The sequence below is a fragment of the Synechococcus sp. HJ21-Hayes genome, assembly GCF_024345835.1.
Lineage (GTDB): Bacteria > Cyanobacteriota > Cyanobacteriia > PCC-6307 > Cyanobiaceae > Vulcanococcus.
On sequence record NZ_JAGQBW010000003.1, the window covers coordinates 109,316 to 162,142 of the forward strand.

Annotated in this window: 65 protein-coding genes and 1 tRNA gene (2 of these 66 only partly in view); 33 read left to right on the top strand and 33 right to left on the bottom strand. The window is 66.3% G+C overall.

Features of this window, described 5'->3' with window-relative positions; all coding sequences use genetic code 11:
* Positions 1–221 carry the final stretch of an acetate--CoA ligase gene (gene acs, locus KBZ14_RS03770; protein ID WP_255116967.1) on the top strand. The gene continues 1,786 nt to the left of window position 1, outside the view, so only the last 221 of its 2,007 coding nucleotides appear in the window; its start codon lies off the left edge, out of view; it ends in the stop codon at positions 219–221.
* A gap of 3 nt (positions 222–224) precedes the next feature.
* Here acs and KBZ14_RS03775 read toward each other — a convergent pair whose 3' ends face one another.
* Both KBZ14_RS03775 and KBZ14_RS03780 read right to left on the bottom strand, forming a co-directional pair.
* Positions 225–947 carry a DUF1350 family protein gene (locus KBZ14_RS03775; RefSeq protein ID WP_255116968.1) on the bottom strand — a complete coding sequence of 241 codons (723 nt, stop codon included), beginning with the start codon at positions 945–947 and terminating at the stop codon, positions 225–227.
* Positions 944–1,408, bottom strand: a complete 465-nt coding sequence (locus KBZ14_RS03780) for a peroxiredoxin (RefSeq protein WP_255116969.1) — start codon at positions 1,406–1,408, stop codon at positions 944–946. The genes KBZ14_RS03775 and KBZ14_RS03780 overlap by 4 nt, the downstream gene beginning before the upstream one ends.
* 178 nt (positions 1,409–1,586) lie before the next feature.
* Between KBZ14_RS03780 and KBZ14_RS03785 the strand changes: the two genes are divergently transcribed.
* Positions 1,587–2,396: a 3'-5' exonuclease gene (locus KBZ14_RS03785; RefSeq protein WP_255117071.1), complete on the top strand. Its 810-nt coding sequence runs from the start codon at positions 1,587–1,589 to the stop codon at positions 2,394–2,396.
* Between the two features lie 84 nt (positions 2,397–2,480).
* Positions 2,481–2,735, top strand: coding sequence for a hypothetical protein (locus KBZ14_RS03790; RefSeq protein WP_255116970.1), 255 nt, complete (start codon positions 2,481–2,483; stop codon positions 2,733–2,735).
* 94 nt (positions 2,736–2,829) lie between these two features.
* Here the strand turns inward: KBZ14_RS03790 and KBZ14_RS03795 are convergent.
* The 7 genes from KBZ14_RS03795 to KBZ14_RS03825 all read right to left on the bottom strand — a co-directional run bounded on the left by KBZ14_RS03795 (position 2,830) and on the right by KBZ14_RS03825 (position 6,717).
* A tRNA-Pro gene (locus tag KBZ14_RS03795) sits at positions 2,830–2,903 on the bottom strand.
* Positions 2,904–2,918: 15 nt separating this feature from the next.
* Complete coding sequence (locus KBZ14_RS03800; protein WP_255116971.1) at positions 2,919–3,278, bottom strand: Rho termination factor N-terminal domain-containing protein; 360 nt, start codon at positions 3,276–3,278, stop codon at positions 2,919–2,921.
* Between the two features lie 62 nt (positions 3,279–3,340).
* A complete protein-coding gene (locus tag KBZ14_RS03805) occupies positions 3,341–3,499 on the bottom strand; it encodes a hypothetical protein (RefSeq protein WP_255116972.1) in 159 nt (52 codons plus the stop codon).
* Positions 3,500–3,521: 22 nt separating this feature from the next.
* Positions 3,522–3,827 carry a hypothetical protein gene (locus tag KBZ14_RS03810; RefSeq protein ID WP_255116973.1) on the bottom strand — a complete coding sequence of 102 codons (306 nt, stop codon included), beginning with the start codon at positions 3,825–3,827 and terminating at the stop codon, positions 3,522–3,524.
* Complete coding sequence (gene msrA, locus KBZ14_RS03815; RefSeq protein WP_255116974.1) at positions 3,824–4,561, bottom strand: peptide-methionine (S)-S-oxide reductase MsrA; 738 nt, start codon at positions 4,559–4,561, stop codon at positions 3,824–3,826. Before msrA ends, KBZ14_RS03810 begins: the two co-directional genes overlap by 4 nt.
* A 46-nt stretch (positions 4,562–4,607) precedes the next feature.
* Entirely contained in the window at positions 4,608–4,874 is a 267-nt protein-coding gene (locus KBZ14_RS03820) for a hypothetical protein (protein WP_255116975.1), read from the bottom strand.
* A gap of 79 nt (positions 4,875–4,953) precedes the next feature.
* Positions 4,954–6,717: an ABC transporter ATP-binding protein gene (locus KBZ14_RS03825; protein WP_255116976.1), complete on the bottom strand. Its 1,764-nt coding sequence runs from the start codon at positions 6,715–6,717 to the stop codon at positions 4,954–4,956.
* A gap of 65 nt (positions 6,718–6,782) precedes the next feature.
* Here KBZ14_RS03825 and KBZ14_RS03830 point away from each other — a divergent pair, with 65 nt between their 5' ends.
* The 9 genes from KBZ14_RS03830 (at position 6,783) to KBZ14_RS03870 (ending at position 17,410) form a co-directional block, all read left to right on the top strand.
* A complete protein-coding gene (locus tag KBZ14_RS03830; RefSeq protein WP_255116977.1) occupies positions 6,783–7,097 on the top strand; it encodes a DUF3288 family protein in 315 nt (104 codons plus the stop codon).
* 55 nt (positions 7,098–7,152) lie between these two features.
* Positions 7,153–8,181 (top strand): anthranilate phosphoribosyltransferase, encoded by a 1,029-nt coding sequence (trpD, locus tag KBZ14_RS03835; RefSeq protein WP_255116978.1) that lies wholly within the window; start codon positions 7,153–7,155, stop codon positions 8,179–8,181.
* A 26-nt stretch (positions 8,182–8,207) separates the two neighbouring features.
* On the top strand, positions 8,208–9,350 hold the full coding sequence (gene carA, locus KBZ14_RS03840; RefSeq protein ID WP_255116979.1) for a glutamine-hydrolyzing carbamoyl-phosphate synthase small subunit: 1,143 nt from the start codon (positions 8,208–8,210) through the stop codon (positions 9,348–9,350).
* Positions 9,351–9,450: 100 nt separating this feature from the next.
* Positions 9,451–9,798: an STAS domain-containing protein gene (locus tag KBZ14_RS03845; RefSeq protein ID WP_255116980.1), complete on the top strand. Its 348-nt coding sequence runs from the start codon at positions 9,451–9,453 to the stop codon at positions 9,796–9,798.
* A 55-nt stretch (positions 9,799–9,853) separates the two neighbouring features.
* The gene (locus KBZ14_RS03850) at positions 9,854–10,210 is read left to right on the top strand and encodes a ribonuclease III domain-containing protein (RefSeq protein WP_255117072.1); all 357 of its coding nucleotides are present in this window, start codon (positions 9,854–9,856) and stop codon (positions 10,208–10,210) included.
* 18 nt (positions 10,211–10,228) lie between these two features.
* The gene (gene rlmB, locus KBZ14_RS03855; RefSeq protein ID WP_255116981.1) at positions 10,229–11,956 is read left to right on the top strand and encodes a 23S rRNA (guanosine(2251)-2'-O)-methyltransferase RlmB; all 1,728 of its coding nucleotides are present in this window, start codon (positions 10,229–10,231) and stop codon (positions 11,954–11,956) included.
* A gap of 76 nt (positions 11,957–12,032) precedes the next feature.
* Complete coding sequence (locus KBZ14_RS03860) at positions 12,033–12,281, top strand: DUF1816 domain-containing protein (RefSeq protein ID WP_255116982.1); 249 nt, start codon at positions 12,033–12,035, stop codon at positions 12,279–12,281.
* Between the two features lie 32 nt (positions 12,282–12,313).
* The gene (gene gatA / locus KBZ14_RS03865) at positions 12,314–13,774 is read left to right on the top strand and encodes an Asp-tRNA(Asn)/Glu-tRNA(Gln) amidotransferase subunit GatA (RefSeq protein WP_255116983.1); all 1,461 of its coding nucleotides are present in this window, start codon (positions 12,314–12,316) and stop codon (positions 13,772–13,774) included.
* A gap of 99 nt (positions 13,775–13,873) precedes the next feature.
* Positions 13,874–17,410 (top strand): DNA polymerase III subunit alpha, encoded by a 3,537-nt coding sequence (locus tag KBZ14_RS03870; RefSeq protein ID WP_255116984.1) that lies wholly within the window; start codon positions 13,874–13,876, stop codon positions 17,408–17,410.
* Here KBZ14_RS03870 and KBZ14_RS03875 read toward each other — a convergent pair.
* From KBZ14_RS03875 to ruvA, 3 genes are all read right to left on the bottom strand, one after another.
* Positions 17,385–17,753: a PAM68 family protein gene (locus KBZ14_RS03875; RefSeq protein ID WP_255117073.1), complete on the bottom strand. Its 369-nt coding sequence runs from the start codon at positions 17,751–17,753 to the stop codon at positions 17,385–17,387. The two genes, KBZ14_RS03870 and KBZ14_RS03875, sit on opposite strands and share 26 nt — an antisense overlap.
* Positions 17,754–17,815: 62 nt before the next feature.
* Positions 17,816–18,085: a 30S ribosomal protein S15 gene (gene rpsO, locus KBZ14_RS03880; protein ID WP_255116985.1), complete on the bottom strand. Its 270-nt coding sequence runs from the start codon at positions 18,083–18,085 to the stop codon at positions 17,816–17,818.
* Between the two features lie 62 nt (positions 18,086–18,147).
* Entirely contained in the window at positions 18,148–18,804 is a 657-nt protein-coding gene (gene ruvA, locus KBZ14_RS03885; protein WP_255116986.1) for a Holliday junction branch migration protein RuvA, read from the bottom strand.
* Positions 18,805–18,826: 22 nt separating this feature from the next.
* Between ruvA and KBZ14_RS03890 the strand changes: the two genes are divergently transcribed.
* Positions 18,827–19,294, top strand: coding sequence for a hypothetical protein (locus KBZ14_RS03890; protein WP_255116987.1), 468 nt, complete (start codon positions 18,827–18,829; stop codon positions 19,292–19,294).
* Here KBZ14_RS03890 and KBZ14_RS03895 read toward each other — a convergent pair.
* Positions 19,257–20,123 (bottom strand): DMT family transporter, encoded by an 867-nt coding sequence (locus tag KBZ14_RS03895; protein ID WP_255116988.1) that lies wholly within the window; start codon positions 20,121–20,123, stop codon positions 19,257–19,259. The two genes, KBZ14_RS03890 and KBZ14_RS03895, sit on opposite strands and share 38 nt — an antisense overlap.
* Before the next feature lie 20 nt (positions 20,124–20,143).
* Positions 20,144–22,333: a mechanosensitive ion channel family protein gene (locus KBZ14_RS03900; RefSeq protein WP_255116989.1), complete on the bottom strand. Its 2,190-nt coding sequence runs from the start codon at positions 22,331–22,333 to the stop codon at positions 20,144–20,146.
* A gap of 96 nt (positions 22,334–22,429) precedes the next feature.
* On the opposite strand from KBZ14_RS03900, the gene dnaG reads away from it, so the two are divergent.
* Entirely contained in the window at positions 22,430–24,553 is a 2,124-nt protein-coding gene (gene dnaG / locus KBZ14_RS03905; RefSeq protein ID WP_255116990.1) for a DNA primase, read from the top strand.
* A 51-nt stretch (positions 24,554–24,604) separates the two neighbouring features.
* Positions 24,605–24,874 carry a hypothetical protein gene (locus KBZ14_RS03910; protein WP_255116991.1) on the top strand — a complete coding sequence of 90 codons (270 nt, stop codon included), beginning with the start codon at positions 24,605–24,607 and terminating at the stop codon, positions 24,872–24,874.
* 27 nt (positions 24,875–24,901) lie between these two features.
* Here KBZ14_RS03910 and KBZ14_RS03915 read toward each other — a convergent pair whose 3' ends face one another.
* The 4 genes from KBZ14_RS03915 to KBZ14_RS03930 form a co-directional block, all read right to left on the bottom strand.
* Positions 24,902–26,179, bottom strand: coding sequence for a Y-family DNA polymerase (locus KBZ14_RS03915; protein ID WP_255116992.1), 1,278 nt, complete (start codon positions 26,177–26,179; stop codon positions 24,902–24,904).
* An 11-nt stretch (positions 26,180–26,190) separates the two neighbouring features.
* Positions 26,191–26,622: a LexA family protein gene (locus KBZ14_RS03920; RefSeq protein WP_255117074.1), complete on the bottom strand. Its 432-nt coding sequence runs from the start codon at positions 26,620–26,622 to the stop codon at positions 26,191–26,193.
* A 113-nt stretch (positions 26,623–26,735) separates the two neighbouring features.
* Complete coding sequence (locus KBZ14_RS03925; RefSeq protein WP_255116993.1) at positions 26,736–27,164, bottom strand: hypothetical protein; 429 nt, start codon at positions 27,162–27,164, stop codon at positions 26,736–26,738.
* A gap of 1 nt (position 27,165) precedes the next feature.
* Complete coding sequence (locus tag KBZ14_RS03930; protein WP_255116994.1) at positions 27,166–27,654, bottom strand: pentapeptide repeat-containing protein; 489 nt, start codon at positions 27,652–27,654, stop codon at positions 27,166–27,168.
* Between the two features lie 109 nt (positions 27,655–27,763).
* Here KBZ14_RS03930 and KBZ14_RS03935 point away from each other — a divergent pair, with 109 nt between their 5' ends.
* Together KBZ14_RS03935 and KBZ14_RS03940 are read left to right on the top strand one after the other, a co-directional pair.
* Positions 27,764–27,991, top strand: a complete 228-nt coding sequence (locus tag KBZ14_RS03935; RefSeq protein ID WP_255116995.1) for a DUF723 domain-containing protein — start codon at positions 27,764–27,766, stop codon at positions 27,989–27,991.
* A 55-nt stretch (positions 27,992–28,046) separates the two neighbouring features.
* Positions 28,047–28,409, top strand: a complete 363-nt coding sequence (locus KBZ14_RS03940) for a YraN family protein (RefSeq protein ID WP_255116996.1) — start codon at positions 28,047–28,049, stop codon at positions 28,407–28,409.
* Here KBZ14_RS03940 and KBZ14_RS03945 read toward each other — a convergent pair.
* Positions 28,375–28,656 carry a hypothetical protein gene (locus tag KBZ14_RS03945; protein WP_255116997.1) on the bottom strand — a complete coding sequence of 94 codons (282 nt, stop codon included), beginning with the start codon at positions 28,654–28,656 and terminating at the stop codon, positions 28,375–28,377. The genes KBZ14_RS03940 and KBZ14_RS03945 overlap by 35 nt on opposite strands.
* Positions 28,657–28,740: 84 nt before the next feature.
* On the opposite strand from KBZ14_RS03945, the gene rsmA reads away from it, so the two are divergent.
* The 7 genes from rsmA to KBZ14_RS03980 all read left to right on the top strand — a co-directional run bounded on the left by rsmA (position 28,741) and on the right by KBZ14_RS03980 (position 34,737).
* On the top strand, positions 28,741–29,553 hold the full coding sequence (gene rsmA, locus KBZ14_RS03950) for a 16S rRNA (adenine(1518)-N(6)/adenine(1519)-N(6))-dimethyltransferase RsmA (RefSeq protein WP_255116998.1): 813 nt from the start codon (positions 28,741–28,743) through the stop codon (positions 29,551–29,553).
* A gap of 11 nt (positions 29,554–29,564) precedes the next feature.
* On the top strand, positions 29,565–30,497 hold the full coding sequence (gene ispE / locus KBZ14_RS03955) for a 4-(cytidine 5'-diphospho)-2-C-methyl-D-erythritol kinase (protein WP_255116999.1): 933 nt from the start codon (positions 29,565–29,567) through the stop codon (positions 30,495–30,497).
* 22 nt (positions 30,498–30,519) lie between these two features.
* Positions 30,520–30,882: a DUF3082 domain-containing protein gene (locus KBZ14_RS03960; protein WP_399210786.1), complete on the top strand. Its 363-nt coding sequence runs from the start codon at positions 30,520–30,522 to the stop codon at positions 30,880–30,882.
* A 170-nt stretch (positions 30,883–31,052) separates the two neighbouring features.
* A complete protein-coding gene (locus KBZ14_RS03965; RefSeq protein ID WP_255117000.1) occupies positions 31,053–32,036 on the top strand; it encodes a pyruvate dehydrogenase complex E1 component subunit beta in 984 nt (327 codons plus the stop codon).
* A gap of 21 nt (positions 32,037–32,057) precedes the next feature.
* Positions 32,058–33,566 carry a protein translocase subunit SecD gene (gene secD / locus KBZ14_RS03970; protein WP_255117001.1) on the top strand — a complete coding sequence of 503 codons (1,509 nt, stop codon included), beginning with the start codon at positions 32,058–32,060 and terminating at the stop codon, positions 33,564–33,566.
* Positions 33,566–34,549, top strand: a complete 984-nt coding sequence (gene secF / locus KBZ14_RS03975) for a protein translocase subunit SecF (RefSeq protein ID WP_255117002.1) — start codon at positions 33,566–33,568, stop codon at positions 34,547–34,549. The genes secD and secF overlap by 1 nt, the downstream gene beginning before the upstream one ends.
* Positions 34,546–34,737 carry a hypothetical protein gene (locus tag KBZ14_RS03980; RefSeq protein WP_255117003.1) on the top strand — a complete coding sequence of 64 codons (192 nt, stop codon included), beginning with the start codon at positions 34,546–34,548 and terminating at the stop codon, positions 34,735–34,737. The genes secF and KBZ14_RS03980 overlap by 4 nt, the downstream gene beginning before the upstream one ends.
* 33 nt (positions 34,738–34,770) lie before the next feature.
* Here the strand turns inward: KBZ14_RS03980 and KBZ14_RS03985 are convergent, their stop codons facing one another.
* Genes KBZ14_RS03985 through mnmH form a run of 4 tightly spaced genes read right to left on the bottom strand, consistent with a single transcriptional unit; the run spans position 34,771 to position 38,286 of the window.
* On the bottom strand, positions 34,771–35,769 hold the full coding sequence (locus tag KBZ14_RS03985; RefSeq protein ID WP_255117004.1) for an AI-2E family transporter: 999 nt from the start codon (positions 35,767–35,769) through the stop codon (positions 34,771–34,773).
* The gene (locus KBZ14_RS03990) at positions 35,766–36,818 is read right to left on the bottom strand and encodes an AI-2E family transporter (RefSeq protein WP_255117005.1); all 1,053 of its coding nucleotides are present in this window, start codon (positions 36,816–36,818) and stop codon (positions 35,766–35,768) included. The genes KBZ14_RS03985 and KBZ14_RS03990 overlap by 4 nt, the downstream gene beginning before the upstream one ends.
* A 3-nt stretch (positions 36,819–36,821) precedes the next feature.
* Entirely contained in the window at positions 36,822–37,196 is a 375-nt protein-coding gene (psb28, locus tag KBZ14_RS03995; protein ID WP_255117006.1) for a photosystem II reaction center protein Psb28, read from the bottom strand.
* A gap of 37 nt (positions 37,197–37,233) precedes the next feature.
* Entirely contained in the window at positions 37,234–38,286 is a 1,053-nt protein-coding gene (gene mnmH, locus KBZ14_RS04000) for a tRNA 2-selenouridine(34) synthase MnmH (RefSeq protein ID WP_255117007.1), read from the bottom strand.
* 77 nt (positions 38,287–38,363) lie between these two features.
* On the opposite strand from mnmH, the gene KBZ14_RS04005 reads away from it, so the two are divergent.
* Together KBZ14_RS04005 and KBZ14_RS04010 are read left to right on the top strand one after the other, a co-directional pair.
* Positions 38,364–39,086, top strand: coding sequence for a GUN4 domain-containing protein (locus KBZ14_RS04005; protein ID WP_255117008.1), 723 nt, complete (start codon positions 38,364–38,366; stop codon positions 39,084–39,086).
* Positions 39,087–39,139: 53 nt separating this feature from the next.
* Complete coding sequence (locus tag KBZ14_RS04010; protein WP_255117009.1) at positions 39,140–39,538, top strand: ATP-binding protein; 399 nt, start codon at positions 39,140–39,142, stop codon at positions 39,536–39,538.
* Here KBZ14_RS04010 and KBZ14_RS04015 read toward each other — a convergent pair whose 3' ends face one another.
* Positions 39,539–39,826 carry a DUF6439 family protein gene (locus tag KBZ14_RS04015; RefSeq protein ID WP_255117010.1) on the bottom strand — a complete coding sequence of 96 codons (288 nt, stop codon included), beginning with the start codon at positions 39,824–39,826 and terminating at the stop codon, positions 39,539–39,541.
* A gap of 51 nt (positions 39,827–39,877) precedes the next feature.
* Between KBZ14_RS04015 and KBZ14_RS04020 the strand changes: the two genes are divergently transcribed.
* Positions 39,878–40,150, top strand: coding sequence for a hypothetical protein (locus tag KBZ14_RS04020; protein WP_255117011.1), 273 nt, complete (start codon positions 39,878–39,880; stop codon positions 40,148–40,150).
* Between the two features lie 10 nt (positions 40,151–40,160).
* Here KBZ14_RS04020 and KBZ14_RS04025 read toward each other — a convergent pair whose 3' ends face one another.
* Complete coding sequence (locus KBZ14_RS04025; protein WP_255117012.1) at positions 40,161–40,484, bottom strand: copper-binding protein; 324 nt, start codon at positions 40,482–40,484, stop codon at positions 40,161–40,163.
* Between the two features lie 59 nt (positions 40,485–40,543).
* Positions 40,544–41,599, bottom strand: coding sequence for a class I SAM-dependent methyltransferase (locus KBZ14_RS04030; RefSeq protein ID WP_255117013.1), 1,056 nt, complete (start codon positions 41,597–41,599; stop codon positions 40,544–40,546).
* Between the two features lie 218 nt (positions 41,600–41,817).
* On the opposite strand from KBZ14_RS04030, the gene KBZ14_RS04035 reads away from it, so the two are divergent.
* Entirely contained in the window at positions 41,818–42,033 is a 216-nt protein-coding gene (locus tag KBZ14_RS04035) for a hypothetical protein (RefSeq protein ID WP_255117014.1), read from the top strand.
* A 30-nt stretch (positions 42,034–42,063) separates the two neighbouring features.
* Here KBZ14_RS04035 and glnA read toward each other — a convergent pair whose 3' ends face one another.
* A complete protein-coding gene (glnA, locus tag KBZ14_RS04040; protein ID WP_255117015.1) occupies positions 42,064–43,482 on the bottom strand; it encodes a type I glutamate--ammonia ligase in 1,419 nt (472 codons plus the stop codon).
* Positions 43,483–43,712: 230 nt separating this feature from the next.
* Here glnA and KBZ14_RS04045 point away from each other — a divergent pair, with 230 nt between their 5' ends.
* The gene (locus KBZ14_RS04045) at positions 43,713–44,243 is read left to right on the top strand and encodes a globin family protein (RefSeq protein WP_255117016.1); all 531 of its coding nucleotides are present in this window, start codon (positions 43,713–43,715) and stop codon (positions 44,241–44,243) included.
* 36 nt (positions 44,244–44,279) lie between these two features.
* A complete protein-coding gene (locus tag KBZ14_RS04050; RefSeq protein ID WP_399210811.1) occupies positions 44,280–45,482 on the top strand; it encodes a pyridoxal-phosphate-dependent aminotransferase family protein in 1,203 nt (400 codons plus the stop codon).
* On the opposite strand, the gene KBZ14_RS04055 is transcribed toward KBZ14_RS04050, so the two are convergent.
* Positions 45,412–45,897: a nucleoside deaminase gene (locus KBZ14_RS04055; protein WP_399210813.1), complete on the bottom strand. Its 486-nt coding sequence runs from the start codon at positions 45,895–45,897 to the stop codon at positions 45,412–45,414. The two genes, KBZ14_RS04050 and KBZ14_RS04055, sit on opposite strands and share 71 nt — an antisense overlap.
* Positions 45,898–46,017: 120 nt before the next feature.
* Here KBZ14_RS04055 and KBZ14_RS04060 point away from each other — a divergent pair, with 120 nt between their 5' ends.
* Both KBZ14_RS04060 and KBZ14_RS04065 read left to right on the top strand, forming a co-directional pair.
* A complete protein-coding gene (locus KBZ14_RS04060; RefSeq protein WP_255117018.1) occupies positions 46,018–47,433 on the top strand; it encodes a pyridoxal phosphate-dependent decarboxylase family protein in 1,416 nt (471 codons plus the stop codon).
* The gene (locus KBZ14_RS04065; RefSeq protein WP_255117019.1) at positions 47,430–47,666 is read left to right on the top strand and encodes a hypothetical protein; all 237 of its coding nucleotides are present in this window, start codon (positions 47,430–47,432) and stop codon (positions 47,664–47,666) included. The genes KBZ14_RS04060 and KBZ14_RS04065 overlap by 4 nt, the downstream gene beginning before the upstream one ends.
* On the opposite strand, the gene KBZ14_RS04070 is transcribed toward KBZ14_RS04065, so the two are convergent.
* From KBZ14_RS04070 to KBZ14_RS04085, 4 genes are read right to left on the bottom strand one after another with little or no spacing between them, the layout of a single operon-like run.
* Entirely contained in the window at positions 47,593–49,155 is a 1,563-nt protein-coding gene (locus tag KBZ14_RS04070) for a DUF697 domain-containing protein (protein ID WP_255117020.1), read from the bottom strand. The two genes, KBZ14_RS04065 and KBZ14_RS04070, sit on opposite strands and share 74 nt — an antisense overlap.
* Positions 49,156–49,215: 60 nt before the next feature.
* A complete protein-coding gene (locus KBZ14_RS04075) occupies positions 49,216–51,405 on the bottom strand; it encodes a transglycosylase domain-containing protein (RefSeq protein WP_255117077.1) in 2,190 nt (729 codons plus the stop codon).
* Entirely contained in the window at positions 51,386–51,874 is a 489-nt protein-coding gene (gene lspA / locus KBZ14_RS04080; RefSeq protein WP_255117021.1) for a signal peptidase II, read from the bottom strand. Before lspA ends, KBZ14_RS04075 begins: the two co-directional genes overlap by 20 nt.
* The gene (locus KBZ14_RS04085; protein WP_255117022.1) at positions 51,874–52,446 is read right to left on the bottom strand and encodes a biotin transporter BioY; all 573 of its coding nucleotides are present in this window, start codon (positions 52,444–52,446) and stop codon (positions 51,874–51,876) included. Before KBZ14_RS04085 ends, lspA begins: the two co-directional genes overlap by 1 nt.
* A gap of 71 nt (positions 52,447–52,517) precedes the next feature.
* Here KBZ14_RS04085 and KBZ14_RS04090 point away from each other — a divergent pair, with 71 nt between their 5' ends.
* Complete coding sequence (locus KBZ14_RS04090; protein ID WP_315856123.1) at positions 52,518–52,775, top strand: NAD(P)H dehydrogenase assembly family protein; 258 nt, start codon at positions 52,518–52,520, stop codon at positions 52,773–52,775.
* A gap of 2 nt (positions 52,776–52,777) precedes the next feature.
* On the opposite strand, the gene KBZ14_RS04095 is transcribed toward KBZ14_RS04090, so the two are convergent.
* Positions 52,778–52,827 carry the 3' portion of a M16 family metallopeptidase gene (locus tag KBZ14_RS04095; RefSeq protein WP_255117023.1) on the bottom strand. It continues 1,231 nt past the right edge of the window, so the window shows 50 of its 1,281 coding nt (coding positions 1,232–1,281); its start codon lies beyond the right edge, outside the window; its stop codon occupies positions 52,778–52,780.

Genomic DNA, 52,827 nt, shown 5'->3' on the forward strand with positions numbered 1-52,827 from the left:
GCGGTGATGATGCCCTGCTGGCAGAACTGCGCAGCCATGTGGGCAAGGAGATCGGGCCGATTGCCAAACCCGATGTGATCAAGTTCACCGATGCCCTGCCGAAAACACGCAGCGGCAAGATCATGCGCCGGATTCTGCGCTCCCTGGCCGCTGGCCAGGAGGTGAGCGGTGACACCAGCACCCTCGAGGATCGCTCGGTGCTGGATGCCCTGCGGGTGTGAGCTTTAGCCGCCCTGCCACCAGCGCAGTAGGCCTTCGGCTAGCTCATCGATCTGGCGTTGGCGGGCCGGATCATCGGCCCAGGTACCCAGCAGGTTCTGGCGCAAGCCTGCACTGGCTGGGGTGAGGTGATCCCCCGGGCGTTCCACCAGTTTGGAGCGGTCTTCTTGGCGGGCCTGCAGTACTGCCAGCAGCCGCTGGCTCTGATCGAGGGCATCGCGGCTGAAACGCACCAGTAGGTTGCGGGGCTGGCGGTAGTCGCGGGCGATCAACCGCAGGGTTTCTTCAGGGGAGGGGCTGAATTCCGTGCTGATGCCCAGCCGTGGCGCTAGCTCCGCCAGCAGGGGCACGCTTCGCTCGGCGGAGAAGTTGTTGAAGCTCAGGGCGGCGAGGCCGGAGGAGCCCCTGCCGTTGTCCGGAGCCAGCAGGTGCAGTTTGCAACCGAGGCTGTGGCCGAGCCTCATGGGCAGGGACTCTCCTGCCATGGGCTGGCGCTCCCGCGCTGCCCGGAACAGCTTCCAGGCCTGATTGGCCTGGGCCTGGTGATCAAAGCCGGGCACGTAGCTCCAGGCTCGCACGCAGCAGCCTTGGCGGGCGAAGGATTCGAGCAGGCGCCGGTAGCTCACCTGGGGGGTGGCAGCGAGATAGCTGCCGCCGATGAACTCGATCAGGTAGCGGGGGCGCTCCGGCTGTAGCCCCCAGAGGCTGCCCTGCTGCTGCCAGTTCATTCCTGCTGGAGGCGTTGCAGGGCTGCGATCGCTTCACGGCGATGGGCGGGGCCATCCAGCAGGTTGTTGAACACATGGCGAATGACGCCGGAGCCATCGATCACATAGGTCACCCTGCCCGGCAGCAAGCCCAGCACGCTGGGCACTCCAAAGGCCTGGCGCAGCTGGTTGCCCTGGTCCACCAGGAGGGGATACGGCAGGTTGTGGCGCGCCGCAAAGCGCTGGTGGCTGGACGCGTCATCACCGCTCACCCCCCACACTTGGGCGTTCATGGCCTGCAGGTCGGCGTAGCTGTCGCGAAAGGCGCAGGCCTCCATCGTGCAGCCTGGGGTGTCGTCCTTGGGATAGAAGAACAGCACCAGGGCCTGGCCGCCCAGTTGATCGGTGCGGCGCTCCACACCGGCTTGATCCTGCAGGGCAATCATGGGAGCACGGTCACCGGCGGCGAGGGCCTTGGCCACGGGAGCAGGGTTCGAGATGTTGGCACCCTAGGCAGAGCCTCGCTTGAGCTGGGATCATGGCCATACCCAGGAGCAGGTGATGGCCACGGCCGGCGACGACCCGAGCAGGAATCCAGGCACTGATAGCCCCAGCCCATCGGGCTGGGAGCAGACCGACTTATTGGCCTTGGTGTCGGCGATGGAACCCCCGGCTCCGGCGCCGATTCCCACTCCAGAACCAGCGCCTACACCTTCTTCAGAAGCCATTGCAGCCCCAGGGCCTGAGAGCTGCCCGGAGCCAGAGGCCCCGGGGCTGCAGCGGCTGCTGATTCTCGATACGGAAACCACCGGGCTCGATTCGGAGCAGCACCACTGCATCGAAGTGGGCGCGATTCTTTTTGATGTGCCCCACCGGGCTGTGCTGAGCCAGGTGTCGTTTCTTCTGCCTTGCCAGGCCAATGCTGCCGAAGCTGTTAATGGCATTGCGGCCGCGGTGACGCAACGTCCCCAGCCATGGCAGGCGGCCCTGCAGTGCTTCGAGGCGATGCTGGCGGCCGCTGATGCGGTTCTGGCCCACAACGCAGCTTTTGATCGACAGTGGTTTGGTCAGGGGGTGCTGCCTGCCATCTCCAAGCCCTGGGTCTGCAGCATGGAGGATCTGCGCTGGCCGGCCGACCGCCATCTGCGGGCCAACCCCTCAGTGCGGGATCTGGCCCTGGCCTACGGGGTTCCCGTGTGGGCGGCCCACCGGGCCCTTACCGATTGCATCTACTTGGCCCAGGTGTTCGAACGCTGCCCCGAGCTCGAGCCGATGCTGCAGGCAGGGCTGGAACCCCGGCGGCTCTACCGGGCCCGCCTCTCCTATGACGAGCGCCACAAGGCTCGCGAGGCCGGCTTCCGCTGGAATGAGCCGATCAACGGCGCTTGGAGCCGCCGCCTCTCAGAGCGGGAGGCCTCCCTGCTGCCCTTTCCCGTGGTGGCTGTGGAGGATCAGCGCCGCACGGCCTGATTTGCTTCAGCAACAGGAAGCCCAACCGGCGGTTTTGTGCTCTAGGGGCCATAGCCTGCATGCTGAGGGCCCGCGGCACCATCCATGGTTCGAGGCGCCTATCCCAGGGGGAGCCCTGGTGGCTCCTGCTTGCACCAGCAGGTGCGGCGCTGGCAGGACATTCGCACCTGGGCGCGGCTGATTCGCGAAGCCGAGGCCCTCTGGCACGTGGATGTGCGCGATCTGCGCCGCCTCGGCGCCCTGGAACTCTCCCAGTTGCTGCAGGAGGTGCCCCCGAGCCAGCGCGGGCGGGTGAACCGCTGGCTGGCCTGCTACGGGGTGTCCACGCGGCTCGAGTGAGCCAGGGTCTCCAGCGAGGCCCTGGCTAGTTCCGCAGACACAAAAAAACCGCCCGGGGAAGGGCGGCTGGTGGTTGATGAACCGGTGATGTCAATCGGAGCGACAGGATTTGAACCTGCGACCCCCACTACCCCAAAGTGGTGCGCTACCAAGCTGCGCTACGCCCCGGCGAGAACGAAATTATCACAGCGCCTTGCCGCCGCTGGCCTGAATTCGGCGCAGTAAACGGCTGGATAGACGCTCACGGTTGAGCCCTGCGTAGCCGGCCATCCGCAGCTCCCGGGCCAGGCTGCGCAGCTGCGCCAGATTCATGGAGGCGAGCCGTAGTTCCGGCACCCGGCGCCAGGCACCGGCGGTGATCGGCAGGGCACTGCCCTGGCGCCCCTCTCCGAAGCGGGAGAGGGCTCCACCGGCCATCCATTCGGGCACGAGCACGAACAGCACGGCAAGCAGGCCATAGAGCTCCACCAGCCCCTTAGGCAGGGGATGGAGTTGGCGCCTGTCGATGTCGGACGTATGGGCTGGGGGAGGCGTGGGATCCACAGGCGAAGGGAGGGGTGGCCCGGAGGTCCGAGTCGTCTCTGGGCCCATTCTCCCGCAGGAGGTCAAATCAGGCCGCGCTGGGAGGTGGGGGGCTCCTGGCGCCAGAGCATCGCCGGCTCCTGGGACGGACTCAACCTCACGAACCAGAACACCAGGGCAAACACAAGGCCCAGGGTGGCGATCAGTCCCACGATCACGGTGCGGTCGGGCAGGGGATTCATGCTGGGGGAAGGGCTGTGGGGCTCAAACCTGCTCGGTGCGCAGGCACTGCAGCCGCTGGGGCAGCCGCTCAATCGTGAGTTCGTCGCCCCGCAGGATCAGGCGCATGTCATCGGCTGTGTAGTGGAGGCCCGGCAGCTCGGATCGCTCGCGGAAGAAGGTGCTTCGGTTGGGGCCATGGATCAGGGAGGCCTGGGCGTCATTGCGCTCCAGCACCACCATGCCCTTGTCGCGGCAGAGGTAGCGATCCTTGATGGCGTAGTCCTCCCACCAGGGGGAGTGCATGGCCTGGGCCAGCAACGGCACGATGGCCACGGCCCGCAGGCTCATAGCTGGATGGGGGCGTTGTCCCCCCGCAGCACGCAGTGGCTGATGCTCCAGTCGTAGTGGCGCCATACTGCAGCCGGCAGCTTGTAGTTGCAGCCGGCCCACTGGTTGTCCAGCAGCAGCCCGCTGGGTTGGGCGGAGCAGTAGGGGCGGCAGTCGGGCCGGGCCAGGTATTGCTGGTGGTAGCCCTCGGCGAAGAAAAACGGATTGTTGGTGGCGATCTCGGTGGTGATGGCTCCCTTGCCGTTGGCGTTCAGCAGGGTCTGGTAGTGGTCACGGCTGGCGATGGCGAGCTGCATCTGCTGATCGCTGCTGGCATAGATCGCGGAGCGGTATTGGGTGCCGGTGTCGTTGCCCTGGGCCATCCCCTGGGTGGGGTTGTGGCATTCCCAGAACAGCTTGAGCAGGTCGCTGAAATCGATGGCGTTCACGTCCCACACCACCCGCACCACTTCCGTGTGGCCGGTGCGACCGGAACACACCTCCTCGTAGGTGGGGTTTGGGCTGAACCCGCCGGCGTAACCCACGGCCGTGCTGATCACCCCCGGCAAACGCCAGAAGCCCTTTTCAGCTCCCCAGAAACAGCCGCAGGCGAATAGGGCTTCGTCCTGGCTGTTGCTGAGCGGTGCCTTCAGGGCGGTGCCCAGCACCAGGTGGCGTTCCGAGGTGGGAATCGCTGCAGCGCGACCAGGCAGGGCCGCTTCGGGGCTCACGAGGGCGGTTTTGTTGGCGCCCATCCCTTGGAAAAGTCCGAACACCGCGGGCTAGCAGATTTTGGAGAGCCTAGGCAGGGCCGCCGCTGCCGGTGCCGGGCTCCAGGGAGATGTGGTTGAGCAGCGTGGTGGTGAAGGCGAACAGCAGAAAGGGAAGCGAGAGCACCAGGATCAGGCCCACGCCCACCAGGGCGAAGATCGGCTTACTGGCTCCCATCAGGGCCAGGCCCGCCGCCAAGCTCACGAAGATCACCAGCATCCAGATCAGGATCTGGCCGTAGATGTCGCCGAAGGTGAGGGTGCAGCGTAGGCGGTAGGGGGGCACACCGGTGGTCATGGCAGCAGTGGCGCCGAGCGGTAGATCCAGCTAAGCCACGGCCAGGGCGGTTGTCTGCAACAGCACTACAAGTCTTCGGTCAAGCCGCCCGGCTCAGCTGCTCCTCGGCCTGCTCCCGCTCCCACAGGCGGCGGTAGGTGCCCGGTTGCTGGAGCAGTTCGCTGTGGTGCCCCTGCTGCACCAGCTGGCCGTTGTCGAGCACCAGCACCCGATCACAGGCCGCGGCGGCTGAGAGCTGGTGGCTGATCATCAGGATCGTGCGGTCCTGCTGGCTGCGCACCGATTGGAGGATGTCGGCTGCGGTGTTGTTGTCCACGCTGGCCAGGGCATCGTCGAGCACCAGCAGTGGAGCCTGTACCAACAGGGCCCTGCCCAGGGCTGTGCGCTGGCGCTGGCCGCCGCTCAACGTGATGCCCCGCTCACCCACCAGGGTGGAGTAGCCATCGGGGAAGCCCTTAATGTCGCCCTCCAGCCGGGCCTGGATCGCCGCCTGCTCCACCTGTTCCTGGCTTGCCTGGGGATCGCCGTAGCGCAGGTTGTCCGCTAGGGATGCGGTGAATAGGTATCCCTCCTGCGGCACCAGGGCCACCTGGCGGCGCAGGCTCTCGAGATCCACCGCCGTGATGTCGATGCCGTTAAGGAACAGGGCACCTGCCGGTACCTCCACCATGCGCCCCAGGGCGCGGGCCAGGGTCGTTTTGCCGCAGCCCACCGGTCCCACGACCGCCACCAGCTCACCAGGCGCCAGCCGGAAGCTCACGTTGTGGAGCGCCTCGCGCTCGGCGCCGCCGTAGCGCACGCACAGGTTGTGGGCCTCCACCGCCGCCGCGGCTGGCGGCCCTTGGCGGCTGGGCATGGATTGGGGCTGCACCGGTGACTGGATCAAGGGTGTGCGTCGCAGCAGCTCTTCCACCCGCTCCAGGCTCACCTGGCCGGTCTGGAAGGTGTTGAGCGTGAAGCCCAGCAGGGCGGTGGGAAATACCAGCCGCTCCACGTAGAGGATCAGGGCTACCAGGTCACCGATGCTGAGCCGGCCGCTCTCCAGCTGGCCGCTGCCCAGGGCCAGTAGCAGCAGCAGGCTCACCGAGGAGATGCCCTCCAGCAGCGGGAACAGGGTGCTGCGGGTGCGGGCCAGGTTGAGGGCGTCGTCGCGGTAGGCGCGGTTGCGCTCGGCGAAGGCCTGACGCTCAGTGGCCTCTTGGCCATAGATCTTGATGGCGCTGATGCCGGAGAGGTCTTCCTGGATCAGATCGCTCAGCTGGGCCAGCGATTCCTGCTGGCGCCGCTGCTGTTTCATCATGCGGCCGCCGAACAGGCGCACCGTGGCGAGCATCAGCGGATAGAGGCCCACGGCCGCCAGGCTCAGCCAGGGGTCGATGGTCAGCATCGCTGGCAGGGTGAGGGCATAGGCTAGGGCCGTGTTGGTGAGGCTGAGCACTGCAAAGCCCAGCAGGCGCCGCACGTTCTCCACATCGCTGGTGGCGCGGCTGATCACCTCGCCGCTACCGGTGGTTTGCACCCAGCCCGGCTCCTGGCGCAGCATGTGATCGAAGATCTGCTGCTTGAGGCTGGCCTCCACCTGGCGGCCCACGCCGAACACCAGCATGCGCGACCACAGCCGCACGCCCCCCATCACCGTGGCCAGCGCCACGATCAGGGCGGCCTGGCGGATCACATCGCTCACGGCAAAGCCGTCCTGCAGGTCGTCGATTACGCCGCGCACCAGCAGCGGAATTGACACGCTCAGCAGGTTCACCACCACTAGGGCGAGGGCGCCGATCAGCACCGTTCGCTTGTAAGGCCGCAGATAGCGCCGTATCAGGCCGAGACGGATGGCGGCCATGGAGTGCCTGAAGGTGCCGCCAACCTACGGAACCTGGGCGATGCTGTCGGCCGCTGCAGCTGCCCATGGCTGAGGACCAACAGGCTCATCCCCTCTACGCCACCGATCGCGACCTGGTGGACCAGCTGCTCGCCGCCCAGCAGCCCAGTGATGCCCAGCTGGTGGATCTGGGTCGGCTGTTGATGCGCTACTCCGGTTTTCCCGGGGCGCTCGATCTGCAGGACGATCTGGCCAAGACCCTGCGGCTGTGGGGCCTCAGCCGCGATGAGCTCCATCAGCGCTGCCGTGCCATCTGGGCGGCGGGCTACAGACCCGGCGCTGAGGTGGCTCCCCAGGCGGTGGGCTCCGGCTTCGACACCGCCGATCAGGACAGTCCCTGATCGGCTCCCACTCGGCCAATTTCTGCTACATCTCCTGCTCCCCCAAGCTCCCGCCATGGCCGCCGCCCTTCCCTGGCCCCCCCTGCTGGAGCAGTTGCTCGGCGGCGATTCGCTCAGTACGCAGCAGGCCACTGCCCTGATGGAGGGTTGGCTGGCAGAAACCATTGATCCCGTGCTCACGGGTGCCCTGCTTGCGGCCCTGCGGGCCAAGGGGGTGAACGGCGAGGAGCTGGGTGCTATGGCGGCGGTGCTGCGCTCCGCCTGCCTCCTGCCGGGGGATCGGCCGGCCATCCCTCTGGTGGACACCTGTGGCACTGGTGGGGATGGGGCAGATAGCTTCAACATCTCCACTGCCGTGGCCTTCACCGCAGCGGCCTGTGGCGTCAGCGTGGCCAAGCACGGGAACCGCAGTGCCAGCGGCAAGGTGGGCTCCGCCGATGTGCTCGAGGCCCTGGGCATCAACCTCCAGGCCCCCGCGGCCCGAGTGATCGAGGTGCTGCCCGACACTGGCGTCACCTTCCTGTTCGCCCCCGGCTGGCATCCAGCTCTGGTGGGTCTGGCACCGCTGCGCCGGGCCCTGGGGGTGCGCACAGTGTTCAACCTGCTGGGTCCCCTGGTGAATCCCCTGCGGCCAGAATTCCAGGTGCTCGGTGTGGCCCGCGCCGACCTGCTCGACCCCATGGCCGAGGCCTTGGCCCGGCTGGGGTTGGAACGTGCGGTGGTGGTGCATGGCCATGGAGGCCTGGATGAGGCCTCCCTCTCGGGTACCAGCCAGCTGCGGCTGATCGAAGCCGGGGCCGTCCAGACCGAGCAGCTCGATCCCGCTGTCCTGGGCCTGGATCTGGCTCCTCCGGAGGCCCTGGCCGGCGGCGATCTGGCCTGCAATCAGGCGATCCTGGAAGCTGTATTGCAAGGCCGAGGCACGGTGGCCCAGCGGGATGTGGTGGCCCTGAACACTGCCCTGGTGCTCTGGGCCGCGGGCGGGGCGGAGAGCGTGGCCGCCGGCGTGGCCCCCGCCCTGGAGGCCCTAGCCAGCGGTGCGGCCTGGCAACGGCTGGAAGCGCTGCGCGCGGCCCTGGCCTGAAAGGCCTTGCGGGATGATGGGTGCCTATGACGACAGCCCCCTCCCCGAACCCCGCCCTGTTAGTGCTGGCCGATGGCCTGGTGCTGCGCGGCGAAGCCTTCGGCGCCAGCGGCACCGCCATCGGAGAGGTGGTGTTCAACACCGGCATGACCGGGTATCAGGAGGTCATGACGGACCCGAGCTACTCGGGGCAGTTGGTGACCTTCACCTACCCCGAACTGGGCAACACCGGTGTGAATAGCGCCGATCAGGAGGCCGATGCGCCCCACGTGCGCGGCGTAATCGCCCGGCAACTGGCGCCCGTGCCCAGCAGCTGGCGCAGCGAGGACACCCTGGATGTTTGGCTGCAGCGCCACAACGTTGTGGGCATCAGCGGCATCGACACGCGGGCCCTGGTGCGGCACCTGCGCGAGGGCGGTGCCATCAATGGCGCTATCAGCACCGATGGCCGTAGCCCTGAGCAGCTGCTGGAGCAGGTGCGCTCGGCCCCCTCGATGGCCGGCCTCAACCTGGCCCAGACGGTGAGCACCGCTGAGCCCTACACCTGGACCAGCCTCTGCCCTGCTGCCTTCGACCAGCGGCTCCAGAGCGTCCCCACCACCCCCTACCGCGTAGTGGCGATCGACTTCGGCATCAAACGGGCCATCCTCGAGCGCCTGGCGGCCCATGGTTGTGCCGTAACGGTGCTCCCGGCCGATGCCAGCCTCGAGCAGGTGTTGGCGTTGCAGCCCGAAGGGGTGTTCCTCTCCAATGGCCCCGGTGATCCGGCGGCTGTAACCAGCGGCATCGCCCTGGCCCAGGGCCTGGTGCAGCAGCCCGATCTGCCGGTGTTCGGCATCTGCCTTGGCCACCAGATCCTCGGCCTGGCCCTCGGAGGCAGCACTTACAAGCTTGGCTATGGCCACCGCGGCCTCAACCACCCCTGCGGCAGCACAGGCCTGGTGGAGATCACGAGCCAGAACCACGGCTTCGCCCTCGCTGACGATTCCCTCAACCCCGCCGAAGTGGACATCACCCACTTCAACCTCAACGACCGCACCGTGGCTGCCCTCGCTCACCGGCGTCTGCCCCTGTTTGGCGTGCAGTACCACCCGGAGGCCAGCCCGGGTCCCCACGACGCCGATCACCACTTCGGCCGCTTCGTGGCGTTGATGGCGGAGCGTCGCTGACGCAACTGATTTGTTGCGGAGCCTCCCAAGCCCGAAACCGTCATTACACTTCGGTCGCTTGTCACGTTTGAGGCCAGTAGCCATCACTGATCTGCAGCGATTGACCGTGTCCCTCAGGGGCGGCTACGAGCAGCAGGACGGCTGTGTGCTGTTCAGCTTCACAGGCCAGCTGGATGCCTATTCGGACAAGCAGTTTCTCGCCTTCATCGCCGATCACCGACCCGCCAAGGCGCATCCCCTCGTGATCGATCTGAGTCGTATCGATTTCATCGACTCCTCCGGTCTTGGCGTGCTGGTGCAACTGGCCAAGCAGTGCAACGACGCCAAGGTTCAGTTTCTGGTGGTTGGCAATGCCCGGGTTGTGCAGACGGTGAAACTGGTGAGACTCGAGGAGTTCCTGCATCTCCAGCCCGATCTCGACACCGCCCTCGGCGCCATCGCCGCCTGAGTCCGGCACGGCCAGCTGGCTGGCCCAGCTCTCCCCTCCAGCTGTGCAGGTGGAGTTGGGCCCCCTGCAGTTGGCCTGGCTCGGCGATGCCGTGTGGGAGTTGCACCAGCGGCTGCGCCGATGCCGGCAACCTGGCCGTAGTGCCGATCTTCACAGGGCCGTGGTGGCGGATGTGCGGGCCGATGCCCAATCGGCAGCCCTGGAAAAACTGGAAGCCAGCGGTGTTTTGACCGACGCCGAGCTAGAGCTGGTACGTAGGGGACGCAACCGGGCTGGCCGGGGTCCTCGCAAGGGGGAGGCCGGTCTTTATGGCCGTGCGACGGGATTTGAGACAATGGTGGGCTGGCTCTTTCTTCAGGATCCCGGCCGGCTCGCGCAGCTGTTGGATCAACTCGAGGACGCCGACCCATAAACCCATTGCCTGCTTGATATGAGCCCTCGTTTTGATCGCCGCCCTGACCGTGGCCAGGGAGCTGGCGCAGGTGGGGGTGGTGGCTACAGGGGCGGCGAACGCGGTGGCGCCCGTGGCGGTGGCGGTGGTGGCAAGCCGGCACGTCCCGCTTACGGCGGCCGTGGCGGGTCCAGGCCCTTTGCGCCCCGAGGCGAATGGCGCCCTGAGGGTGGCGACCGTCCCGAGCGCAGTGACCGTGGGGATCGCCCAGAACGTGGCGACCGCGGTGATCGTGGTGGTCGCAGTTCCATGGGTGAAGGCCGCCCCGCTGCCGGTCGCAAGCCCTTCACCCGTCGCCCCGATGGTGGTCCGCGCCGGTTCGAGTCCGGCGGCCGTCCTGATGGTCCCCGCTTCGGTGCCGGTCGGCCCGAGCGGCGTCCGGGTCGTCCGGCTGGCCGCTTCGACGACCGCAGTGCTGCCGGCGGTGGGGCAGCGGGTGGTGTCGGTCGTCCGGATCGGGGCCCCCGCCCCGAGGGCCGCCGCTTCTCGGCCCCCCGCCCGGATGGCGGCTCTTTCCGTCCTGGGCGCCCCCAGGGTCGCCCCCAGTTCGGCGCTCGCCCCGCCTTTGCGGAGCGCCGCCCACCGCGCGACCGCGACCGTGCCATTGCCGTGGAGGTGCCCGTGGGTGAGGTGGGCGATTCCACCCGCTTTAATGCCGGCCCCGCCGACGACCTGATCTGGGGGCGCCACGCCGCCCAGGCGGCCCTGGAAAGCGACCGGCCCATCCACCGCATTTGGTGCACTGCTGAGATGCGCTTTCAGCCGCGCTTCATGCAGTTGCTGCGGGAGGCCAAAGCCGGTGGGGTGCTGGTGGAGGAGGTGACCTGGGCTCGCCTGGGGCAGCTCACCGATGGCGCCGTGCACCAGGGCATCGTGCTGCAGGCTGCTGCCGCCGACACCCTGGATCTCGGCACGCTGATCGATGGTTGCCGCAACATCGGTGAGCCCCCCCTGTTGATGGCCCTGGATGGCATTACCGATCCCCACAATCTGGGTGCGATCGTGCGTAGTGCCGAGGCCCTCGGTGCCCATGGCCTGGTGCTGCCCCAGCGGCGCAGTGCCGGCCTCACCGGCTCCGTGGCGAAAGTGGCAGCCGGTGCCCTCGAGCATCTGCCCGTAGCCCGGGTCGTGAATCTCAACCGTTCCCTGGAAACCCTCAAGGAAGAGGGCTATCGGGTGATTGGTTTGGCCGGAGAGGGCAGCGTGTCGCTCACCGAGGCCGATCTCGATGGGCCCCTGGTGATCGTCACCGGGTCCGAGGGCTCCGGGCTGTCGATGCTCACCCGCAAGCACTGCGACCAACTCGTGCGGATCCCGCTGCGCGGTGCTACCCCCAGCCTCAACGCCTCCGTGGCTACGGCCATGGTGCTCTACGAGGTGGCCCGCCGCGGTTGGATGAAGAACATCACTGGTTCCTCGCCTGCCCCGCGGATCGTGCGGCCCCAGTTGGCCACTCCCGAACCGTTGGTGGCCGCCGACCAATTTGACGAGCTGGAGGACGACAACGCTTTTAGCCCCGAGGAAGCGGAATTCGCCTCCGTCCTGGTGGCGGAGGTGGTTGCCGAAGTGGCGGCTGAGGTGTCTGCCGAGCTGGCTGAGGAGGTCGCTGAGGAGGTGGCGGTCGAGGCCCCTGCCGCTCCTGTGGACCTCTCCTTCGATCTCAGCCCCAGCCCCGCTGCGGGCTTCGCTGGCGACATTCAACTCTGAGGCCAGTGGGAGTTGGTCTGGCTACGGCCAACACCCCAGCCCACCGGCAGAATGCACACCATCACCACCCCTTGCGATGACGTCCTTGCTCTGGCCCCTGCGCAGTGTTGCCAACGGCCTGGGCCTGGCCTGGTGGGCCCGGGTCGAAACCCGTGAGCCGGATGTCACCTATTGGTTCGGGCCCTATGTGCGTCGTAGCAGCCTGGAGGCGGCTCTACCGCCCTTCCTGGCGGATCTGCGCAGTGAAGGTTCCGCCCAGCTGAGCCACACGCTCCTGCGCACCCGCCGGGGCGAGCCCCTCACCGTTGCCGCCGGTGCTGACTGATAGCGTCGACCCAGCAACGCACCTGAGAGTCGATGGGGATCGCCGAGTGGCGCGAGCAGCTCAAGCGCGGCGAGGTGTCCGCCCGGGAGCTCACCGATCACCACCTCAGCCGCATTCAGGCGGTTGAGCCTTCGGTTCACGCTTACCTAGAGGTCACCTCGGAGCGGGCCCGGGCCGATGCAGATCGCATCGATGGGTTGCGGGCCGCAGGCGAACCCCTGCCGCCCCTGGCCGGGGTGCCGCTGGCCATTAAGGACAACCTCTGCACCAAGGGCATCCGCACCACCTGTTCCAGCCGCATGCTGGAGAACTTCGTGCCGCCCTACGAGTCCACCGTCACCGAGCGCCTCTGGCAGGCCGGCGGCGTGATGCTCGGCAAGACCAATCTCGATGAGTTCGCCATGGGCAGCTCCACCGAGACCTCCGCCTTCGGTGCCAGCCGCAACCCCTGGAACACCGACAAGGTGCCCGGCGGCAGTTCGGGCGGCAGCGCCGCTGCCGTTGCGGCTGGTGAATGCGTGGCCTCCCTTGGCTCCGACACCGGCGGTTCGATCCGCCAGCCCGCGGCCTTCTGCGGCGTGGTGGGTCTGAAGCCCACCTACGGCCGCGTCAGTCGCTATGGCCTGGTGGCCTTTGCCAGTTCCCTCGACCAAGTGGGTCCCTTTACCACCAGCGTTGCCGATGCCGCCGAGCTGCTGCAGGTGATCGCCGGGGCTGATCCCCGCGACTCCACTTGTCTTAAGGCCCCCGTGCCGGACTACCGCGCCGCCCTTAGCCAGCCGGTGGCGGGCCTGCGGGTAGGCATCGTGCGTGAGTGCTTTGAGGCCGAGGGGCTCGATCCCCAGGTGAAGGCCTCGGTCATGGCGGCCGCTGCCCAGCTGGAAGCCCTTGGCTGCGAGCTGGTGGATGTGAGCTGCCCCCGCTTCAACGATGGCATCGCCACCTACTACGTGATCGCTCCGTCGGAGGCCTCCGCCAACCTGGCCCGCTACGACGGTGTGAAATACGGCTACCGCGCGGCCGATGCCCCCAGCCTGGCGGAGATGACCGCCCGTAGCCGTGCCGAGGGCTTCGGCGATGAGGTGCAGCGCCGCATCCTGATCGGCACCTATGCCCTCTCCGCCGGCTACGTGGACGCTTATTACAAAAAGGCCCAGCAGGTGCGCACGCTGATCCGGCGCGACTTCGACCGTGCCTTTGATGCGGTGGATGTGCTGCTCACCCCCACCTCCCCCACCACCGCCTTTGGCTTTGGTGCCCATGCGGAGGATCCCCTCGCCATGTATCTGGCCGACCTGCTCACCATCCCCGCCAACATGGCTGGCCTCCCGGCCATCAGCCTGCCCTGTGGCTTTGATCTGGCCGGCCTGCCCATTGGCCTGCAGCTGATCACCGGGGTGCTGCAGGAGGAACGCCTCCTGCAGGTGGCTTACCACTACGAGCAGAGCGCCCGGGTGATGGAGCAGCGGCCCGACGCGGCCCTCGTGCCCTGAGGGGTCACCCCAGATCTGGTGTCTCAAGCGCCGGTATCGGCGCTTCGGGCCCTGAATCTTGCGCCTGAGCTTTAACCTTGAACCAGCACCGGGCGCGTTTTGGCTTTCGTTCCGCTCCACAACCACAGCGACTACAGCCTCCTGGATGGGGCCAGTCAGCTGCCGGCCATGGTGAAGCGGGCCGAGGAGCTGGGCATGCCGGCTCTAGCCCTCACGGACCATGGCGTGATGTACGGCGCTATCGAGCTGCTCAAGCTCTGCAAGGGCAGCTCGGTGAAGCCGATTATCGGCAACGAGATGTATGTCATCAATGGTTCCCTTGATGACCCCAATCCCCCCAAGAAGGAGCGGCGCTACCACCTCGTGGTGCTGGCCAAAAATGCGGTGGGCTACCGCAACCTGGTGAAGCTCACCAGCATCAGCCACCTGCGCGGCATGCGTGGCCGAGGCATCTTCTCGCGGGCCTGCATCGACAAGGCCACCCTCACCCAGTTCAGTGAGGGCCTGATCGTGGCCACGGCCTGTCTGGGTGGTGAGATTCCCCAGGCCATCCTCAAGGGCCGGCCGGATGTGGCCCGCGATGTGGCCCGCTGGTATCAGCAACTGTTCGGCGACGATTTTTACCTGGAAATTCAGGACCACGGTTCTCCTGAAGACCGGATCGTGAATGTGGAGATGGTGCGCATCTCTCGCGAGCTGGGGATCCCCCTGATCGCCACCAACGATGCCCACTATCTCACCAGCAACGACGCCGAGGCCCATGACGCCTTGCTGTGTGTGCTTACCGGCAAGCTCGTGACCGATGAGAAGCGCTTGCGCTACACGGGCACGGAATTCATCAAGGGCGAAGCCGAGATGCTCGGCCTGTTTGCCGATCACCTCGAGCCGGAGGTGGTGGCCGAGGCCGTGACCAACACCGCCAAGGTGGCCGAAAAAGTGGAGGACTACGACATCCTCGGCCGCTACCAGATGCCCCGCTTCCCGATCCCAGATGGGCACACGGCGGTGAGCTATCTGCGCCACGTGACTGAGCAGGGCCTGCGCGATCGCCTCGAGCTTGGCCCAGAAGCGGTCTTTGAGCCGCTCTACGGCGAGCGGCTCGATTTTGAACTGCAGGTGATGGAGCAGATGGGCTTCCCCACCTACTTCCTCGTGGTGTGGGATTACATCCGTTTTGCTCGTGAAAGCGGTATCCCAGTGGGCCCGGGCCGTGGTTCCGCGGCTGGTTCCCTGGTCGCCTATGCCCTCGGCATCACCAACATTGACCCCGTGACCAACGGGCTGCTGTTCGAGCGTTTCCTCAACCCGGAACGCAAGTCGATGCCCGACATCGACACGGACTTCTGCATCGAGCGCCGTGGTGAGGTGATCGACTACGTGACGCGCCGCTACGGCGAGGAGAAGGTGGCCCAGATCATCACCTTCAACCGCATGACCTCCAAGGCAGTGCTCAAGGATGTGGCCCGTGTGCTCGATATTCCCTATGGCGATGCCGACCGGCTGGCGAAGTTGATCCCTGTGGTGCGGGGTAAGCCCGCCAAGCTCAAGGAGATGATCGGAGCTGACTCGCCAGCGCCGGAATTTCGCGAGAAGTACGAGGCCGATCCCCAGGTGAAGCGCTGGGTGGACATGGCCATGCGCATCGAGGGCACCAACAAAACATTCGGTGTCCATGCCGCCGGTGTAGTGATCGCTGCTGATCCTCTCGACGAGGTGGTGCCGCTGCAGCGCAACAACGATGGTCAGGTGATCACCCAATACTTCATGGAAGACGTGGAGTCGATGGGGCTGTTGAAGATGGACTTCCTCGGCCTGAAAAATCTCACCATGATCGACAAGACGATCGATCTGGTGGCGCAGAGTACGGGCGTGACGGTGGACCCCGACAAGCTTCCCCTCGACGATGCGGGGACCTATGGCTTGCTGGCCCGTGGCGATCTGGAGGGCATCTTCCAGCTGGAATCCAGCGGCATGCGCCAGATCGTGCGCGATCTCAAACCATCCTCGTTAGAGGACATTTCCTCCATCCTGGCCCTCTACCGCCCGGGGCCCCTCGATGCGGGCCTGATTCCCAAGTTCATCAACCGCAAACATGGCCGCGAAGCGATCGACTTCGTGGACGCCAAGCTCGAGCCGATCCTGCAGGAGACCTACGGGATCATGGTGTACCAGGAGCAAATCATGCGGATTGCGCAGGATCTTGCCGGTTACTCCCTCGGTGAAGCCGATCTGCTGCGCCGGGCCATGGGCAAGAAGAAGAAGAGCGAGATGGAGAAACACCAGAGCATTTTTGTGCAGGGGGCCACGCAGCGCGGTGTCGATCCGAAGGTGGCGGAAGGTCTGTTTGAACAGATGGTGCTGTTCGCCGAATACTGCTTCAACAAGAGTCATTCCACCGCCTATGGCGCGGTGACCTACCAAACCGCCTATCTCAAGGCCCACTATCCCGTCGCCTACATGGCGGCCTTGCTCACGGTGAATGCCGGCGCCACCGATAAGGTGCAACGCTACATCTCCAATTGCAATGCCATGGGCATTGAGGTGATGCCACCGGATGTGAATGCTTCCGGCATCGACTTCACCCCCGTGGGCGAGCGCATTCTGTTTGGCCTCTCGGCCGTACGCAATCTCGGGGATGGCGCCATTCGCGCCCTGCTCGAGGCGCGTCTGACCGATGGCCCCTTCCGCAGCCTCGCTGATCTCTGCGATCGCATCCCGGGCAGCACCCTCAACCGCCGTTCAGTGGAATCCCTGATCCACTGCGGTGCCATGGATGGCCTCGAGTCCAGTGCCAACCGCGCCCAGCTGATGGCGGATCTTGATCTGATCATGGATTGGGCCAGTTCCCGGGCCAAGGATCGCGCCAGCGGCCAGGGCAATCTGTTTGATTTGCTGGGTGGTGGTGCGGATGCTGGGCCCGCAGCCAGTTCCCCTGGCGGTGATCTCAGCACGGCCCCCAAGGCGGCGGCGGTGGCCGATTACCCACCTACGGAAAAGCTGCGGTTGGAGAAGGAGCTGGTGGGGTTCTACCTCTCAGACCACCCGCTCAAGCAGCTCACTCGGCCGATCCAGCTGCTCTCGGCTGTGGGCTTGGGCAGCCTGGAGGAGCAGGCCGACAAGGCCCGCGTGAGCGTGGTAGGCATGGTGTCCGGCCTGCGGCCCGTAACCACCCGCAAGGGCGACCGCATGGCTGTGCTGCAGCTGGAGGATCTCAGTGGAAGTTGCGAGGCGGTGGTGTTCCCCAAGACCTACGCCCGCCTAGCGGATCATCTGATGGTTGATGCCCGGCTGTTGATCTGGGCATCGGTGGATCGCCGCGATGAACAGGTGCAGCTGATCGTGGACGATTGCCGCGTGATTGACGAGCTCAAGTTCCTGATGGTCGAGCTGCAGGCCGAGGAGGCCAGCGATATCACCGTTCAGCACAAACTGCGCGAGTGCCTTAACCAGCACCGCACCGACAAGGACGACGCCGGAATCCGCGTTCCGGTGGTGGCCATGGTGCGCCACCAAGATCAGATTCGCTACGTGCGCCTTGGCCACCAGTTCTGCATTAAGGACAGCAGCGCTGCCCTCCACACCCTCACGGCTCAAGCCTTCCGGGCCCGGCTCAGCTCGCCGCTGGTGGCCGCTTGAACGAACTGCGCAGGCGGGTGATGTTCACCCTGATCTGCTCGAACCCCAGCAGGCTGCCGGGGGCGTCTTCCCAGCTCGCGGACAGCACGCCGTAGCTCAGCCCGACTAGACCCAGCAAAAAGAAGCCCCCGGACGTCACCAGGGTGACGGCGGGGGGAATATCCAGGATGCCCTTACTCACCACCAGATAACTGACAATGAAGCTGGACATTCCCAGCACGGTGGGAATTCCAGTAGCCAGGGCAATGCGCCGGGCCATGCGATTGGCCACGGCTGCTGGAACGCCCTGCTCGCGCTTGCTGCGTGGCTTGGCCTGGGGAGGCTGGGGTGCTTTGGGCACCATGCCACCGCCGCCTGAGTTGCCTGCGGGCAAACCGCTGCGGCTTTTCCCCTTAGCTGCCATCGTCAGCCGCGGATGCCGAGCTTCTGAATCAGGGTGCTGTAGCGCTGCTCGCTGCTGCTGCGCAGGTAGCTGAGCAGGCGCTTGCGCCGGCCGATCATCTTCAGCAACCCCTGGCGGGAAGAGAAGTCGTGGATGTTGTTCTGCAGGTGACCGCTCAGCTTGCTGATGCGCTCGCTCAGCATCGCCACCTGAACCTCCACGGAACCGGTGTCGGTGCCGTGGGTCTGGTGGGTGTTGATCAGTTCTTGTTTCTTGGTGGTGTCGAGCGACATGCGCGGCGTCGGGCCCTGACGGTGCAAACAACCAACTTACCGCCTCATGGTCACGCCAGCCCTCAGGCCACTTGGCGGGAGAGCCAGCGCAGCGCTTCCCGCAGCCAGGCCTCACTGTCGGCCTCCTCCGCCAACCCCTGGCCCGCCACGGCCCGCAGGGCTCGGTTGATTTCGAGCGCTTCGTAGCCCAGGGCCGAGAGGGTGAGCTGCAACTCCTCCCGCACGCCAGCCTGCAAGCTGTCGCCCCGTTCGTCGCCCCCGCCCTCGTCGAGGGGGTCCACCAGGTCCAACCCTGCGCCGAAGCGCTCTTGCAGCTTCGTGCGCAATTCCACCGACAGGCGTTCTGCCGTGCGTTTGCCCACCCCTGGCGCTTTGCTGAGCAGCCGCAGATCGGCTTGCACAATCGCCCGCACTAAGTCTTCGGTGCTGAGGCTGCCCAGTAGCCCGAGGGCCATCTGGGGCCCCACGCCACTCACAGCCACCAGTTCGCGGAACAGGTCGCGCTCGTGCCGGGCCTCGAAGCCATAGAGCGTCCAGCTGTCCTCCCGGATCGCCTGGTGGACATGCAGGGTGAGGGTGCTGGCGTTGCCGGGCAGCTGCTCCCAGTAGCGGCGGCTGATCTGCACCTCGTAGCCCACCCCCTGGCACACCAGCAACAGCCCGCAGCGGCTGTTCTGCTGCCAGCGATCGGTGAGTTGCCCTTGCAGCCAGCCGATCATGGGGGAGCGTTGAATCCCATCCATGCTGCCCGGTCTGACAACCCCGGCCTGCCTGCGGCGCCCCCTGGCCAGCTGCTGCGCCCTGTTGCTCTCGCTGTTGATGGCCTTCGGCCTGGCCGGTTGCAGCAGCGTGGGACAGCTGCCCCAGAGGGTGTTGCTCTCGGCCCTTGCACTTCAGATCGATCTCACCCAGCGCTCGATCGCCAGTGCCCTCACCCTGGAGGCCGGCGGTGAGCCGCTTGTGAGCCGGGTGCGGGTGGAATCCCAGCAGGCCATGGCGATTGGCGGCGCCAAGGGGCTGCACCTCACTGGCCGTTTTGATTGGCGCCTTGCCGGCGATCCGATCCGGGTCGATAGCGCCTTCGACCTCTACCTGCAGCGCGGCGAGCGCGGCCAGAGCTGGCGTTTGGCCCGTCCCAGCGGCAGCGCCGATGGCACCACCCAGGACTGGCTCACCTATCCGCTGCCGCTGAAGGGGGAGAGCGCCTGAGGCTCACCAGCATCGCCGCTAGAACCAGCACGGCGCCGGCCACGGTCCAGCCATCAATGCTCTCGCCAAACACCAGCCAGCCCCACAGGCCTGCGAAGGCCACCTGCACGTAGCTGATCGCCGTGGCCTGGGCTGCGGGCAACGCCGTGAGGCCTCGGGTGAGGTACACCTGCCCCACCTGGGTGAACACCCCCACCCCCACCAGCCACAGCAGTTCGCTGGGTGTGGGCAGCACTGGATCGAGGGCCACCAGGGGCAGGCTTAAGGGCAGGGCCACCAGTGGGAAATAGAACACGATCACCAGTGGATGCTCGCTGTTCCCCAGGGAGCGCACACTCACGTAAGCGAGGGACGTGAATAGGGCGCCAGCCAGGGCGATCAGCACCGCCAGCGGTGGCAAGGCTGCCGCCCCCTGCAGCAGCCCTGCAGGCTGGGCCACCAGCAGGACCCCCGTCCAGCCCAGCGCGATGGCCAGCAACACCCGCTTGCCGATCCGTTCCCCCAGCATCAGCCAGGCCAACAGGGCTGTGATCGTGGGGTAGAGGTATTGCAGCACCGTGGCGGAGGCCATCGGCAGCTGGGCCAGGGCGGCGTAGACGCACAGCAGAGCCGCGGTGCCGATGGCCCCGCGCACGATCAGCAGCCCCCGCCGTTGGCCCCAGGGATCCACTCCCGCCCGCTGCAGCAGCCACCAGCTCAGGGCCACGCTCACGATCGCCCGGGCCAGCACCACTTCTGCGGCGGGGATTCGCCCGCCCACCTGCTTCACGCACAGCCCCATCAGGCTGAAGGCCAGGGCGCTGGCCACCATTTGCAGCAGCGGGGCCATGGTTGGCCTGGCATCACTGCTCACGCGTCGCGCTGCAGCTGCAACTGGGTGGGGAAGGGAATCTCGATCTGGGCGGCCGCCAGGGCGATCAGCAGCGCCTGGTTGAGTTGGTGGATCGCGTTTTTGAATGCGGCGAAGCTGGCGTGGCCGCCGTGTAGCCGAAGCACGATGTCGTAGCTGAACGCGCCGATGGTCATGAATCGGCAGGACTGCAGTTCCATCAATGGTTCACTGTTCACCACGGAGCGGATCAGATCCGGAAGCTGCTGCAGTTGCTTGGCCGTGGTGTCGTAGCTCACCCCGAGGGTGATGGTGGAGAGTCGAACCTGCTCCACCAGTTGTTGCAGCCGCATCAGCAGCGCCTCGCGAACGCGGAGGTAGGAGCTCCAGTCGTGCAGGGTCACCATCGCGAAGCAGATCAGGGTGAGCTCATCGGTTTGGTTCTGCTCGATGCTCACCAGCGGTTCCAGCAGATCCGCACTTCCTGCCACGTGGCGGCGCACCAGCTGCAGCAGGTCGTCCACCTGCTCGGGTGAGAGTTTCTGCTCGATCGTGATCCGTACATTCAGTGACTGCATCGGTGTGGCGGCGGAATTGGGGCTGCGCCGCGAATAGTTCACGATTGTTTCCTCGTCGGCGATCGCGTTGGGGATGGTGACGCGGCTTTCGAGGGTCTGCAGTTCCAGGGAGCGCAGGCCGATCTTGGTCACATAGCCCAGGTTGTCGCCGATCCGGCAGAACTCCCCCACCCGCAAGGGCCGGTCTGTCTGGATGGAGAGGCCCGCGAACAGGTTGCCCAATAGCTTTGAGGCCCCCAGACCGATCGCCAGGCCTGGCACGGCCGAGAAGGCCAGCACGGTGGTGGAGGGCAGACCGAGCACGATCAATAACCGGTAGATCAACACCGTGGCCACCAAGCCGCCCAGCACCCTGCACACCGGCATCACCAGGTTGCTCACCCGCCGCAGTTGCAGATCTGTGCCTGACCCGCCGCCCCGCAAGCGCACTAGCCATTCCGAGATGCTGCGGCCTAGGGCTTCGAATAGGAAAAAGTAGAAGAAACTGCTGGCAACGAAATAGCAGATGAAGAACAGATAGGTCACCACCACCAGCGGAGCGCCGGTGAAGTTCACGTAGTCGTCGATGGCGATCTCGCTCAGTCTTGTGAGCGGCAGTATCGGCAGAACGAGCAGCACCCGATACCATGCCATGTTGTCCTGATGCCATGCATGCAGTGACGTCTTCTCGTTCTCGTTGTTTTTCCAGTAGCGGTAGGTGTAGAAGAGTCGGCGGACGATAGTGAGCACCATCCAGCCGTAGAGCAATAGGATGACCAGAGCGGCGCAGATTTGCAGCAGCGTTTGACCATCGATGGCCGTCTCTAGAATGCGGCGCGCATTGTCCGGCAATCTTAGATACCACTTCGGTGCGGCTAGATAGCCCGGCGTGTAGATGTAGTCGCTGTAAAGATCGGGAGTGGCGAACGGTTGTTGTATTGCCGGTTTGTCGTTGATTTCGCGATACATCCGGCCGACTTGGCTCACCGTGCCGGCGGAGAACACAAAACCGGTGCGCCCTTCCTGTCCGCTCGCTTCACTGGTGAGGGTGATGGCTGTATCGGCAAGCGTCCAGTTCTGGCTTGCCTGGCTGCGTTGGTTGTTGAGGGTTTTGAGCCCGACCGAATCCGGAATCGTGATTGGCACGGTGCTGTGGGTGAACACGTAATCCAGCACCTCCTTGAGCTGCATGGCTGCCTCATCGGCCATGTCGTCGCGCACGCTTTCTGGAAATGTGCTGGCATCGAGCGCCTGTACCGCCAGTTCAAACAGCTGCTGGGCCGTGTCGATCCGCTGGCGCGCTGCCGGGCTCCAGAACAGGCCTGGGTCCTGCTGAGGATTGCGGGTGGCGAGCTCGAGCTCGTTGGCCACCCGTGCCATCACGGCATAGAAGTTCAGCAGCGTTTCCCGCGGGCTCTCCCCCACCACCTGGCCCAGGGGGGCATCGCTCCAGCGGGCGGCTGCGGCCAGCAGCTCGGGATAGAAGGGCTGCTCACTGATCGGAATGGCCGGCGGGCCACTGGCGCGCATCGGCGGGGGGCCTGCCCATAGCGGGCTCCAGGGCCCGATCACCATCAGCAGGATCCCTAGGAGCCCTGCCAGCAGTGAGCGGCTCCATCGCTGTGAGCGCCAGCGCGCGCTGCGGCTGTTCACGGCCCCATTTTCAGCTGTGGGCGCACTCTGGCAGGGGCCGTGGGTCGCTTCCCACCGGAACCGTCAGAATCGTGCTCCCTTGCCGTCTCCACGCCCTTGAGCAGCCCTCGTCTCCATCCCCGCACGATCGAGGCCGTCAAGGAACGCGCTGACATCGTCGATGTGGTTGGTGAGCACGTGGTGCTCAAGAAGAAGGGGCGCGAGTTTGTCGGCATCTGCCCCTTCCACGACGACAAGTCACCGTCGATGACGGTGTCTCCGGCCAAGCAGTTCTATTACTGCTTTTCCTGCGGGGCCGGCGGCAACGCCATCAAGTTCCTGATGGAGCTGCAGCGCAACAGCTTCAGCGATGTGGTGCTGGAGCTGGCTCGCAAGTACCAGCTGCCGATTGAAACCCTGGAGGGCCCCCAGCAGGAGCGCCTGCGCCAGCAGCTCTCCCGCCGTGAGCAGTTGCATCGGGCCCTGGCCCTGGCGGCCGGCTGGTTCCGTGCCCAGTTGCGCTCCCCGGAGGGCGCTGCTGCCCTGAGCTATCTGCGCGAGGGCCGTGGCTTGAGCGAAACCACCCTGGAGGCCTTCGGGCTCGGCTATGCGCCTGAGCGCTGGGATGGCCTGCTGAGCCACCTGCAGCAGGTGGAGGGCCTGGCCCCGGAGCTGCTGGAGGCCGCTGGCCTGGTGGTGCCCCGCAAGGGTGGTGATGGCTTCTATGACCGCTTTCGCCATCGGGTGATGGTGCCGATCGCCGATCGCCAGGGCCGAATCATCGGCTTTGGCGGCCGCAGCCTTGATGGCGGCGAACCCAAATACCTCAACTCCCCGGAAACGGAGGTGTTTGAGAAGGGCAAGCATCTGTTCGGCCTCGATAAGGCCAGCCCTGCCATTCGCAAGGACGACCGGGCCGTGGTGGTGGAGGGCTACTTCGATGTGATCGCCTTGCATGCCGCCGGCATCACCAACGCTGTGGCCGCCCTGGGCACAGCCCTCAGCAGCCAGCAGATCACCCAGCTGTGCCGCTGTTGCGACAGCAAGCGCCTGATCCTCAATTTCGACACCGACGGCGCCGGCGTGCGGGCTGCCCAGCGGGCCATCGGTGAGGTGGAGCAGCTGGCCCTGCAGGGTCAGCTGGAGTTGCGGGTGCTGCAGTTGCCCGCCGGCAAGGACCCCGACGAGTTCCTCCATCAGCACGGGGCTGGCGAGTACCGCTCGTTGCTGGATTCCGCGCCCCTCTGGCTCGACTGGCAGATCGACCAGGTGCTCGCAGGGCGGGACCTGGCCAAGGTGGACCAGTTCCAGCAGGCGGTGACGGCCCTGGTGGCGCTCCTGGGCAAGTTGCCCGCCAGTGCCGTGCGCTCCCGCTATCTGCAGCAGGTGGCCGAGCGCCTCAGCGGCGGCCAGGCCCGACTCGCCATTCAGCTCGAGGACGACCTGCGGCAGCAGGTGAAGGGCCAGCGCTGGCATGGTCGTTCCCAGAAATGGGAGCAACCTGGTGAGGCGGGCTTGCGCGAGCGGGCCGAGGCGGAGCTGCTGCGGCTCTACCTGCATTGCCCCATGCACCGCGGCGCCATTCGGGCCGAGTTGCGTCGCCGTGAGCTCGACGATTTCGCCATTGCCCATCACCGCCAGCTCTGGGCTGCCATCGGTGGCCTAGAGGAGGACAACCTCGGCGCTGGCCGCCTCGAGGCGGTGAACCGCGGCACCGATCCGGGCCACGACCTGGCCGATCTCGATCTGCCTCGGCTGCTGGGTGATCAGCTGCTGGTGGAGCAGAGCGCCCTGCTCACCCGCCTCACCCCCTTGCTGGAACCCACCGAGGTGCAGCGCATGGCTTTCTCCCAGGCCCTGTTGCAATTGCGGGGAGCCACGGCGGCGCTGGAGCGGCAGCGCAGCCTCAAGCGTTGCCGCCATCTGCTCAATGCCTGGAGCAGTCAGCGATTGGAAACCCTGGAGCACTGCATTGCCCGCCTGCTGGAGGAAGCCCAGACGGAGGAGAACTTCGCGGCTGGTGTCAACACCGGGTTGAGTAACCCCGGCCTCGATATGGAGACCCGCATTGATGCCATGTTCGCCGACCTCAACAGCGATGCCTTGAAGTTCCAAGAGCTCTATTACAATGAGCGCAAGCACGTGACCCATCTGGATCAGCAACGCCGGGCCAGTTACGAGGAAGTGGCCGGTGGGGTGGCCAGCAGCCCGGCGCAGCGGCCTGATGCCTTGTCGGCCTAAACCCCCCTGAACATCTGTTAGGACACAGCCTTGTTCTGCTCAGGTCTGTCGATGGTTCTGCTGTCTCGTCCCGCTGTGGCGGCCCTTGCCTGCGTGCTCGTTGCAGCCACTGCTGGCGGCTCCGCCAAGGCCAACATGATGGATCAGATGGTGATGCACTACTGCAGCAAGGACATGCAGGAGGAGATCAGCAAGGCCGGTAAGATAGCTCCCACCGGCATGATCGAGGCCACCTGCACTTGCGTGGTTCAGCGTCTCAAGGCCCGTGACAGCATTGAGCAGGCCAAGAGCTTCTGCAAGGACCAGGCCATCAAGCAGTAACGCCAGATCTGAGCGCCACTGTTGTGTTCAAAGAGCCCACACCGTGGGCACGTCGCTGAGCCGTGTGGTGGCGGCCCGGGAGAGGTGATCGCGCCGCATGATCCAAGTGGGTTTCAGGCCGCAGGCGGCCCATCGCACGGTGCCGCTGCCGTACCGGCGGTTGAGCTGATCCACGCACTGCATCAAGGCGGTGCGCCTCTGTTGCTGCTCCGCTGGTAAGGGCACTAGGAGGTGGTGCTGCAGTTGCGAGTCTGGCTGCAGCTCCTGCAGCAGTACGCCGGCTTTCTGAAAACGCTTGTGGGGCCGGTACAGCGCCGGTACCAGCTGCAGCGCGGCCGCCAGCAGCACCCCGGTGTCGTTGCTAGCCACGGGTAGGGCCAGGCTGGCGGCATTGCTGTAGAAGCCGGAGCTGAAGGGACTGGTCCGGGCGAACACCGTGAGCCGGCCGGCTCGCTGTCTCTGGCGCCGCAGTTGTTCTGCCGCCCGCACCACGTAGCTGGCCACCGCTTCTCGCAAGGGTGCCTCCGCCTCGATGGGCTGGCTGAAACTGCGGCTCACGCAGGTTTCCCGCTTGGCGCTGGGGCCTTCCTCGAGGGGGAGGCAGCTGATGCCGCGCAGCTCCTGCTGCAGCCGCAGCCCCACCACGCCGGCCTTGGCCTTGAGTTCGCCGCTGGGCATGTCCCGCAGTTGCAGGGCCGTGGCCACTCCCCGTAGCCGGCACCAGCGGCTGAGTTTGCGGCCGATCCCCCAGACGTCCTCAATGGCCACGCCCGCCAGCCAGTTGGCGGGGTCCTGGCTGCTGCCGAGGTCGAACACGCCGGCGTGTTCGACCTCCCCCTTGGCGATGCGGTTGGCCAGCTTGGCTAGTACCTTGCTGGGGGCAATGCCGATGGCGATCGGCAGGCCCAAGTCGCGGTGGATGCGCGCCCGCAGCTCCCGGCCCCAGCCCTGCAGATCGCCATGGCGGGGCCGGGGTAGGCGTCCGAAGGCCTCGTCGATCGAGTACACCTCGAGGCCGGCAAGCCAGAGCTCAAGACTGCTCATCAGCCGCTGACTCATGTCGCCATAGAGGGCGTAATTGGAGCTGCGCACCACCACTGCCTGCCGCTGCAACAGGTTGCGCAGTTGGAAGGCCGGAGCTCCCATCGGAATGCCGAGATGGCGAGCCTCTGCACTGCGCGACACCACGCAGCCATCGTTGTTTGAGAGCACCACCACTGGCTTGCCCAGCAGGGCCGGATCGAGGGCCTGCTCGCAGGAGGCGTAGAAGTTGTTGCCGTCGATCAGCACCAGGGCATCGGCCATGGCTGGAGGGTTCAGAGCGGGTGGATCACGTGGATGGCGACCCCCCAGATCTGCACGTCACCGCACTGGTGCAGCTCAAGCGGCGGGGAGGCGGGGGTGGCAGCCTCCAGGCGCAGCTGGCCCCGGTTCCGGGTGAGGCGCTTGAGCGTGAAGGCCCCATCCAGCACCGCCACCACGATGCGCTGGGGCCGAGGCTCCAGGCTGCGATCCACCAGCAGCAGGTCACCGTGGTGGATGCCGGCGCCGGTCATGGAGTCGCCACTCACCCGCAGGAAGAAGGTGCTGCTGGGATGGCGGATTAGCACCTCATTGAGGTCGATGCCCACGTCGATGTAATCGTCCGCGGGACTGGGAAAGCCAGCAGCCACGGTGTCCCCGGCGAGGGGTAGCTGCAGGGCGTTGCGCTCGAGCCGCAGGGGGCCGAGCAGCTCAGCGGAGCTCAGGCATAGCCGCGCTTCGGCAGACGGGACGTCGAGCACGGCCAACCGACCAGGACCTTGATACTAGTACGTGCGTACTGAGTGGCGCTGGGGTTGGTCTCGATGGCCCTTGCGGCTCAGGTGTCCTCCTCGTCGCCCTCCAGGAGCAAGTGCTGGAAGGCCGTGTAGAGCTCCAGTTCCTCGCTGCTGGCCGGTTTGCGCCGCTGCTGGTTGGGCCGCAGTTCGTTGGCGGCACCGCGGGGTTTGAGGCCGCCCTGTCGCTGGGCCTGTTGTTGTGCCCGGCGCTGGGCCTCCTGCTGGCTGTGCAACTTGTCGCGTTCCGCCTGCTTGAGGCGATCAAGTAGGTGGGGCGGCACCGTGCCATCGGGGCTCACCAGCATCAGCTCGCGAAACAGGGCATCCGGATCGGTTTCGATTTCCACCCGGTGGCGCTTCTGCGAGGCGGGGGTGTCGGCCGGGCTCGGCGCCTGCGGTTTTGGCAGGGGCTTGGGCAGGCTGCGGCCCAGTTGCTGGAGTCGCTCAAGGCTGCGGGCATCGAAGCTCATCTCAGGGGCACTCCAGGGTGTCCTTGGTGGCGCGGCCGGTTAGGGGATTGGTGCCGCTGGCTGAGGCGCAGAGGGTCTTGAGCACATCGCCGCGGAAGGGCACGTTGGTGAAATCCGCGCCTGCGATCTGCACATTATTGAACTTGGTGTTGAAGGCGAAGGCGTTCTCCAGCACTGCGTTGCTGAGGTTGGTGCCATCGAGCACCGCTGCATCGAGCGTCGCGTCACTCAGGTCGGCTCCCGAGAGGTCAGCGTCCTGCAGCTTGGCCCCGAACAGGCTGGCGCCGCGCAGATCGGCCGCATGGAAGTCGGCATCGCGCAGGTTGGTGAGGTTGAAGGTCACCCCGCGCAGGTCGCTGCCGGCGAAATCGTGGCCGATCAGCACCTGCTTGGCGTAATCCATGGCGGCCTGGGCCGGTCGCGCGGCGCTGCATAGCAACACAAGCGGCAGGATCAACAGAGCCAGGGCACGCAGCAAACGGCGCATCATCGGGGAACTGGAGCTGGTGCAACCCTAGGCAGCTCCCGTGGGGACGGACCGCTGGGAACAGGTCCCGCTGCCCCAGTCGCCTAGCCTCCGCAAGCGCCAATGCTGCGCCATGGGCAACCCGATCGACAGGGAGACCTTTCTGGCCCGGGCGAAGGCCCGCTTTGGGGAGCGCTACGACTACAGCGCCATCGTGTACAAGAGCTTTAAGACCCCGATCAAGATTCGCTGCCGCGAACATCCGGTGCGGCTGATCGCCATCACCCCCGAGCGTCACTTGGTCACCACAGGCGGTTGCAAGTACTGCCTTAAGGAGTTGCGCGGCCAGCTGCCCGGTTGAGCTCGGCCAACAGTCCTGCCGCCGGGGAACCCTCAGGCAGGTTCAGGGCCAGGCCATGTCGCGCACCCCGCAGCAGCGCCAGGGGGATTGGGCCGAGCAGCGGGCTCTGCGCCTGTTGCGCCAGCAGGGCTGGTGGATTTTGGAGCGCCAGTGGCGTTGTCGCTGGGGAGAGCTGGATCTGCTGCTGCATAAACCGGGCCGCCTGCTGCTGGTGGAAGTGAAGGCGCGCCAGCGCTGCGGGCCCGATGGCTGGGGGGTGGCGAGCCTGGATCACCGCAAACGGCAACGCCTGGCCGCCGCCTATGGCTGTTGGCTGGCGGAGCATCCCCGCTATGCCAACTGCAGCCTGGAGCTGGTGTGCGCCCTGGTGCCCCTGCCGCCGGTTAAGGCATCGGTGCGCTGGATCCGTTGGGGGTAGCGGCGGCGGGCGGCATCTCCGTGTAGGTGAGGGTGCAGATGTAGCGGTAATTGCCCGTCTGCACGTTCACTTCGGTGCACCGACTGCCGGTCACGGTGGCCCCCCGTGGCACCTGCTCCTGGGCCCGTTGCAGGGCATTGCCCTTGTCCCAGATCGATTCGGCTGTCACGGAGCCGGCCCGGGCGGCCAGAGGTAGGGCCGCCAGCAGCAGGGCGCTGAACAGCAGGGAGCTACGGCCGAGGGCCATGGGGAAACGGCAGGGGCTGCTCTCTGTTTATGCCCGGCCGGGCGGCCCGGCAATGTAGTTGGCGGCCCGTGTGCGCCCGATTCGATGACCTTTGCGGCCCACCGCACCCGGAAACGCTTCGGCCAGCACTGGCTCATGGACGAATCCGTGCTGGGCAAGATCCTGGCCGCCGCTGAACTTCAGCCCGCGGACACCGTGCTGGAAGTGGGGCCGGGGCGCGGGGCGCTCACCGAGCGATTGCTGGCCTCGCCGGCGGCGGCGGTGAGGGCGGTGGAGCTCGATCGGGATCTGGTGGCAGGTCTGCGCGAGCGCTTCGGCACTGATCCCCGGTTTGAACTCACCGAGGGCGATGTCCTGGCGGTGGCGCTGCCCCAGGCCCGCAAGGTGGTGGCCAACATCCCGTACAACATCACCGGCCCGCTGCTGGAGCGGCTGGTGGGGCGGCTGGATAGGCCCGTGGCCGAGCCCTACCAGCGCCTGGTGCTGCTGGTGCAGCAGGAGGTGGGGGAACGGATCCGGGCCAAACCGGGCAGCAGCGCCTTCTCGGCCCTGAGCGTGCGCATGCAGCTGCTGGCCCACTGCGCCACGGTGTGCTCCGTGCCACCCCGCTGCTTCCAGCCACCGCCCAAGGTGATGAGCGAAGTGGTGGCCCTGGACCCCCTGCCGCCGGAGCAGCGGCTGGAGCCTGCCCTGGCCCGCACGGTGGAGCAGTTGCTGCGCCGCTGCTTTGCGGCCCGTCGCAAGATGCTGCGCAACACCCTGATGGGCTTGCTGCCGGCTGATCAGCTGGAGATCCTGGCGCGGGAGGCGGGCATCACCCTGCAGCAGCGGCCTCAGGAGGTGGCGCCGTTGGCCTGGGTGAGTCTGGCGGCGGGTTTGAATCGGCTCACTGCCTGATGCCTGAATCCATGGCTGAGCTGCTGGTCAGCGCCCCCGCCAAGATCAACCTGCATCTGGAGGTGCTCGGCCTGCGGCCCGATGGCTTCCACGAGCTGGCGATGGTGATGCAGACCCTCGACCTGGCCGATCAGCTCAGCATTCGTCCCACCGCTGATGGTGCGATCAGCCTCACGTGCGACCGGCAGGATCTGCCCACCGATGGCAGCAATCTGGTGGTGAAGGCCGGAGAGCTGCTGCGCGCCCGGGTGGGCCTGCCAGAGCTGGGGGCGGCCATCCACCTGCACAAGCGCATCCCCATCGGGGCCGGCCTGGCGGGGGGCTCGAGCAATGGTGCTGCGGCCCTGGTGGGGCTCAATCACCTCTGGGGCTGCGGCTTCAGTAGCGCCCAGCTGCACGCCATGGCCGCTGAACTCGGCTCCGATATGCCCTTCTGCATCGCGGGGGGCACCCAGCTGTGTTTCGGTCGGGGCGAACAGCTCGAACCGGCAGGGCTGGAGGCGGCACCGGCGCTGGGGGTGTTGTTGATCAAACACCCCCAGGCGAGCGTGTCCACCCCTTGGGCCTACGGCCGCTGCCGGGAGTTACGCAGCGACTTCTACCTCGAGGCGGAGGTTGAATTCGAGCAGCGCCGCGAGGCCCTGCGCACGGGGGCCCTGCTGGCCGGGCTGCGCGGCGAGGCCGCGCTGCCCCCCATCCGCAACGACCTGCAGGCGGTGGTGGAGCCGGAGGTGGCCAGCGTGCGGGAGGGTCTGGCTCTGTTGCGCCAGGCCACCGGCGCCCTGGCGGTGGCCATGAGTGGCTCGGGCCCAAGCCTGTTTGCTCTGTTCCCCAATGCTGAAGCCGCCGCTGCCGCCCACACCCAGCTGGCTGTGGACCTAGCGGCCGCTGGTTTTGAGGCTTGGTGCTGCCGTTGCACAGGTTGTGGTGTCACCCTGGGATGACCTCCCGTCCCGTGCTGCTGCCGTGAGCGAAGCCAGCGAAACCGCGAGTGAAATCGCCCGCGAAACTGCCAGCACTACCGCGGGTGACGCCACCACACCACGGCAGCGCAAGGGACCCCTCAGTTTTCTCACGGGCTCGATCACCAGCTTCGGCCTGGGCTGGTGTGCCCTGCAGCTCTCTTACCGGGTGGTGGGCTACTACGCCGAGCATCCGCCCCACTACGACGTGCGCTTTGCCCAGAGCATCGCCACGTTTCTGAAAACCCTGTTCGTGGGGATGACCTTCCTGGCCACCTTCACCTTTGCCTTTGTGGGCTTGGGGCTGTTTCTCACCTTTATTCGAAGTCTGATGCCGGGTTGGAGACAGGCCGAAGAAACTCCCTAGCCTGCAGGGGCGCGTTGCCGCCGGCCATGACCGCCCACGACCTGGAATTGCTGGTGTTGCTGCTCTCGCCGGGCATGTTGCTCTCGGTGCTGCTCTTGGCCACCTTCGCTGCAGGCGGCTGAGATAAGTTGGCGGCACCACCGGTCTTGTGCCGGAATCGCCTTCCCGCCGTGGCAGAGACGCTTCTCTTCAACGCCCTGCGCGAGGCCATCGATGAAGAGATGGCCCGCGATCCCCACGTCTGCGTGATGGGCGAGGACGTCGGCCAGTACGGCGGCTCCTACAAGGTGACCAAGGACCTCTACGAGAAATACGGCGAGCTGCGGGTGCTAGACACCCCGATCGCCGAGAACGCCTTCACAGGCATGGCCGTGGGCGCCGCCATGACGGGCCTGCGCCCGATCGTGGAAGGCATGAACATGGGCTTCCTGCTGCTCGCCTTCAACCAGATCTCCAACAACATGGGGATGCTGCGCTACACCAGCGGCGGCAACTTCACCATCCCCACTGTGGTGCGCGGTCCCGGCGGCGTGGGCCGGCAGCTGGGGGCGGAGCACAGCCAGCGCCTTGAGGCCTATTTCCACGCCGTACCCGGCATCAAGATCGTGGCGGTGAGCACCCCCACCAACGCCAAGGGCTTGATGAAGGCCGCCATCCGCGACAACAACCCGGTGTTGTTCTTTGAGCACGTCCTGCTCTACAACCTCTCCGAGGACATCCCGGACGGCGAGTACACCTGTGCTCTCGACCAGGCGGACGTGGTGCGCGAGGGCAGCGACGTGACGATCCTCACCTATTCCCGCATGCGCCACCACTGCCTCAAGGCTGTGGAGCAGCTGGAGAAGGACGGCGTGAGCGTGGAGCTGATCGACCTGATCAGCCTCAAGCCGTTCGACATGGAGACCATCGCCCGCTCCATCCGCAAGACCCACAGGGTGATGGTGGTGGAGGAGTGCATGAAAACCGGTGGGATCGGCGCCGAACTGATTGCGCTGATCACGGAGCACTGCTTCGACGATCTGGACGCCCGGCCGATCCGTCTCTCCTCCCAGGACATTCCGACTCCTTACAACGGCGCCCTGGAAAACCTCACGATCATTCAGCCCCACCAGATTGTGGACGCGGCCAAGGCCCTCAAGGCCGGCCAGGTCTGATCACCACCGGATAGGTCCTCAATGGCACGTCAACAGGGGTGGCTCGCCCTGATCCTGGCCCTGGCGATTGCCGCCGGGGCCCTTGTTTTGAATTACCCGCCCCCGCTGGGGCTTGACCTCCAAGGCGGCAGTCAGCTGACGCTGCAGGTGTTGCCGAACGGCTCGATCAAGAGCGTGCAGAAGGAGCAGCTGGAGGCGGTGAAGGAAGTGCTCGACCGCCGGATCAACGGCTTGGGCGTGTCGGAATCCACCCTCCAGACCGTGGGCGATGACCAGTTGGTGCTGCAGCTGCCTGGCGAACAGGATCCCAGCCGAGCCGCAAAGGTGCTGGGCACCACGGCCCTGCTGGAGTTTCGGGCCCAGAAGCCCGGCACCGAGCAGGAGATGCAGGGGCTGCTGAAACTGAAGCGCCAGGCCCAGGCGGTGCTCAACCAGCGCCAGGCCCAGGCCAGTGCCAATGCAGCCGGTGAGCCGCAGGCCCCCAAGGCCACCATCGCCGCTGCAGATCTGTCTCAGGCCCTGACGGGCCTTGGAATCCAGGTGCCCGCCGGCAGCAGCGAAACCGACCAGCTCGAGCTGTTGCTGGCCACGGTGAACAGCAAGATCGTGACCCTGTTCGAACCGGCGCAGCTCACCGGTAAAGACCTGGTGAGCGCCGGCCGCCAACAGCAGCAGACCGGCACCGGCTGGGATGTGACCCTGGCCTTCAACCGCGAGGGCGGCGAGCAGTTCGCCAAGCTCACCCAGGGCATCGCCGGCACCGGACGGCTGCTTGGCATCGTGCTCGACAACCGCCCCATCAGCGAAGCCAGTGTGGGCCCCGAGTTCAAGGCGGCTGGCATCACCGGGGGGTCCGCCAGCATCACCGGCAACTTCAGCTCCGAGGAGGCCCGCGATCTCGAGGTGCAGTTGCGTGGTGGATCCCTGCCCCTGCCGGTGAAGGTGATTGAGCAGCGCACCATCGGCGCCACTCTCGGTAGTGAGAACGTGCGCCGCAGCCTGGTGGCCGCCCTCTCGGGCCTGGCCCTGGTGGCCGTGTTCATGGTGGTGGTCTACCGGCTCCCCGGGCTGGTGTCGGTGGTGGCCCTCAGCCTCTATGCCCTTTACAACCTGGCCCTCTATTCGCTGGTGCCGGTGACCCTCACCCTGCCGGGCATCGCCGGCTTCATCCTCTCGATCGGCATGGCCGTGGATGCCAATGTGCTGATCTTTGAGCGGGTGAAGGAGGAGTTGCGCAGCGGTAATTCCCTGATCCGCTCCATTGATACGGGCTTCTCCCTGGCCTTCTCCTCAATCTTGGATGGCCACATCACTGGGTTGATCAGCTGTGTGGCCCTCTTTGCCCTCGGCACTGGCCTGGTGAAGGGCTTCGCCGTGACCCTGGCCCTTGGCCTGGTGCTCAGCCTGTTCACGGCGCTCACCTGCACCCGCACCTTGCTGCGGCTGTTGATGAGCTATCCGGCCCTGCGCCGCTCCACCTACTTCCTGCCCGCGACCCAGCTCCCCGCCTCGAGCGGAAGCCCCGCCTGATGACTGCCTCCTCCGCCCCCGCCGGCAGCCCTCTGCCCGCTCCCCGTTTCCGGATCAGCCGCCATCGTCGCACCGCCTGGCTGGGCTCAGGCCTGGCCTGCCTGCTCAGCGTGATCGGCCTGGTGCTGAGCTGGGTTAATCCCCAGATCCATTCCCCCTTGCGGCCAGGCCTGGACTTCACCGGTGGTACGCAGATTCAGATCGAGCGCCAGTGCGAGCCCGGAGCCTGCAAGGCCATCACCGGCAGTGCCATCCAGGAGAGCCTCGCTCAGCTGAGCTTGCCGGTGGAGGTGGGTCAGAAGGCCCCCAGCCTCTCCAGTGTTGGCGTGCAGGTGCTGGATCAGGGGCGCTCCCTGGTGTTGCGCCTGCCGGATCTCGACCCCGATCAGACCCAGGCCGTGGTTCAGACGATCGGCGCCATGGCCGGGCCGCTGAACCCGAAGGGCACCTCTGTGGACACGATTGGCCCCACCCTGGGCAGCCAGTTGCTCAAGGGCAGCGTGCTTTCCCTGCTGGTGAGCTTCGCCTTGATCGCCGCCTACATCACCTTCCGCTACGACCGCATTTTTGCCTTCCTGGCCCTGTTTGCACTGGCCCACGATGTGCTGATCACCTGCGGCCTGTTCGCCTGGTTGGGCCTGTTCCTCGGGGTGGAGGTGGATTCGCTGTTCGCCGTGTCGCTGATCACGGTGGCGGGCTATTCCACGACCGACACCGTGGTGGTCTTCGACCGCATCCGTGAGCAGAAAGCCGTGCTGGCCGCCCTGCCGCTGGTGGACCAGGTGGATGTGGCCGTGGATGCCACTCTCACCCGCTCGCTCTATACCTCCCTCACGACCCTGCTACCCCTGTTGGGCTTGATTTTCTTCGGTGGCGCCAGCCTGTTCTGGTTCGCCATCGCCCTCACCACCGGGATCGCGGTGGGGAGCTGGTCGAGCATTGGCGTGGCGCCCACCTTGCTGCCCCTGCTCGCGCGCCGTTGACGCCCCTAGGCCGCCTTAGCTGGGTTCCCCTGCTGCTGGCTGGTCTAGCCCTGGCCGATCTCAGCGGGGAACTGAGGTTGTTGGCAGATCACTTCACCTGGACCTCGCTGGTCTATCTGCCTGCCCAGCATCCCTTGGCCATTGCTGTGCTGGTGCTGCTGCCCTCCCTGTTCCGGCGCTATCGCTGATCCGCTTCACCGGACGTTGTTGGGGCTGGTTCGTTACCAGCGGTCCATCACCTGTTCCACCACCACCTTTTCCATCACCACCTGGAGCACCACCACCAGGGGCAGGGCCAGCAACACGCCGGGCAACCCAAGCAGAGCCCCGAGGCTCAATTGGGCCATCAGGGCCACCGTGGGCAGGAGATTCACGGTGCGGCTCAACAGGAGCGGTGTGAGCAGAAACGCCTCGCCGTTCTGGAGGGCCAGGCGCAAGAGCAACACCTGCAGCACTTTGGCTGGTGAGACCAGCAAGGCCACTGCCAGCGGCAGCAGGCTGGCCACCGTGGGGCCGATGGTGGGCACAAAGGTGAGCAGGCCGCACACCAGGGCACTCAACAGGGCCAGGGGCACCTGCAGGGCCGCCAGGCCGGCCCAGGTGAGCACAAACACCGTGCTGGCGGCGATGGTCATGCCGGCCAGCCAGCCCCCCAGGGCTTCGCGGCACTCCCGCAGCAGATTACCCATCTGGGGCCGATAGCTATTGGGCGTGGCCGCCAGCACCAAGCGCTGATGGCTGCGGGGATCGAGCACCAGAAGCACCGCGAGCAGCACCATCAACAGCAGTTGGATGGTGCCGTTGGCGGCACCACCGGCGAAGCCGAGCAACTGGGCACCGATCGGCTGCAATTTGTCCCAGGTGGCGAAGGCCTGGAGCTGCTGTTCGAGGCTCTCCAGCATGGTGAAGCCGCCCACCAGGCGGCTCAGGCGTTGCACCAGGGTGGGCACCAGTTGGGTGAGTTGATTCACCTGCTGCAGTAGTTCAGGCAGCAGCAACTCCGACAGTTTCCACCCGCCCACCAGGATCAAGGCCAGCACAATCGCCAGCGCGGCTGGGCGATTGAGGCGGCTCACCCCGCGCAGCCAGCTCACGGGCACATCCAGGGCCACCGCCAGCACCACGGCGCCGAACAGTACCAACAGCACCCAGCGCAGTTCCCAGGCCAGTAGGCCCAGCACGATCAGGCTCAGTAGCCCCAACCAGGACCGACTGCTCATCTGGCCAGGCGCTGTTGGCGCCAGGGATCGAGCACGTCGTGAATCAGCACCTCCCGAACCACTACCTGGAGGCTCACCGCCAAGGGCAGGGCCAACAGCAGACCCAGGGGGCCAAACAGCACGGTGAACACAAACTGGGCGATCAGGGTGAGGCCTGGTAGCAATTTCACCTGGTGATGCATCACCGATGGGGTGATCACATAGCTCTCCAGGTGCTGCACCAGCACGTAGAGACCCAACACGGCCAATGCCTTCCAGGGGGAGGCCAGCAGCGCCACCGACATCGGGAAGATCGTGCTCAGGGTGGGGCCCACATTCGGGATCACATTGAGCAGGCCCGCCAGTAGGGCATTGGCTACCACGAGGTTCACCCCGAGGAGCGAGAGACCGATGCCCGCCAGCAGGGCTACGCAGCAGGAGCTGATCAACACGCCACCCATCCAGCTGCTGAGGGCCTCGCCGCAGTGCACCAGCACCTGGCGCAGGCGGCGCCGGTAGAACGATGGCGCCAGCAGCACGGCCACCTCGCGGTAGGCGATGGGCTGAACCGCGATCATCACGGCCACCGACACCACAAACAGCAGCTGCACCAGCCCGCTGCCCAGGTTGCCCGCCAAGCCCAACAGCCGCCCCACCCCGCTGCTGAGGCCGGGGTCAGCCAAGGGCGCAGTCCAGGTCTGTTGCAGCCATTGGAGGGCCTCTTTGCCGTAGATCATCCGACTGCTCTGATCCAGGGCCTGGCGCAGCAGCTTGACCGAAAGCGCAGCCGCTGCAGGCAGCTGACGCAGTAGCTCCTGGAACTGCTGCACAAAGGGGGGCACAACGGCGGCGCTCACCACCACCGCCAGCAGCAGGAGCCCCACGAGCGTCAGCAGGAGCGCGATCGGGCGCCCGCAGCCCAGGCGCTGACGCACGACGCCCACGAGGGTGCAGAGCGCCATGGCCAGCACGATCGCGGCAAACACGTGGATCAGCACATCCCGCAGGCTCCACAGCAGCACGAGTGCTGCCGCTATGGCGATCAGTCCCAGCCACTGGCCGAACTTCAAGCGTCAGTCCTGCTCGGCGTTCTGGGCTTGGGCCGCCTCGTCGCTCTTCTTGGCAAATCCCAGGCCATTGGTTTCGGCATAGCGCTCGGCGAAGCGCATGAAGCGCTCGAAATCTTCCAGAGTTTTCCAGGTGTAGGTGGCTTCCAGCGCGGCGGGCTTGCCGTTCACAAAACGTGCATTCACATCGCGGGTCACCAGCTGACCCTCCTCATCGAGCATGTACATGCCACCGATGTCGCCAAGGGTTTCGGGGGCGAGCGCTTGGGGTTGCTCGAACACGAACATGGCCTGGCCGGTGCGGCCATCGCGGGAGCGGGTCATGCGGATGTCGGCAACCACGGGTTCGTCAACTCCGCGGAAGAACTGGATCGCCGCCATCGGATGCCCTGGAAAATTTGATCCTAGGCAGTGCCACTCAACCCATCTCGGCCTGCATGGTTCCGTTGGCCAGCAACTGAGCGGCGGCCTCGGCGGCGCTGCTGAACCCCAGCTCCACGCTGCCAAGCACCCTGTCAGCGACCCCTTGGCCGTGCTGCTCGAGCTCACGGTCGTAGCAGCGGTCGTAGTAGTCGAGCATCTGCCGGCAGGCCTCACTCCAATCGCGCCGAGCGATGGCCTCCAGCGCTGCCGCGGTGCGCTGCGGTCCCAGGCGCTTGCCAATGCGGCTGGTGGCCTCGGCTAGGGCCTCAGGGTTTTGAACGCCGTACACGGCCACTAGGTGGCGCAGACGTTCCTCAAGGGGGCGCTGGATCTCCAGCAATGGTGCTTGCTGCATCTGGCGCCAGACCCCTGCCGGCACGCGGCAACGGCCCACTTGCACACTCTCCGCCTCGACCCAGATGGCCGTGGCTCCCACCTGGGCCCGCAACACAGCCGCGATCCGGTTCTCGTAGTGCTCGTTGCTGGGCTGGGGCGGCAGTCCAAGGTTCCCGAAGCTGCTGCCGCGGTGATGGGCCAGTCCCTCCAGGTCCAGCACCGCCACGCCCCGATCACGCAGGGCTTGCAGCAGGTCGGTCTTGCCGGTGCCCGTGCGTCCCCCCAGCAGCTGGAGAGGCCAGGGCTGCTCCAGTTGGGCCAGCACCCAGTGGCGGTAGGCCTTGTACCCCCCTTCCAGCAGTGTGCAGGGCAGATCCAGGGTGTCCGCCAACCAGGCCATGCTGCCGGAGCGCATGCCACCGCGCCAGCAGTGGATGCCCAGTAGAGCTCCAGCCGCTTCCGTACTCCAGGCCGTGAGGGTGGTGCCGAGCGCCGCCAGCTTGGGGCCCACGAGGGCCAGCCCCAGCTGGACGGCCTCCTGCCGTCCCTGCTGCTTGTAGGCGGTACCCACCTCGGCCCGCTCGCCATCGCTGAACAGCGGCAGATTGCGGGCCCCTGGGATGTGGCCTTGGGCGAATTCTGCGGGGGTGCGCACATCCACCACGGGGCCGCTGCCCTGCAGAAAGGTTTCGATCGCCAGCCGCTCTGCCATGGAAGGGGGGTCTCGACTGCCGGTCTGGCCTGACATAGTGGGCCAACGCTGGCTCCCCGTCAGGTCAGCTCGCCCCCATGCTTTCCGGACCTCCCGTCTCCGCCTCCGCCAGCGCCGATCAACTGCTGGACCGTTTTCTCTCCAGTTCCGTGCGCCAGCGCCGCAGCCTGCTGGCCCAGGTGCAGCAGCGGAGCGCTGAGATTCGTCCCTGCATTCCCGAGCTGCTCAATCGGCTTGATGCCACCGGCGACGATTGGGCTGCGGGCACCTTGATCCAGCTACTGCTGGCCCAGCCCGACGATCTGAGCGAGTCCTTCCGGCAGCGCCACCCCGAGGGTTGGCTCGCGGTGAGCAGTGCCCAGGGCATCGATTACACCCCGCTGCAGCAGGCCCTCAGCTTGCTGCAGTTTGAAGAGGCCGATCGTCTCACCAGCGAGATCCTGCGCCAGATGGCCGGTGCCGCTGCCGTGAAGCGGGGCTACGTCTATTACTCCGAAGTGCCACCGATGGCAGCGGTAGACCTGCAGAGCCTGGATCGCCTCTGGCTCACTTATTCCCAAGGCCGCTTCGGCTTCTCGGTGCAGTTGCGGCTGCTGCGCAGCGTTGCTGGCCGTTGGGATCGGCTCTGGCCCAAGCTTGGCTGGAAGCTTGACGGTGTCTGGACGCGCTATCCCTCCGCCTTCACCTGGGCCTTGGGTGCTCCGGAGGGCCATTTGCCGCTGGTGAACCAACTGCGCGGGGTGCGCTTGATGGACGCCCTGCTCTCCCATCCTGGGGTGCAACAACGGCTGACAGCCTGATGGCCGCGGGGTAGGGTCAAACCCGGCTGGTGACCCGCTGCTGTTTCAGCTGAATGGCGCTGCGTTGGGCTGATTTCATTACCCCATCCACGCTGCACCTCTCGCCCTTGCTGGAGTTGCTGCTGGAGCCCATCCGGGGCGCCGAGCAACTGGCAGCGCTGCAGTTGGGCTTGCAGGAAGTGCTGGTGAATGCCGTACGTCACGGCAATGGCAACGACCCGCGCAAATGCCTTCGCATCCGCCGCATTGTGACGCCCCGCTGGGTGGTGTGGCAGGTGCAGGACGAGGGCTGTGGTGTAGCCCCGGCGGCACGGTGCGGCCAGCTCCCGGACCAGGCGGATGCCGCTTGCGGCCGCGGGTTCTTCCTGATTCACCAGTGCTTCGACGACGTGCGCTGGAGCGGCCGGGGCAATCGCGTGCAGGTGGCGGTGCGGCGGGTGGGCGCCGGCTGATCAGCGGCCGTGACTGGGACAGCCGGGATCTTTGAGGCTGCCCTGCAGCCAAGCCAGGGCATGTTCCACCAGGGCAATGGCCTGTTGCCGCTGCGGGGTGCTGCCCCGAATGGCGGGTCCATTGGCCTCGTCGAGCAGCTGTACCAGGGCGGCGGCCAGCTGCTCGGCCCCTCGGCGCTGGGGCTGGCCCTTGAGGGCGTGCCAGTCACGGTCGCCGATCACCAGCTGGCGATGCAGGGCTTCGGCAGCCTCGCGGCTGCCTTCGGGCCAGTGGTTTGGGGAGGCCATGGTCGACGACAGCACTGGACGCAGGATCGGGGTTCGGTCCATCCTGACGGGATGCAACAGCAGCCGCGCTCCCCCTTTCAGCCGATTCGCTGGCTGCATCAGCTGGCTGGACTGATGGCACAGGTGTCTCAGGCTGAGCGCCTCAAGGCCAGTGATGACAGCCTGCGGGCCCGGCGCCTACGCCAGCGCATGGCCCTGGCGCAACGGGTGCTCGACCCTCTGCCCCAACCGCTGCAGAGTGAAGCCTGGGCAGAGCAGGTGGTGTGGACAGGGCTGCGCTGGGGAGGCCTGGGCCTGCTTCTGGCGGTGTGGCTGAAGCGTTGAGGCTTGCTGATCAGGCCGGCAGGCGGATGATCGGCTGCAGCTCTGCGGGCATCAACGGTGTGATCTCTGCTTCGGCGGCGGCACTCTCCAGGGCTGGAGCGCTTGCGGTGTCCGGCAATCCCTGGTTGCGCAGCCAGGCCTTGTGCAGCGCCCGGCGCCGCTGGTCTTCCGCCAACACAAGGCGGTCCGCCGCGGCGGTGGGGCTTTCACCCGGCTGCACGGGGGTGCGCAGGCAGATGCCAAAACCATGGGCCTCCACCTGCACCCGGCCTTCCATGAACACCGTCTGAAAGGTCCAGCCGGCGAGCCAACGGACGCTGAACGGATTTGCCATTCCGACCGCTGAGAGTTCGCACAACCCTATTGAGCTGGTGGGCCGGCGGATGGCCTATGTCAGGGCTTGATGGCGCTCCACACCCGCGTCATCAGATGGGACTCGGCCCGGATGCCTGTAAAACCGGCGGCCTGGAGCCTGGCTTCGATGTCGTCGCCGATGTAGTCGCGGTAGTAGGGCTCGTGGAACACGCGCCTGAAGTTCTCCATCGCCGGCTGGAACTGGGGGGAATCCGCCATCTGTACTGAATCAGCCAGCACCACAACGCCGCCAGGCTCCAGCACGCGGAAGCAGTCGGCCAAAACGTTCTGACGGGCCTCACCCGGCAACTCATGCAGCAGGAACACACAGGTGATGCCCTGCATGCTGCCCTCGGCGAAGGGCATCGCCTCGCCATTGCCCTGCACCAGTTGGGGCAGTTCGTTGGGGAGCTGACTGAGCCAGCGGTTGGCCTGACGCAGGTAGGCAGGAGAGAGATCCAGGCCCACGAGCTGGGCCTGGGGAAGGGCTGCCCGCACTTGCCGCAGGGTCCGGCCCGTGCCGGTGGCCACATCCAACACCCGCAGCTGGCTTGGGCTGCGATCGCTGAAGCGCTTCAGGCCCTGGATCAGGGGTTTGATCACCCGTCTCCGCATCGGTTCAGCGGTGCCGTTGAACAGGATCTCCACCTGCAGGTCGTAGAGCGAGGCCGAGTGGTCGCTCAGGTAGCCGTCGGTTTGGTGGTGGAAGTTCTGCAGGTAGTAGTCGGGGTAATCGTCGCGATTGATCTCCTGGGGCAGGTCATTCACGTTCCGCTCGCTGCGCCGGCTCCAGGTGGAGGGCATGTCGAGCCAAACAAGCGGATAGCGGCTGGCCCATTCCAGCCATGGGGCGTCGAACAGAAGGGATGTGGGGTAGAGACCCTGTTCGGCCTCCTGCCAGTCGGTATCCAGAAGGCGGCTATGGGCGGCCTGCAGGTCGGCGAGCATCCGCGCTGGCACTGGCACCGTTTTCGGAGACCCCTCGGGAGCGAACACCTCCATCAACTTGGTGCTCACTTCCTTGTGGGCAAGCCCCACCAGGCTCTTGCCCTGTTGCAGGGTCTGGTAAGCCAGCCGGGTTACGGGATCCGCCATCAATCGCAGGTGTGCGCATCTATGGAATCCATTCCAGCGGATTCAAGGCTGGCCCGTGGACGATCCCAGGGCTCGCCCGGCACTGAACGTCGGTATCAACTTGAACCCAGATCAAGAATCATGGACCGGGGCTCAGCCTGGTAGCAACGGCTACAGAATGAATCCATCAGCGAACCTCGAACCCCATGGATGCTCCGCGTCCTTCCCCCGAACTCCCGATGTCTGGATGGCATAGCGAGCCCAGTTATGTGGCCTGGGTGCGGGCGCGGCAGCAGCAGGCCCGACGTCGCGCGGCCCTGCTCTCCACGCTTGTCGCCCACGCGGATCCCAGTGAAGCCGCCGACAACCACGGCCAGGCCGTGGCCTGGGCAGAACAACATGCCCAGGCCAAGCGTTTGCACGACAGCGCCATGGCCCAGCTCCGCCACGGCTGAGGCCGGCGGGAGCTGGGCTCAGCGGCGGACTCAGGCGTCGTAGTACATGGTGAATTCGTGGGGGTGGGGCCTCTGGCGCAGTTGCTGCACCTCCTCGTACTTCATTGAAATCCAGTTGTCGATGAAGTCCTCGGTGAACACACCCCCGGCCAGCAAGTAGTCCTTGTCAGCCTTGAGGGCCTCCAGAGCGCCATTCAGTGAGGCCGGCACCGTGGAGATCTTGGCGAGCTCCTCAGCCGAGAGTTCGAACAGGTCCACGTCCGTGCCATCACCCGGGTCGATCTGGTTCTTGATGCCATCGATGCCGGCCATCAACATGGCGGCGAAGCCAAGGTAGGGGTTCGAGAGGGCGTCGCCGGAACGGAACTCCAGGCGCTTGGCCTTGGGGTTCATGCCGGTGAGCGGGATGCGCACGGCGGCGGAGCGGTTGCCCTGGGAGTACACCAGGTTCACCGGCGCCTCGAAGCCAGGCACCAGGCGCTTGTAGCTGTTGGTGGTGGGGTTGGTGAAGGCCAGGAAGCTGGGGGCGTGTTTCAGCAGGCCGCCGATGTACCAGCGGGCGGTCTGGGAGAGGTTGGCGTAGGTGCCCTCACCCCAGAACAGGGGTTGGCCGCCTTTCCAGAGGCTCTGGTGCACATGCATGCCGCTGCCGTTATCGGCAAACACGGGCTTGGGCATGAACGTGGCGGTCTTGCCGTACTTCTTGGCAACGTTGCGCACCACGTATTTGTAGATCATCACGTTGTCGGCCGCGCTGATCAGCTCGGCGAACTTGATGCCGAGTTCGTGCTGGGCCGTGGCCACCTCGTGGTGCTGTTTCTCAATGGGAACACCCAGGGCGCCCATGGTGAGCAGCATTTCGCTGCGGATGTCCTGAAGGGTGTCGTTCGGAGCGACAGGGAAGTAACCCTCCTTCAGTTGGATCTTGTAGGCCAGGTTGCCGCCCTCCTCGAGGCGGTCGTTGTTCCAGGGCGCCTCGATCGAATCAACGCTGTAGAAGCTGGAGCCATTGGCGCTCTTGTAGCGCACGTCATCGAAGATGAAGAACTCCGGCTCAGGTCCGAAGTAGGCGGTGTCGGCCAGGCCTGTCGAAGCCAGGTAGCCCAGGGCTTTCTGGGCCAGGGCCCGCGGGCAGCGGGAGTAGGGCTCACCGCTGCGGGGTTCCTGGATCGAACAGATCAGGCTGAGGGTTTTGTGGCTGTAGAAGGGGTCAATCCAGGCGGTGTTCGGATCCGGCACCATCGCCATATCCGATTCATTGATGGCCTTCCAGCCCCGGATAGACGATCCATCAAAAGCCACGCCTTCACTGAACGCGGCCTCGTCGATCAGGTCCTCGCACACGGTGAGGTGTTGCCACTTGCCGTGGAGGTCCACGAACTTGAGGTCAACGAGTTCGATGCCCTCGTCCTTGATCTGACGGAGGACGTCCTGGGCGGTTTTGGCCATGACGTGATCGGGTGGAGGCTGAACGGTGATGCCCGCCTGGAACCGGGCGTCGCGGGACCGTACGGATCAACAGGTGCCCACTGTGTATCCGGTGTAACCAAAAATGCGGTGGCAGGAGGCTGGCGCTTGCGTAACCGTTTCTGTCAGATTCGCCAGATCGATCGTCGGGCAAGGGATCTGGCGGTTTTCAGGTGCTACGTTCCGGCTCAGGTGCGTCGATCCTTCACGCCATGCGCGATGCCATCACCGGTCTGATTGGTCGGTACGACCAGCTCGGGCGCTATTTCGATCGCGAGGCGATCGACCGCGTGGCCACGTATTACTCCCAGTCCGCCGTTCGCCTGGCCGCCGTTGAGTTGATCAATCGCGAAGCCGCTGAGATCGTGCGGGAGGCCAGCCAACGCCTCTGGCAGGCCGATCCGGAGCTGCTGCTGCCCGGTGGCAACGCCTATACAACGCGTCGCTGGGCGGCCTGCCTGCGCGATATGGACTATTTCCTCCGCTATGCCAGCTACGCCCTTGTGGCTGACGACAGCACCATCCTCAATGAGCGGGTGCTGAACGGCCTGGACGACACTTACAAGAGCCTGGGTGTGCCCACCGGCCCCACTGTCCGCAGCATCGCCCTCATGGCCGATGTGGTCTGCGAAAAGCTGGCGGATGCCGGCCTGGCGGACGGCGCCACCCTCAACACCGTTGTGCGGGCTCCGTTCGAGCACCTCTGCCGCGGCCTGGCCGACACCAACGTGCGGGCCCGCTGAGGCTCCCACCGCTACGTAGGCTCCACTCCATCTGATCTGACCCAGGCCTTGGCTTCCATCACCACCCCCGTGTCCGATCGGCACCGTCTCCAGCTCGGCCCGATCGACACGCCGGATCGTCTGTTGCTGGGACCAGGCCCCTCGAATGCTCACCCCACGGTGTTGCAGGCCCTGAGCCGCACCCCGATCGGTCACCTGGACCCCCTCTACGTCGCCCTGATGGGCGAAGTGCAGGAGCTGCTGCGTTACGTGTGGCAAACCGACAACCGCCTCACCTTGCCCATGAGTGGCACGGGCAGCGCGGCCATGGAGGCCACCATCGCCAACATGGTGGAGCCCGGTGACTCCGTGCTGGTGGCCGTAAAGGGCTATTTCGGCCTGCGTCTCCAGGACATGGCCGGCCGCTACCGGGCCGAGGTTCACACCATTGAGAAGCCTTGGGGCGAAGCCTTCAGCCTCGAGGAGATTGAAGCCGGATTGAAGCAGCACCGCCCCAAGATCCTGGCAATGGTGCATGCCGAAACCTCCACCGGCGTCTGCCAGCCCATGGATGGCATCGGCGACCTTTGCCGCCAGTACGACTGCCTGCTGCTGCTGGACACCGTGACCTCCCTCGGTGCGGTGCCCCTCTATCTGGACGACTGGAAGGTGGATCTCGCCTACAGCTGCAGCCAGAAGGGTCTCAGCTGTCCCCCTGGCCTCGGCCCCTTCACCATGGGTCCCCGGGCGGAAGAGAAGCTGGCGAACCGCCAGGGCAAGGTGCCCAACTGGTATCTGGATGTGAGCCTGCTGAACCAGTACTGGGGCAGCGATCGCGTGTACCACCACACCGCACCGGTGAACATGAACTTCGGCATGCGCGAGGCCCTGCGCCTGATCGCCGAGGAAGGCCTGGAGGCCGTCTGGGCTCGTCACCGAGCCTGTGCTGAGCGCCTCTGGGCTGGCCTCGAGCGCCTCGGCCTGGAGCCCCACGTGCCCTATGCCCTGCGGCTGCCCACCCTCACCACGGTGCGCATCCCGGAGGGGGTGGATGGCAAGGCCTTCAGCCTGCACCTACTCAACAAGCACGGCATCGAAGTGGGCGGCGGCCTCGGTGTCCTGGCCGGCAAGGTGTGGCGGATCGGCCTGATGGGCTACAACAGCCGCGAGGAGAATGTGGATCTGCTGCTCAACCTTCTGGAGCAGGAGCTGCCGGCCTTCCGTTCCGCCGCTCCCGTTGCTGCTGCCGCCGCTGCCTGAACCAGCGCTCCAGCTGTAACCCACAATCCTGGGCTCGGGTGCCTGCCACCACCTGCATGTGGTGATGGGCACTCGGGTGCTCGGCCAGATCCAGGCAACCTCCAAGGGCACCCCGCTTGGCGTCGCTGGCGCCGAATACCACCCGCCCCATGCGCGCCTGCACCAGGGCACCGGCACACATGGGGCAGGGCTCCAGGGTTACCAGCAGGGTGCAATCGTTGAAGCGCCAGTCCTGGCGTAAGCGGGCCGCCTGTTGTAAGGCCACCAGTTCCGCATGGCCCAGCGGGTTCTGGTCGTGCTCTCGCCGGTTGCTGCCCCAGCCGATGGCCCGGCCCTGGGCATCCAACACAACCGCGGCCACGGGTATCTCTCCGTCGGCACCCACCTGGGCTGCGCGGCGCAGTAACCGCTCCATCCAGGCCTGATCCAGCTGGCAGGTGGGGCTCAGGGGGCTGCGGCGGCTGCCCTGAGATTGCCAGCTCCCCGGACTCGGGACCACGGGGCGAGAGGATGGGGGGCCCTTGATGCCTGGCCATTGGCTCCAGCTCCCCAGCCCGAGCCCTCCCTCGCCCTGGCGGCCTTCCCCGATCCCACCACGGCGGATCCGGCCCTGGCGGCTTTCCTGCACCGGGCCAGTGATCAACTCTGCCGCTGGTGGGCCAGCGCGGCGGAGCGCCCCCCATTGCCAGCCTTGAGTGTGCTGCCGGAAGTGGCTCCCCACGGCGTCGGCCTCCCGGTGGACACCCTGCTGGCTGATCTGCAGCTGGTGATGGATGGTGCCTACAACCCCTGCCATCCCGGTGCCATGGCGCACCTGGACCCGCCGCCGCTCACGGCCTCGGTGGCGGCCGACCTGATCTGCGCCGGTCTGAACAACAATCTGCTGGCCGAGGAGTTGTCGCCCAGCCTGTCGCGCCTGGAGCGCAGCCTCACCGGTTGGCTGGCCCAGAGCCTTGGCCTTGGCTCTCAGGCAGGTGGTGTGGCAGCCAGCGGCGGCAGCCTCAGCAACCTGATGGCCCTTGTGGTGGCGCGTCATCAGGCCGCATTGCAGGGTTGTGCCGATGCGGTGGTGCTGTGCAGTGCCGATGCCCATGTGTCCATTGCCAAGGCGTTGGCGGTGATGGGCCTGCCGCCCCAGGCCCTGCAGCCCCTCGCCCTCAACGGGCAGGGCCAGCTGGATGTGGCGGCCCTGGCCCAGGCGCTTGAGCAGCACGCCCGTCAGGGCCAGCCGGTGTTGGCCGTGGTGGCCACTGCAGGCACCACCGTGCGCGGGGCCGTGGATCCGATTGAGGCCATCGCCCCCCTCTGCCGCCGCCATGGCGTGTGGCTGCATGTGGACGGAGCCATTGGTGCGGTGTTTGCCCTCAGTGAGCGCCACCGCCAGCGGGTGCCAGGGCTGGGCCTGGCCGACTCCCTCACGGTGAACCCCCAGAAATTGCTCGGCATCACCAAGACCTCCTCGCTGCTGCTGCTGCGCCAACCGGAGCTGCTGGCCGCCTGCTTTGCCACGGGGCTCCCCTACATGGAGCCCAGCTGGGCCCAGGCCCACGGCGGTGAGTGCGGCCTGCAGGGCAGCCGCCCAGCCGAGGTGCTCAAGCTGTGGCTCGGCCTGCGGCAGCTCGGGATGGAGGGCATCGCGGCCGTGCTCGATGGCGCGGTAGCCCGGCGCCAACGGCTGCAGGCCCTGCTGGAGCCTTTGCCTCTGGATTGTGTGGCCGGGCCGCTGCACCTGCTGGCTTTCACTCCCACGGGAACCACGGCGCTGCAGGCTGAGTTGTGGTCGGCCCTGGCCCGCCAACGCTTGCTCGACCAGCAGCTGATGCTCTCGCGCCCTCACTACGCTGGCCGCCACCATCTCAAGGCCGTGCTGGGCAACCCCCACACCACGGACACGGAGCTGCTGGCCACCGCCGCCGTGGTGGAGGCTTCCCTTCTGGAGTTATCAGCATGACCGAGCCTTTGAATCCTCCCCAAGGGCAGGCCCGGGGCCGCTGGGTGGCCATCGTGACCGGCGCCCTCTCGATCCTGATCGCCATGGCCTATCTGGTGTTGATCACCGTGCTCGACTCCCGCGGACCACTGCTGCCGCCGCCCCCTGAAGCGCTCGGGCTCAGCGCTGCGGACGCTGGGGGGGCAGTTGCCGCTCCTTCTCCTGGCTTTGCAACGGTTCCACCACCCGACTGAGGGCTGCGTTGAGGAACTGACGCAGGGCTGAATCGCGGCGATTGAGGTCGTATTGGCGCTGCACCACCTCCTGCACGCCTCCATCGCCCCAGTCCTGGTCCTGCTGGAAATAGGTGATGAAGCTGCGGCCGGCGATGCGGGTGAGCCAGCCTGCACCCACAGCCTGCACGGCTTTGCTGAGCAACAGGGCCGGCAGGTTCAGTGATAGTGCGGCACCGATGAGGCTGAGGCCCCCTTTGATCACCCCCAGACTGGCCAGGGTCCGCCCCACTGATACCGCCAGTTCCTGGGCGGTGACCTTGCTGAGGCTGACGCCGTAGACCCGGGCGATCTCCACCACCATCTGGGCATTCACCGCGGCGGTGCCCAGCAGATCCACCACCGGCAGCGGCGTGACCGCCAGCACGCCCGCACTGATCCACACGTAGCGATCAACGATCGCCTCTGCATCGCTCTGACGTTGCTCTCCGAGCAAGTGCCGCCCGGCATCGCTGAGCCGCCGGCTCTGCAGCAGGATGTTGTCGGCGATTAGTTCCTCGCCGTCACTGTGCAGCACCTGGGCAATGCGCCTCAGCAGGGCTTCAATCTCCGCCTGGGGTTGGAGTGGGCGCCCACCTGGCATCGGCACGCTCTGGGGGGCTGCGCTGGCTGCAACCACGTCGTCTGACGCGATGCGGCCGGCGGTGCGGCGCTGCAGCAAGCCCAGCAGACGACGCTCCTCATCCTCTCCCCGCAGGTCGCACTTGTTCAGCACCAGGATCAGCCGTTTGCCCAGGCTGGCCAGCGCTTCAAATACCGCGTATTCGGCGGCTCGCAGGTCTCCATCCACCACCAGCAGTAGCAGATCGGCCTGGGCGGCCTGTTGGCGTGCCAGCTGTTCCCGGTTCTGGCCCTCAGGGCCGGCCTCGAGGATTCCTGGGGTATCCACCAGGCGCAGGCACCGCTGCAGATCCCTCAGACGCAGGCGGTAGCTAGTGCACTTCTGCGTAGATCCCATGGCTGCGCCCACTTGGCCCACCACCTCCTGCAGCAGGGCGCGGATCAGGGAGGTCTTGCCGGCGGAGCCGGTGCCGAACACCACCAGCACCACATCGCCGCGCTGCAGCTCGGCCGCCACCCGGGCCCGTTCCTGTTGCAGGGCCTCGCGTTGCACGTCGTCGCGGATGCGGGCGAGCAACTGGTCGATCGCCTTGAGGTTCTGAAGGGCTGCTTCCTGGCGATTACCGGGGGGCGGCGGCAGGCCCCCGGGAGCACCACTGCCGGATTGCCGGCCACGCCGCAGATCCACCAGCCAAGGCCAGGCCAGCCGGCCCAACACCAGGGCACTGCCGCCGAAAACCAACAGGGCCGTAGGCCCCACCAGCCAACCCGGCAGTAGATAGCTCATCTGCCACAGCAGGTTGTTCACGGCCTGCAGCACGGCGGTGATGGCCACCAGAATCACCAGGCCCACACCGAGCCAGATCCAGAGGCGCGGCGGCAGTTTCACGGTTTGGTGGTGCAGGGCACGAGGGTGTCAGCGTGGTGGGCAGGGCTGGGTCCTGCAGGCTCACAGCTTGGCGCTGGGCTGCAGGCTGCCGCTACCGGCCGAGCGGATGATGTCGCTCCAGAGGCCGGCCGCCAAGGCGCTGCTGCTGCCGGTGGGTCGGTTGTCGTCGTTCCCCAGCCAGATGCCGATCACCCAATGGCGCTGAGGTTCATAGCCCACGAACAACAGATCGCGGCCCTCGTTGGTGGTACCGGTCTTTCCGCCTTCCATCCCCCCGATCGAGGCCGCTGTGCCGGTGCCGCCCCGCACCACCCCGCGCAATAGGCTCTGCATCTGCTGGGCCGTGGCCTTGCTGATCACCTGCCGCCCAGGTTTGAGCGGCCGTTGGCCTGACCCCTGGCGGCTGCGGCAGCGTTGGCTTTCGAGCTGGCCGCAGGTTTCCGCATCCGTGAGCTTGCGCACTGTGCTGGGGGGATGCCAAAGGCCGTTGTTGACCACCGCGGCATAGGCGCCGGTGAGTTCCATCAACCGCACCTCGCTCTGGCCCAGGGCCAGGCCCGGCACCGGCTCGAGCGGAGTGGTGATGCCCAGATCACGGGCCTTTTGCACCACCTGATCGAGGCCCACTCGCCGCGCTATCCGCAGGGCTGCGGTGTTGCTGGAGCTTGAAAAGGCCGAGGCGATGCTGAGACTGCCGCCGCAGCTACTGCGGAACACCTGCCCCCCCCACTCCAGTGGCCCGCAGCTCACCGGGTCGCTGGGCTTGATGCCCTTCTCCAGGGCAGCCAGATAGGGGAAGAGCTTGAAGGTGCTGCCTGGCTGGCGCAAGGCCATGCTGGCTCGGTTGAACTGGCTGCGGTTGTAGTCGCGGCCACCGGTAATGGCCAGCACGCCTCCATTGCGGCTATCTAGCACCACTACCGCCCCCTCACTCACCACCCCCGTCGTGCCGGATAGCAGTTGCCGCAGCCGCCGTTCCACCACCTCCTGCAGCAGTGGATCCAAGTGGGTTTCCACGAGAAAGTTGCCCTCGGCGGCTACATTGGCGCCGAGCAGACCATCCAGATCGCGCCGCACTTGATCGGTGTAGAAGGGCGCCGGTCGGCGAGGTCCTGATCCTGCGCCACGGCAGGCCTGGGGCGAGAGGGTGATGGGTTGGCGGCGGGCGCGGCGTGCCGCGTCGTGGCTGATCTTGCCCGTATCCGCCATCTTCAGCAGCACCGTGTTGCGGGCATCGAGGGCTGCCTGCGGGTTGGTGCAGGGGTCGTAGCCGTTAGGGGAGGGAAGCAGCCCCACCAGCAGGGCCGCCTCCTCCAGGTTGAGTTGTGAGGCCGGCTTGCCGAAATAGCTGCGGGCGGCATCCTCAAAGCCCCAGCCCACCCCAAGGTAAACCCGGTTGAGGTAGTTGAGCAGCAGGTCATGCTTGCTGAATCGAGCCTCCAGCTGCAGGGCCACTAGGAGCTCGCGCCACTTCCGCAGCAGGGTTTCTCCTTGCCCAACCTGCTCGGGATAGAGGCTGCGCGCGAGCTGCTGGGTCAGGGTGCTGCCGCCCTCCAGCACCCGGCCCCCCAGCAGGTTGGTGGCCAGGGCACGGCCCGTGCCGATGGGATCCACGCCGGGATGCCACCAGAAGCGGTTGTCCTCACTGGCAATCAGGGCGTCTACCAGCACGGCTGGATAGCTGCTCAGGGCTCTGTGTTCGCGATGCTGACTCGATTCGGCGGCATTCAACGGCTTGTTGTTGCCGTCGTAGAGGGCGAGTGGGCCCCGCACGCTGGCCAGATTGCCCCGCAGGGGACCTTGCAGCAAGGACAGTCCCAGGCTGAGAAGGCCGCCGGCCGCGACCCCCGCCAGCCCAATCGCCCCCGCTCTGGCCACGCTGCTTAGCCGCTGCTGGCCTGGTTGATGAAACACCAACCACGGCAACTCCGACTCCGTGCCCGGTCCAAAGCCCACTCGATCGCCATCGGCCAGCAACAGCTCGCGCACCTGCCGTCCGCGCCACCACAGGCCGTTGGTGGAACCTCTGTCTCGCAGCAACCATTGGCGCCCCTGCAGCTCAAGCACGGCATGCTGTTTGCTCACGGCGCTGTGGGGCAGAGCCAGCTCACAGGCTGGATCCCGGCCGATGCGATAGGCACCTGGCAGGAGGGCAATGCGCTGGCTTGAGTGGCCTGGCTGCTGCAGTTCCAGCCAGGCCTCCTCAGGCGTCACCAGGCGGCGCAGGCCGTCAGCGAAGCGGCTGGCCATGGCGTCTGAGTAGGTCAACGGCTAGACAAGCCACCGCCAGGTTGATGGCTACATCCGCCCCGTTGAAGATCGGGAAGGTGAAGGGCACGAATTCCAGAAAGTCAACCACCGTGCCGAGGCGCCAGCGATCGATGCCGTTACCGATGGCTCCCCCGAGCAACAGACCTGTTCCCAGCCACTGCCAGCGCCTCAGAGGAGGGCTGGTTTGAATCCACACCCCTAGGCCCACCGCCACCATCAGACTCACCAGCGCCAGCAGGGTGGTGCTGCCCCGCAGCATGCTGAACGCTGCACCACTGTTGAATACCAGCTGCATCCGAACCAGACCCGGCAGCAGGGGAGCCCAACCATGCCCGGAGAGGTGTTCTAGGGCCCAGGCTTTACTCAGTTGGTCGATCAGTACCACCGCTGCAGCAGTGGTGAAGGCGGCCAGCCGACCACGGTTCGCAGCGCTCAGGAGCCATGACATCATGACTCCACCAGCAGCAGGTGACGCAGGGGCAGGGCTAGCACGGCCACGGCGCAGCAGAGCAGCAGCTGGGGAATGATCGGCCCAAGGCTGTAGTTCAGCAGCAACTGCGGCAGACCACTGCCCCAGCGGCCCGCCAGGGTCCCTAGGAGCAGGTTGGCAATGCCACACAGCTGAAGCACCGCTAGTCCGATGATCGCTGCCCCCGCCAGGCTGAGCAGGTTGTCCATGCCCTGTTGCTTGCCGAGCCGGCCTGTGACCCAGGCGGCCGGCAGAAAGCCGGCCAGATAGCCAAAGCCTGGATCCAGCAGATAGGCCAGGCCACCGCCGGAGTGGAAGACCGGCAGTTGAAACAGGCCCAGGCTGATGTAGGCCACACCTGCCAGCATCGCCGCTCTCGGCCCACACACCAGGGCCGTGAGCAACAGACCAGGCACCTGCAGCGTGATGGGCAAGGGGATCAGCTGCAGGCCAGTCGCAGCTACACCAGGCCAGGCCGCCTGGACCAGGCCACCGGTAATGATCAGCAGCAGGCCTGCAATGGCACCGCTCCAGTTGGCTAGCGCGCGCACGAAGGGCTGGAGGTTGCGCCCATCCTGCAGGAGAGTGGGCCCTGTGCAACCCCGCTGTCAGCACCGAACCCATGCCGAACCCTGAAGCCTCGCCGGAGCCCACCGCCCAGGTCATGGCCATTGGCATGGCCGTCCGGCTTGTTCAGGCCCCTTCCTATCTGAAAACTGCGGAATCCATGCCAATGCTGCGGCCGCCCGATCTGGTGGACACCACGGAGCTGGGCCAGGTGGTGGGCTTGCGGGCGGGGGGGCTGTTGGCGGTGCGGTTCCGCCGAGGCACCTTTCTGTTGGACGCCGCACAACTCGAGCGGGTGAAGCCGGAGGGCTGATCTCAACCCGCTAGCGGGTGCTTCTGCCACACCCGTTCGGCTGCCGTGATGG

Excerpts from the sequence above, each read along its gene's own strand:
- KBZ14_RS03775 (WP_255116968.1), bottom strand. The coding sequence starts at position 947 with ATGAACTGGCAGCAGCAGGGCAGCCTCTGGGGGCTACAGCCGGAGCGC.
- psb28 (WP_255117006.1), bottom strand. The coding sequence starts at position 37,196 with ATGGCGGCGATCCAGTTCTTCCGCGGAGTTGACGAACCCGTGGTTGCC.
- KBZ14_RS03805 (WP_255116972.1), bottom strand. The coding sequence starts at position 3,499 with ATGAATCCCCTGCCCGACCGCACCGTGATCGTGGGACTGATCGCCACC.
- KBZ14_RS03790 (WP_255116970.1), top strand. The coding sequence starts at position 2,481 with ATGGTTCGAGGCGCCTATCCCAGGGGGAGCCCTGGTGGCTCCTGCTTG.
- KBZ14_RS04055 (WP_399210813.1), bottom strand. The coding sequence starts at position 45,897 with ATGGAGCGGTTACTGCGCCGCGCAGCCCAGGTGGGTGCCGACGGAGAG.
- lspA (WP_255117021.1), bottom strand. The coding sequence starts at position 51,874 with ATGTCATGGCTCCTGAGCGCTGCGAACCGTGGTCGGCTGGCCGCCTTC.
- KBZ14_RS03895 (WP_255116988.1), bottom strand. The coding sequence starts at position 20,123 with ATGGCCCCGCTGCTGCAAATGGTGGCCAGCGCCCTGGCCTTCAGCCTG.
- KBZ14_RS04015 (WP_255117010.1), bottom strand. The coding sequence starts at position 39,826 with ATGGCCTCCCCAAACCACTGGCCCGAAGGCAGCCGCGAGGCTGCCGAA.
- KBZ14_RS03810 (WP_255116973.1), bottom strand. The coding sequence starts at position 3,827 with ATGAGCCTGCGGGCCGTGGCCATCGTGCCGTTGCTGGCCCAGGCCATG.
- gatA (WP_255116983.1), top strand. The coding sequence starts at position 12,314 with ATGGGGATCGCCGAGTGGCGCGAGCAGCTCAAGCGCGGCGAGGTGTCC.
- KBZ14_RS04025 (WP_255117012.1), bottom strand. The coding sequence starts at position 40,484 with ATGGCAAATCCGTTCAGCGTCCGTTGGCTCGCCGGCTGGACCTTTCAG.
- KBZ14_RS04020 (WP_255117011.1), top strand. The coding sequence starts at position 39,878 with ATGCAACAGCAGCCGCGCTCCCCCTTTCAGCCGATTCGCTGGCTGCAT.
- KBZ14_RS03930 (WP_255116994.1), bottom strand. The coding sequence starts at position 27,654 with ATGATGCGCCGTTTGCTGCGTGCCCTGGCTCTGTTGATCCTGCCGCTT.
- KBZ14_RS04035 (WP_255117014.1), top strand. The coding sequence starts at position 41,818 with ATGTCTGGATGGCATAGCGAGCCCAGTTATGTGGCCTGGGTGCGGGCG.
- KBZ14_RS03940 (WP_255116996.1), top strand. The coding sequence starts at position 28,047 with ATGTCGCGCACCCCGCAGCAGCGCCAGGGGGATTGGGCCGAGCAGCGG.
- KBZ14_RS03875 (WP_255117073.1), bottom strand. The coding sequence starts at position 17,753 with ATGGTGCCCAAAGCACCCCAGCCTCCCCAGGCCAAGCCACGCAGCAAG.
- KBZ14_RS03820 (WP_255116975.1), bottom strand. The coding sequence starts at position 4,874 with ATGACCACCGGTGTGCCCCCCTACCGCCTACGCTGCACCCTCACCTTC.
- KBZ14_RS03945 (WP_255116997.1), bottom strand. The coding sequence starts at position 28,656 with ATGGCCCTCGGCCGTAGCTCCCTGCTGTTCAGCGCCCTGCTGCTGGCG.
- secF (WP_255117002.1), top strand. The coding sequence starts at position 33,566 with ATGACTGCCTCCTCCGCCCCCGCCGGCAGCCCTCTGCCCGCTCCCCGT.
- KBZ14_RS04065 (WP_255117019.1), top strand. The coding sequence starts at position 47,430 with ATGACCGAGCCTTTGAATCCTCCCCAAGGGCAGGCCCGGGGCCGCTGG.
- KBZ14_RS03915 (WP_255116992.1), bottom strand. The coding sequence starts at position 26,179 with ATGGCCGATGCCCTGGTGCTGATCGACGGCAACAACTTCTACGCCTCC.
- KBZ14_RS04045 (WP_255117016.1), top strand. The coding sequence starts at position 43,713 with ATGCGCGATGCCATCACCGGTCTGATTGGTCGGTACGACCAGCTCGGG.
- KBZ14_RS04005 (WP_255117008.1), top strand. The coding sequence starts at position 38,364 with ATGCTTTCCGGACCTCCCGTCTCCGCCTCCGCCAGCGCCGATCAACTG.
- KBZ14_RS03910 (WP_255116991.1), top strand. The coding sequence starts at position 24,605 with ATGGTTCTGCTGTCTCGTCCCGCTGTGGCGGCCCTTGCCTGCGTGCTC.
- KBZ14_RS03985 (WP_255117004.1), bottom strand. The coding sequence starts at position 35,769 with ATGAGCAGTCGGTCCTGGTTGGGGCTACTGAGCCTGATCGTGCTGGGC.
- KBZ14_RS03890 (WP_255116987.1), top strand. The coding sequence starts at position 18,827 with ATGCTGCCCGGTCTGACAACCCCGGCCTGCCTGCGGCGCCCCCTGGCC.
- KBZ14_RS03860 (WP_255116982.1), top strand. The coding sequence starts at position 12,033 with ATGACGTCCTTGCTCTGGCCCCTGCGCAGTGTTGCCAACGGCCTGGGC.
- KBZ14_RS03785 (WP_255117071.1), top strand. The coding sequence starts at position 1,587 with ATGGAACCCCCGGCTCCGGCGCCGATTCCCACTCCAGAACCAGCGCCT.
- KBZ14_RS03925 (WP_255116993.1), bottom strand. The coding sequence starts at position 27,164 with ATGAGCTTCGATGCCCGCAGCCTTGAGCGACTCCAGCAACTGGGCCGC.
- rpsO (WP_255116985.1), bottom strand. The coding sequence starts at position 18,085 with ATGTCGCTCGACACCACCAAGAAACAAGAACTGATCAACACCCACCAG.
- KBZ14_RS03825 (WP_255116976.1), bottom strand. The coding sequence starts at position 6,717 with ATGGCCGCCATCCGTCTCGGCCTGATACGGCGCTATCTGCGGCCTTAC.
- msrA (WP_255116974.1), bottom strand. The coding sequence starts at position 4,561 with ATGGGCGCCAACAAAACCGCCCTCGTGAGCCCCGAAGCGGCCCTGCCT.
- glnA (WP_255117015.1), bottom strand. The coding sequence starts at position 43,482 with ATGGCCAAAACCGCCCAGGACGTCCTCCGTCAGATCAAGGACGAGGGC.
- ruvA (WP_255116986.1), bottom strand. The coding sequence starts at position 18,804 with ATGATCGGCTGGCTGCAAGGGCAACTCACCGATCGCTGGCAGCAGAAC.
- KBZ14_RS04075 (WP_255117077.1), bottom strand. The coding sequence starts at position 51,405 with ATGGCCAGCCGCTTCGCTGACGGCCTGCGCCGCCTGGTGACGCCTGAG.
- KBZ14_RS04030 (WP_255117013.1), bottom strand. The coding sequence starts at position 41,599 with ATGGCGGATCCCGTAACCCGGCTGGCTTACCAGACCCTGCAACAGGGC.
- KBZ14_RS03830 (WP_255116977.1), top strand. The coding sequence starts at position 6,783 with ATGGCTGAGGACCAACAGGCTCATCCCCTCTACGCCACCGATCGCGAC.
- KBZ14_RS04090 (WP_315856123.1), top strand. The coding sequence starts at position 52,518 with ATGCCGAACCCTGAAGCCTCGCCGGAGCCCACCGCCCAGGTCATGGCC.
- KBZ14_RS03935 (WP_255116995.1), top strand. The coding sequence starts at position 27,764 with ATGGGCAACCCGATCGACAGGGAGACCTTTCTGGCCCGGGCGAAGGCC.
- KBZ14_RS04010 (WP_255117009.1), top strand. The coding sequence starts at position 39,140 with ATGGCGCTGCGTTGGGCTGATTTCATTACCCCATCCACGCTGCACCTC.
- carA (WP_255116979.1), top strand. The coding sequence starts at position 8,208 with ATGACGACAGCCCCCTCCCCGAACCCCGCCCTGTTAGTGCTGGCCGAT.
- rlmB (WP_255116981.1), top strand. The coding sequence starts at position 10,229 with ATGAGCCCTCGTTTTGATCGCCGCCCTGACCGTGGCCAGGGAGCTGGC.
- trpD (WP_255116978.1), top strand. The coding sequence starts at position 7,153 with ATGGCCGCCGCCCTTCCCTGGCCCCCCCTGCTGGAGCAGTTGCTCGGC.
- ispE (WP_255116999.1), top strand. The coding sequence starts at position 29,565 with ATGGCTGAGCTGCTGGTCAGCGCCCCCGCCAAGATCAACCTGCATCTG.
- rsmA (WP_255116998.1), top strand. The coding sequence starts at position 28,741 with ATGACCTTTGCGGCCCACCGCACCCGGAAACGCTTCGGCCAGCACTGG.
- mnmH (WP_255117007.1), bottom strand. The coding sequence starts at position 38,286 with ATGGCAGAGCGGCTGGCGATCGAAACCTTTCTGCAGGGCAGCGGCCCC.
- secD (WP_255117001.1), top strand. The coding sequence starts at position 32,058 with ATGGCACGTCAACAGGGGTGGCTCGCCCTGATCCTGGCCCTGGCGATT.